The sequence below is a fragment of the Bacillus sp. SJS genome, from assembly GCF_000732485.2.
Classification (GTDB): Bacteria; Bacillota; Bacilli; order Bacillales; family Bacillaceae; genus Metabacillus_B; species Metabacillus_B sediminis.
Genome location: NZ_JAQV02000002.1, coordinates 1 through 57,671 on the forward strand (window position 1 = coordinate 1; position 57,671 = coordinate 57,671).

The window sequence follows — 57,671 nt, forward strand, 5'->3', positions numbered from 1 at the left end:
TGCCTGGCATTCTTGCCTGGCATCAGTCCTTTTCCCTGCAATGCCTGGCATTCTTGCCTGGCAACCTCCCCCTTTCCTTGCAATGCCTGGCATTCTTGCCTGGCAACCTCCCTCTTTCCCTGTAATGCCTGACATTCTTGCCTGGCAACGGCCCTTTTTTCGTCCCGGCATCAGGTTTCCTCATCAAAGCACAGTTTATGGAGTTTCCCGCATTCTTCGAACAAACATAAAGCCTGCCGATTTTGCCGGCAGGCTTTATGTAACTTCCGATTAGACAGCTTTCATTTCAGCCGCTCTTTTGATGAGACTATCAATACCTCTGATTTCAGCATGCAGCAGCCATTGCTGGGCCATCGCAAGATCGATGTTCAGAACGGCTTCTTCGATTGCAAGCTCCAGCGGAACCTCGCAATGGATTTCAGCGAGACTTCTGGAAAGGTGGAGCATTTCTATGTCTTCTTCAATTTTCTTTCTTTGCGATGGTGTCAGCATGTGGAGGCTTTCGAGAATACCTTCAATGGAAGTGTGCTCCTGGATGAGCTTGTAGGCTGTTTTTTCGCCGATTCCTCTTACACCTGGGTAATTGTCGCTTGAGTCTCCCATCAGCCCTTTTACATCGATTAGCTTGGACGGGTGAATGCCTTTTTCCTCCTGAAACAGCTCGGAGCTGTAAATTAAATATTGTCCCATGCCTTTTTGAAGGAGGACGACCTCCACATTATCATCAAGAAGCTGCAGGAGATCGCGGTCTCCAGTGAGAATTGTGATATTCATGGAGGATTTAAATTGGCACGCAATGGTCCCGATGCAGTCATCCGCTTCGTAACCCGGTACGCCGATATTCGGAATTCCAAGTGATGCGGCGGCTTCTTTCGCCATTTCAAATTGCGGAAGAAGTTCAATCGGCGCTTCGCTGCGGTTTGCTTTATAGTTTTGGAAGGATTCTGTTCTGAAGGTTTTGCTGCCCATATCCCAGCAGCATATGACTTGCTCAGGTTTGAACGCATCGATGCTCATCAGGAGATGCTTTAAAAAGCCGCTGACAGCATTTGTTGGAGTGCCTTTGCTGTTTATCATAAAATTGCCATGAACAGATGTGGCAAAAAATGCCCGAAACAATAGTGCCATTCCATCTACAAGTAATAGGTCTGTTTTTCGTTCCATCGTATTCTCTCCTTTATTTACATAACATTATCCTACCATATCTAAGCCATGCTGCGAAACGGTAAGTGAAGGAATCTTTAGAGGAACGCTACACAGAAAAGACTGAACCCGTTAGGATTCAGTCTCTTTTTTTGGAGCTATCCAGTTTTGCCGCTTCTGCTTCTGCATAAGATGCAAATTCGTGTTCAAAACCGTTTTTCTTTTTGGCGTTGTTATTTGCCATTGCATTTGAATTAGCTGGCTTCGTTTTGCCCATTGCCGGACCGCCTTTCATGGGTGATCAAGCTTTATCATGTGCAAAAAGAGGATGAAACTTACCCGTTATTCTTCTTTTCCACGAACTCCCTTACCATTTCCGGTGTTACCGATTGGCGGAGAGGAAGATTCACTTTCTTTGCCATCGTGTTCATTTTGATTGTTATTTCATTAATTTTAGATACTGAAAAAGGCTGTTTGTTTTCGCATTTAGTGATTGCTTCTTCTATTTTTTGTTCTCTTGATGCATCTAGCTGGATAAATGTCCGAACTTCCTCATGCTGTCCCTGCGAGTGCCTGCTTATTGCTTTATGAACTTCTTCCATCAGCTGATTCTCCTCTTTTTTCCATTAGCTTGATCACTTCATTCTTTGGATCCCAGCAATGAAATGTATAGTCTGGTTTTGTTTCAAATCCGAGCCTTTTACAAAAGTACTTCATTCCCTTGCCATCCACCGCTTTCTCTGCAAGAAAATGTTTACAGGATGCGCAGCAGTGATACCTGCTCATATTGCCTCATAAAGCTCGGTGCATTCTTTATATGCCTTCTTCAGCTGTTCAGCCGAGCTTCCGTCCAGATAAAGCTCCTGTAAACCGCTGAAGTAATTTTCAGCGTCCATTCGCAGCTTTTCTGTAAGCACTTGGGCCATTTCCATCAGACTGGAACGATAAAAATCAGCAAATTCCTGTTCCCGTTCAGGTAATCGCAATGACATTTCTTTGTGAAGTGTTTCCCATACTGCTTCACTCATTTTTGTGCGCTCATTTTTTTCGAAGAAAGCCTTCGTATTCGAAAACATGCTGAGCTCGCGCTGATAGGCGGAAGCGGATTGCGTCAGGACCCCTGATACCGGCGGCGTTTCGATCGGCTGAAACTCAGGCGCAGTGAGTCCATCCAGCTTCATGATGGACGAAAGGCCCGCTGAGAGCTTTTCGGCCATATTCGTCATCTGCTGTTTTACCGTATTTTCGCATCTTAGCGTGATTGCCTGCAGTTCCTGTACAAGTCTGTAATCAGCCGCTTGAATCAGCTCATCCATTTGCACATGTAAAATGGCTTTTGCGCTTCCATCCTGGTTGAAAATACCAGGGTGGAAGTGCTCCCGGAACATTTGAGAAAATTGAAGGCCCATTCGCTGAACTAAATAGTAACATTGCTCCTTAATTTCCTGATTGACCTTCTTGATATAGTTCTCGCGGCTTTCGTTATCCAAATAGTGCATGGCTTCTGACAGTTCCTGTTTTTTCTCGTTTAGCGCCGCTGCTTTTTCATCCCCGCTCTTTTCTGATTCTTCGATATAAGAGGATAGCTGTCGGAGCATTCCGTTCATTTCGCCCTTCAATGATGAAACCGCCGTTTGAACCAGATCTGTCTCAACAAAATGAAATAAATCCTTCTTAAAGTGAGCATAGTCCGATTGCACGTCCATCGGTGTCCCTGCTAATTCATGCAAGCTGGAAATTCCGTACATCCTGGGACGGCGGACCCCTTCTTCTAAAAATTGTGATTCAATATAGTCTTTGACAAGGTCAACCTCCTGATTGCTTTTAGCCAGGTCAATGGCATTGATCAGGAAGAACATTTTATCAAGCGAGAAGGAGTCTTTTACCCTTCCAAGCTGCTGGATAAATTCTCTGTCTCCTTTAGAAAATGGATGATTGTAATAGGTCACATACAGCAGAGCATCGCATTGTTTAATAAATTGAAATGCAACATTCGTATGCCGTTTGTTCAAGGAATCAGCTCCCGGGGTATCCACGAGTGTGATTCCTCTCCTCGTCAGCGGGCAATCATAGTAAATAACCGCTTCTTCTGTTAAAATGGCGAGGCTTTCCTCAGATACAAAGGGAGAAAAATGATCCACATCTGTCCAATGAACAGCTTCTTCTCCCCATTCATTTCTTATGAGGCCTTCACTGTATATGGTCAATACGGCCCTTTTGGAATCGTCAAGTCTGCTGTCAGACAATGCACGCGTGATCGCTTCCAGAAGTCCTGAATACTGATTGCCTGCAGCGGAGAAGTCTGGAATCATTTCTTTTATTTCAGACACTAGCTGCCCAACAGATTTCCTCCTTACCGCAACGCTTCCATGTAAATGCTCGTTTGTAACAGGAACAATTCTGTTTATGGCTGCAGTCGTTGGATTTGGTGAGGATGGCAGCACTTTTCCTCCCAGAAGAGCATTTGCCGCTGAAGACTTGCCTGCACTAAAAGCTCCAAACAGCGCGATGGTAAAGGTCCGGTCTTTAAGTCGGCTGGATTTCTCACTAATTAACTGCTGCCTTCCCTCAAGCCCTTTTACCCGGCCGGCAGCTGCCGCCATTTCTTCGGCATGTTTAATGACACGTTCGGTATTTACCGAAGCCGTTTCAGAAGAGTATTCATTACCGGAATTCCCGTCAATCAGTACCTGCTTTTTCCTCTTTTCTTTAACAGGTATTTGACTTCCTGCTGTGCGTGATTTTTTCTGAAGCTGCCATTCGTTCTGATCCGCTTCTGCAGGCAGTTCATGACGCAGAATTTTGAGAAGATAGTCTCTTTGCTCGATAATCTTAATGATTTTTAATAGCTTTTCATCTGTATCATCCATTTCGTCCTTCAGGCGCTGCTGCCTTTGCAATTGCTCATTGTCTGCAGAAATGCGCATAGCTTTTTCCATTATGCTGTCTAAAATCGTTTGAGCTTGCTTTTTAGAAGCATTCTTCACATTTTCAGCCAATATTTTTGTATAGTTCATCACATATTCAGGTGTGGCATCAGCACCAGGCTGCAGGGAGCTGTTTGCTATATCCATTAAGTCTGCTGTAGCAAACGAGGAAACCTCTTCGTCTATGCCGCTGTCCTGTAAATCCAGCGCTCTGACCGTTTTTAATAAAATATCTTTCAAGTGCCAGTCAATTTGCGAAGAAACAAGGTCCTTTAAAGCTGCTGAAAAATCCCCTGTTCTCTTTTCGATTTCTTCGCCGGTCTTTTTCCTCGCAAAAAACATCCCTGCCTTAAAGCCTGGTTTCTTTGCTTCCACGTACTGTTTTGCCTGCTCCCTCATTTCAAAAGGAGTGATATTGGCATTAGCGAGAACCTTCGCTATTTCGGCCTTTGCGTTCGTCCATCCGGCCGTTATCGATTGCTTTTTCATCTCCATCTGCAATTGAATTGCCTGGTGCTCTTCCGAAAGCTGCTTCCATCGGGCCTCTGCAGCCGCTTTTTCTTCAGCCCTAACGCCCTCCTGATTTTCAAGAAAGCGGATATGGGCTTGAATAACCAGCTTTCCTTGAGCCGATTCACTCCGCTTATCCCTGTCGCTAAGCTGCTTTTCAACTGTTTTTTTCACTTGCTCAAGCTCATTATCCGGATGATTGAGATCTTTCATCGTGGTGTAAAAAATTCTGCTGCTCATTAGTCCGATTTCCTGGAAGCTCTCTTCGATTCGGACTTTAAATTGCGTAAAAGGAAGCTCTTCTTCCTGGTGCTTATCAATTTGATTCACGATCAAAGCCGCTTCCTGCCCGTCTTCAATCAGCCGCTTTAAAAATTCAAGCGTACCTTCCGACTGAACATGGTTGTAGTCTGTTACATAAAAAATATAATCAGCCGCATGAAGGGCGGAAACCGTTGATTCCATATGGGATGCATCATTGGAATCTACACCCGGTGTATCAATTAGCGCAACCGCTTCAGGCAAAAGCTGAGAAGGCTTCCAAATATGTATTTTGGCAATTTGATCTCCTTCTTTAGCATACTGCTGCAGTTCTTCGAGCTCCATATCGGGATTTGCTTCAATCTGCTCACCTGCATGTGTTTCAAGCATAATTCTTTTTTTTCCGCGCCTGATATAAACGAGGTTCGCACTTGTCGGAATCGGACTTGCCGGCAAAATCTCCTCTTCAAGCAGTGTATTGAGCAGTGTTGATTTACCTGCAGAAAAATGCCCTGTAAAAGCAATTTGTTTTTCTCTGCTGATTGATTTTTCAATCAGGTCATCGAGCTTTGAAGCCGATGTGAAATCATTTGAATGGCTCATTTCGGTTTGAATGGCAATGAGCGGTTTTATTGCAGAATCCTGCTGAGATACAGCCATTGAAAATACCCCTTTTGAACGTTCTTTTCCTTCTATTTTACTGAAAAATTAACGGATCGGCATCTATTTTTCTAAAAAAGCTTTCGCAGCACAAAAAAACTGCCCTTAAGGCAGTTCACGTTTAACCGGCATCTACTTTTTTCATAATCACTTTAGCTAAGGTCACATAAAGAATAATAGTTGCAGCAATCATTGTAAAAAGCATACGAATTACCTCCGCCATCTAATTGAGAACTGTTTTCATCTACTTTCACGATATCATGAATGGTAAGAGAATTCAATAGCTATTCAGTTTCTGACTGGTCCATGAGGCGAAAAGCGGATTGATAATTTGTATGCGCTTTTAATGCTCTTTCTTCGGCCGGAATTCGAACGGAGAGCATCATCACATTTAATATGGTAAACAGAATCGCTGTCCCATAGGCTTCAAAAAGAAGCGGGAAAAAGAGGATTTCAGCTGTTACCGCTACATAATTCGGATGCCTGAAATATTGATAAGGGCCTGTTATGACCACCTGTTCCTCTGGCATTAAAATAATTTTTGTGTTCCACCTGATACCAAGGGAAGCAATCGCCCAGTAGCGGATTGCCTGAGAAAAAAAGATGACCGGAACGAAAACCATCCATATCGGGGATATCGTTCTGTGAAGGAGCAGCACTTCTGCGATGAGCGAAAGCAAAAAGGCAGCATGCATGCAAACCATGTAGGGATAATGTTCCTGACCGTATTCGATTCCTCCCTGGCTTTTAAGCTTCTTTTCATTTGATCTCGCTATGATCAGTTCAGAGATCCGCTGCAAAACAATTACAAAAAGAATGATAAGAACCGTCATGACGTTTCCTCCCAGCTAATCAGCAAAAGCTCTGCGCAAAAGCCAGGACCTAAAGCGCCTGATAGGGAGAGCTGCGGTTTTTCCCGGTACGTATCCTTCATTGCTTTTTCAATCACGTAAAAAACGGTAGCGGAGGACATATTTCCGTGCATTTTTAGGATGTCCCGGCTATGGGAAATCGCGTCTTCATCAAGATTCAATGTCTTTAAATACGCATCGAGCACCTTTTTTCCTCCAGGGTGAGCCAAAAACATTCCAATTTGCTCCGGTTCAGTTTGCTCTTCCTGTAAAAACGTCCGGACATTTGGTCCAAGCCACCCTTGAATAATCGATGGAATATCACGTGAAAAAATGACATGGAGTCCATCATTTTGAACATCCCACCCCATGACCTCCTCTGAGTTTCTCATGAAAACTGAACGGGACGCCTCCAATTTCGGAATAAAACGAAGCTTCGAGTTGTTGACTGCATGCGATCTGTTTCCCGCAACTAGCATGCACGCAATTCCGTCTGCAAAAAGGGAGGTACCGATTAGATTGCTTTTCGTTAAGTCTCCCCGCTGAAAGGTCAGGCTGCACAATTCAACAGCTAAAACGAGAACGGCAGCCTCGGGATAGGCATTGCAATAGTCCAGAGCCCGGGATAAGCCGGAAGCGCCTCCTGCACAGCCAAGTCCCCATATTGGAATTCTCTTGATATTTTCTTTAAATGGGAGCTTATTTATGATTCTTGCGTCGATACTTGGGGTGGAAAGACCGGTTGTTGAGATGAAGAAGATAGCATCTATCTCCGAATAGTCCAGAGGCTTATGCAAGAATTCCCTGCTGGTGAGCGCTTTTTCAACCGCATGAACACCATGTTCAACAGAGTGCTTGATGTAGCGGCTGTTTTTATCCTCAAAATCATGGTCACTTGTATACCAGTCCAAAGGCTCTACAAATTGACGTGATTCTATTTCTCCATTTTGGAACGCCTTCAAAAGCCTTGGAAGATCTTTAAAAGATCCTTCAAACATTTTTTCCGCAAATTGAGCGCCGGTTTCCTGATCTACATGATATGGCGGTATGGATATACCGCAGGAAAGTATGTATCCCATAGTTTGCACACCCTTTTAAGTAATCTCTTTGTTGACCATTGGTTTATTTTCTTAGGCTCTGTTAAAGCCTGGCGCTGATTTTTATCACTTGTTGATTGGAGCGGAAGGCGTGAGACTCCTAGCTTTAGAACAGCGGGACAGGTGAGATCCCGCTGCCGCCAAGCGCGAGGAGGCTCACGAGTTTCTGCTATGAAAAGTCAGCCGTTTGTTCGTAAAAAGTTCTAAGTAATTAAGGATACTATTTCCAATACCTGTCATACTCATTCAAAAAAAAGAATCAGGTTTAACCCGATTCTTAAAATCCCCGTTTTAAATATTTTCAGTATTTTTCAAAAAAATAAGCCATATGGATTTCATCATCGTATTTTCCATTTAAGTAGACCTGATCCTTTTGAACGCCCTCTATAACAAAGCCTGTTTTCTCATATAGCTTCACTGCCACCTCGTTACTCTTAAACACTGTAAGACAAAGCTTATGAAGCTGATGAGCTTGGCACCATTCCAGCGTGTAGTTCATCGCTTCCTTTCCGATGCCTAACCCTTGCGCTGAGCTTGTCAGCCATGTACGGAAAAGACCGGTATGTCTCTTCATTTTTAGTTCACCTCTGAGGACTCTTGCAATGCCGATGACTTCACCCTCTAATTCAACAGCAGCATACATATGATCTTTTTCCTTAATTTCTTTAATGAATTCCCGTTCCTCCTCAAGCGTTCTAACCTGTTCCTTTTGTATGTAAACACCAGACCGGACAACACTCTCCGCTGCCTTGATGATTTGTGCGGCATCCTCAAGGACAACTGGACGGATGATTACGGTCCGGCCGTCCTTCGCTGTAAATTTATTAGTTTTTTCTTCCTTTAGCATGGTTCATCAGCTCCTTACCCTTTTTTATGTTTGCCATCGAGTAAATGATTTATTATACATCGTTCGACAAATACTTTCAAAAACCGTATTCTTCCGAGCGTATTCTGTGGTATGATGAATTCGAAAATATAAGCCGGAGGAACTATTTTTATGACAGAATATACTTATAACCTCATTATAACTAGTACGTTTGAATCAATAAAAACAATGGTCCCCGGTACTTTTCATTACGAACTGGAAAACAGCCGTCTCTCAACCGCCGCTGTTCAGGTCGGCATCATCGGTGAAGTGAAGGGCAGCCTGCTTATTGAGGGCAATGAAGATGTTTTCAAAGATTTCGGACTGAAGCTTTACGGTATGGCACTCGAAGGTGAAATGCTGTCATCTTTTATTGGAGAATTTGCGAATATGGTAGCTGGACAAATGGCCACCAATCTTTCTTCAAAAGGAATGAAACTGGATATCACTCCGCCTAGGCTGCTGGAAGATACATTGGGGTTCAATCCATATAGCCACAAACAGGAAGGACCCCTAAAAGTTTCTTTTTCTGAAAGCAGCCTTTGAACATGACTGGCATACAAAAAAGATCCCGCTTAAACAGCTGGGATCTTTTTTCATGACATGATTTAATTATTCAGCACCCGTGCTTCAAATTCTTGCTCTTTGCTTTTCACAGGGCGGACATTAAGCAGCAGGTTAAGGAGAATTGCAGCAGCACTGCCTACAACAATCCCGTTGCTTGTAAGTATTTTGAAAGCTTCAGGAAGCTGCGAGAACATATCCGGAACGGCGGTTACTCCCATACCAATGCCAACAGAGCAGGCGATAATCAGCAAATTTTCCTGTGAAGAAAAGTCTACTCTCGATAGCATTTTAATCCCGTATGCTATGACCATCCCAAACATCGCAACCATCGCTCCGCCGAGTACAGGTGATGGAATAATCGTTGTAAAGGCTGCAATTTTAGGAACAAGTCCCAGCAGGGCAAGCATGATGCCAGCCGTCATAATAACTTTTCTTTTTTTCACTCCTGAAAGCTGAATCAGTCCTACATTTTGTGAATAAGCCGTATAAGGAAAGGCATTAAATAAGCCGCCAAGAAGGTAAGCAATTCCTTCGGCACGGTATCCTTTTGCTAAATCCTTCTCATCGATTTCTCTTTCACATATATCCGCTACTGCGATATAAACACCCGTTGATTCAATCATGCTTACAATCGCCACCAAAATCATCGTGACAATCGGGGCCCATTCAAAGGATGGTGCTCCAAAATAAAACGGCTGCAGCCCAGATATCCAGGATGCTTCATGTACTGCCTGGAAATTGACCATTCCCATAAACGAACCCGCAATGGTACCCGCGGCTAGTCCAATCAAGATCGAGACGGAGCGAATGAATCCTTTTGTAAAACGGAACAGCAAAATGATGAGCAGCAGTACGCCAAATGCAAGTGCAAGATTTGAACCAGCACCAAAATCTTTGCTGCCTTCTCCACCAGCCATATTTCCCATCGCTACAGGAATCAGAGTAATTCCAATAATCGTTACAACTGAACCCGTAACAACCGGCGGAAAAAACTGGGCAATCTTGCTGAAAGCACCTGCGAAGATTAAAATAAACAATCCTGATGCCAATATAGCTCCATAAACTGCGGAAATTCCGTAATCAGTACCTATGGCAATCATCGGACCTACAGCTGTAAATGTACAGCCAAGGACGATTGGAAGTCCAATTCCAAAGAAGCGATTCGAAAGAACCTGGAGGAGTGTCGCCACCCCGCACATGAAAATATCGATAGAAACGAGATACGTCAATTGCTGGCCGCTTAGGCCGAGTGAGCTCCCTACAATCAGAGGTACAATCATGGCACCCGCATACATGGCTAAAACATGCTGCATCGCCAGGGATGCCGTTTTACCTGCCGTTAATTTCATATCGTCACTTCCTCTGCAAATGTCACTTCCCTATTTGCAAGAGAAGAAATTCTTGCGAGGGATTCCACTTTCACTCCCAGATTCCTTAATTCTGCTCCGCCATCCTGGAACGCTTTTTCTATCACAATTCCAATTCCGGCAAGCTTTGCACCCGATTGTGCCGTGATTTCCATTAGCCCCTTTGCGGCCTGTCCATTCGCAAGAAAATCATCAATAATCAGGACAGTATCACCAGCCTTCAGGTGATTGCCTGAGACCGCAATCGGATTTTCCTCTTGTTTTGTAAAAGAGTATACACTTGCCGTTAGCAGGTTTTCTGTTAATGTGAGCGATTTTCTTTTTCTAGCAAAAACAACTGGTACACCCAAAAACAATCCTGTCATGACAGACGGGGCGATTCCTGAGGACTCCAGTGTCAGGATTTTCGTAATTCCTTCCTTTTTAAACCGGTCTGCAAATTCTTTTCCAATTTCCTGCATTAGGACAGGATCGATCTGATGATTTAAAAAGGAATCTACTTTCAGCACCTGCTCATTCAAAACTGTGCCCTCATCTTTTATTTTTTGTTTTAGTAACTGCATGTGTGTAACCCCTCTCTATTCGTTTGAGGCGATGTATACAAAAAAAAAGACATCGCCTACTATGAAGTAAGCAATGCCTATAGAAACCTGAATAGCATTCAGGTTGATCCGCACGTTCGCTTACTCATAGTCGGATCATTTACGGTAATCCGGTAGAAACTTGCAGGCCATATCCCTGCGATTATATGAGTGCAATTGAATTACTATGGATTATAGCATTAATTGTCGAACATGAAAAGATTTACGAACAAAAAAGTATGGAGTATTAAAATTGTTCGCTTTTTCTAAAAACTTTTTTGTGGAACCCTGCGGGAAAGCAGGAAGGATGAGATGTCACACCCGCGTTGCCCATTTGCGGTGTGAACGGTCCTCTAGAAAGGGTTTTAAAAGGCTGATTGCAGCCAGCCGGGCAGGCGGTGAGCGTTTTGCAAAAGCTGCAAATCTTCCACTCCAATAATTATTCAAAGCACCTATATAAAAACACACCTCCCCGGAATGCTCAAACAGCTTCCCGGGGGGTGTGCTTTTAATACCGTTCCTCACTGCAGGTCTTTTCGGATAGCCCTGCTGTTTAAAGTGAATATAGTTTCGTGTATTTTTCCTCCAAAAAGTCAATCAGGTAGGTAGGGTTGAGTTCTTCCCCTGTCACCTCCATCAGAAGCTGCAGCGGTTTTTTCGTTTTTCCGTATTGATGGATGCGTTCAGACAACCAGGCAAGAATACCGGAAAGTTCTCCTTTTTCTATCCGTTCTTCAAGGTCCGGCAGGTCTTTTAGCATGGATTCGCGGATTTGCGCTGCATACAGGAGGCCAAGTGCATAGGAAGGGAAATAGCCGAAGCTGCCCCCTGACCAATGGACATCCTGCAGCACTCCTTTTGCATCATTAGGAGGGGTCACCCCTAAATATTCCTCATACTTTTCATTCCAAACGCGCGGCAGATCCGCTACTGCCAGATTTCCGTTAAATAGTTCCTTCTCAATTTCATATCGGATCATAATATGAAGCGGATACGTCAGTTCATCCGCCTCTATTCGGATTAAAGAAGGCTTTGACTCATTTATAGCAAAGTAAAAGTCCTCTAAAGAAACGCTGTTCAGCTGCTCTGGTGAGAATTCTCTAAGTGTCTCATAGTGCCTTTTCCAAAAACCAAAGCTCCGTCCTACGAAATTTTCATAAAACAGCGACTGTGATTCATGGATGCCATAGGATGTTCCGCTGCAAAGCAGCGTGCCTTCCAGATCGGCAGAAATATTTTGTTCATAAAGGGCGTGCCCGCATTCATGGATGGTACCGAAAATAGCGGTGCGGAAGTCATTCACATCATATTTCGTTGTAACCCTTACGTCACTGCGGTTCAGGGAAATCTGGAACGGATGAACTGTTTCATCCAAACGGCCTGCTGAAAAATCATAGCCTAGTTCTTTTAGGAAAAACTCGCTCGCTTTTCTCTGGCCTTCTACTGGAAAGGTTTGATAAATAAATGATGTATCCGGCTGTTTGTTTGAACCTGCAATCCTTTTAACAAGAGGAACAATTTGTTCTCTTAAGCTATTAAAAACACGATCCAGAATGTCCGTCGTCATGCCAGGCTCATAAAAATCAAGCAAAGTATTATAAGGAGTTCCTTCATAGCCCCAATACGTTAAAAATTTCTTGTTTGCTTCAATTAACTTCTCGAGGTATGGAGCAAACAATGAAAAATCCGACGTTTCCTTCGCAGTCTCCCAGACAGACTCCGCCTTTGTCTGAAGCATCACATACTCGGCGTATTCTTTTTCAGGAATCTTTTCATACTTTTTATATTCCTTCATCGATTCTTCTACGGCTGCCGAGGTTTTCACTGACAGCTCTTCTTGAATACTAAGCTGATCAAGCAATTCTTTCATTTCATTTGAAGTTTTCAAACGGAAGACTTCAGATGAAAGGACGCCAATGGTTTTTGATCGCTGATCGACAGCTTTTTTCGGTGCTCCGGTGCGCAGATCCCAAAACATGACATTCAATGCCTCATTATAGCTTTCTATTTTTTGCAGCAGATCGTAAAAACGAATTTCTATTGCATTCTCGTTCATCTATGTATCCCCCTCTTATTCTTGCTGGAAAATTCCCACTTTTAGATTAATCGAAAAAAGAAAAGGATGTCAATCTATTCCTCAGGCAGAAGAGATTGGTTCGGCTTATTTTTAACCTTTTTTACAGGAGGCAGCAATCTCCGTTTTTAAGAGCTTCTGGCTGATCCCGCAACTTTGCGCCTTGTTAAAAGCCGTTATGAGCAAAATAAAAAAAATCCAAGATCACTCATACTGCGAGCGCGCTTGGATTTTTTCCTATCGTGTTATTAGACTCATGCTGCGTCCCTGTCAGCCAATCTCCCTATCCATCTTAGGTGTAACCGGCAGGACTTCATGTATGGCTTTAAGTGTTTCAGCTGATTGTCCTTCATCAATGAATATGCAAGCTGAGCCTGAATCGGATCCTGAACGTATTAACCGTCCAAGACCTTGCCGGAGCCTTAAAATCATATATGGCAAGTCCACTTGGGTGAATGCATCTTTCGAGTGGTTTCGTTTCGACTCAAATACCGGATCAGCTGGAGGGAATGGCAATGACCAGATGATGAGATTTGATAGCGATTCGCCTGGTACATCAAGACCTTCCCACAGGTTTACCGTGCATAGTACAGAGCTTGCATCTCTTTGAAACTTTGATACCGTTTCGCTTATTTCGTTATCGCCTTCAAAGTAGATCGGGAAGCTGAACTGACCAGGATCTAAACGATCCCTGAACCAATTCAATTCTTTTAACGAAGGGAAAAGAATCAATGATTTCCCTTGACTCTTTATTAACGATTTTTTGACTTTGTCCAGCTTTGCTTCAGCGGTTTCCTGATTATAGATGTAAAGCTCCATTTGTTCATCATAGTCAAAAGGAGAATCCACAGTGAAGGAAAGGTAGTCAGATATTCCAAGACTGCTTGCCATATAGTCGAATGATTTTCCGCTTGACAGAGTTGCAGATGAGAAAATGACCGGCTTATTGCTGCTGAATACTTTCTCCTTCAGCACTTCTTCAACGGTCCTCGGCATAATGACGAGGCAAAGGTCTGCGCCCTGGCTTTCGGTCCATGAAACGGCGTGGTTTCCTTTATTGAATAACTGAAAAGAGTATTCCATCTGTTCAAGCGTTTCTTCTGCAATCTTCAGCTCGAATGGGTCAATTGTATAGAGTTCACCTTCAAATACAAGGGCTTCGCCAATTTGCTCGAGAGCAGACTGCAGCTGCATGCCTGTTTGCTTTAATTTAGCACTGCTTATAATTTCATAGCGTTCCGAATCGTTTGCTTTCACAGAAGAATCATCCAGCAAACTGAAAAATTCATCATTGATCATGAGTGCATCTTCTACTAGGTTCGCAAATTCTTCTCTGATTTCGTTTTGCAGGAGGCGTTCCAGGCTTGCTTCAAGCGTGCTTTTTCTTACCCTGTACGTCAGCGCTTTTTGTGCTGCAAATTCCAGCAGATGCCCTTCATCAAATACGACACTGCTGTGCTCAGGAAGAAACGGCAAATGCCCTTCCCGCTTTCTTGATTCAGCCGTCCACACATGCTCCATGTAGAAATCATGGGAGCAGATAATCAGATCTGCCGCTTTGCGGTAATGGTCTCTAGAAAGCGTCAAACCGCAGCGCTGCCGCAGCTCACAGGTCTGGCAGTCCTGGAAGGGATCCCAGGAAATACGTTTCCACTCATTATCCGATACATCCGGATACTGCTTCCGGTCGCCATATGGAGTGTAGCGCTGCAAGCCGCTTGGCTGATGTACAAAGTCCGGCAATTCTTCGTGTATTTGATCGAATTTTTCGTTGTCTTCTTTTTCTACCGTGTCTTTCAGCTTTTTCGCACACAAATATTGATCCTGCGATTTACTTAATCTGGCATCTACAGTCAAATCCAAATGCTTGGCGATTTTACGGATATCGCCTTCTTCTTTAACAAGCTGCTCAATCAGCGTTTCATCTGCACAAGCAATAACGGCAGGCTTACCGGTATATCTCGCATAGGCAATAGTAAAAAGCAAATAGACTAGTGTTTTTCCAGTTCCGACACCGGCTTCAGCAAAAATCGTTTTCTTTTCTTTGAAGGCTCTTTCAAGCTGAAAAGCCATAAAAATCTGTTCATCCCGTAAATCAAAACCCTTTTCGGGCAATATGTCATAAAAAACGTCACCAATCCAATTGGATAATCCTTCATAGAACGTTTCATCTTTAGATATAGGAAATGGCAATCGGGCAGTTGTCATGTATATACACCGTTCCTCTTTATGAATTCAGAACTCTAATTGTACCATGCAGCTCTCTGCCCTGCAACTGATGAGCTAGACGGAGATACACCCTGGAATACTAATTCACATTGAGTCCATTTTTCATTTCCCAAACGCCTGAATACGGACCCATATGATTCCGTCAGCCTTTCAAGTCCGCTTTTTTACTCCATCAAATCCCGCTGTATGTCTCATATGGAGCGGTGCCACAGGCAGGCGCCTGTCCCCTCAAATTTTACTGTACTAAAGCTCAGGCACCCTCGCTTCAAAGCCTTGATACATAAGGGCTGGACGCATAATGCCTCTGTCCCCCGGTGCGTTGAAGCAGAACGGCACTGGCACCACCCGCTAATCCTAATCCACATCGAATCATCCCCTTAACAGTCAAAAAGAGGAACCTTAAGCTTGGTTCCTCTTGGGTGCGGATGATTTAATCAAGCCTCTCAGCGAGCTCAATTCTTATCATACAAAGTATGAATGATTAGTTTCCTCTCCAGTGAAGAAGCGTGGGAGATTGCGTGAAGCAAATCTTCCCTTGCTGTCCCAATGGATTGGACTGCTGCACTGTCAGCTGACTGGTCTGACAAGTGTTCAAACGAACGGTTCAGCGCATTCGTGATCCGCTGAAATTCTTCATTGCCCAGCATAAACGGCTTCACTCCTTTTTGCACAGATACTTGCAGTTTATGCCGGGCACAGACACTTTATACGTTTCTTGGAGGTCTAGGACCCCAAAATTGATAATAATCCGTTCGAAGAAAACCATTAAACAGCTTTCGTTTTTTTGTTGCCTTTTTCCCATAAAACTTTTCGAAGTCAGGATGGGACGTAAGCATATAAACAGACCAGGTGTCAATTCCGTTGAATGCCTGTCCCATCTGCCTGTACATGTGCTCTACTTCCTTTTTATCACCTAAACGCTCGCCATACGGAGGATTACCGACAACCACTCCGTACTCCAAAGGAGAGGTAAAGTCCCTAACCTGCATCTGTTTAAATTGAATTAAATCAGCCAGACCGGCTTCTTCCGCATTTTCTTTCGCAATTCCGATCATCCTGTGATCAATATCACTGCCGAAAATTTCAAGCTTCTGATCATAATTTGCCAGATCCTCAGCTTCCATTCTAGCTTCTCTCCATACGTCTTTTCCAATCCAGTCCCACTGCTCTGACGCGAACTCGCGATTGAAGCCCGGTGCGATGTTTTGACCAATTAAAGCTGCCTCCATCGGAATCGTTCCGGAACCGCAGAAAGGATCCGCAAAGGGTTTATCAGGATTCCAATTCGTCAGCATCACAAGAGCAGCTGCCAGCGTTTCTTTTAACGGTGCTTCTCCCTGCCCGATCCGGAAACCTCTTTTATGCAGTCCTGTACCTGATGCATCAATTGTAAGTGTGCAGATATCCTTATGCAGGGCGACTTCAATACGGTAAAGCGGACCGTTTTCGTCAAACCAGCCGGATTGTTTTTTATAATGCTTCTTTAGCTTTTCAACGACTGCTTTTTTAACAATGCTTTGGCAATCGGGTACAGAAAACAGCTTGGACTTGACCGATTTCCCGATAACCGGAAATTCGGCGTTCTCCGGTATGTAATCGCCCCAGTTTAAGGCTTTTGTTTGTTCAAAAAGATCATCAAACGTTTCAGCTTTAAATTCTCCAACCTTTATTTTAATCCGGTCCGCCGTGCGAAGCCAAAGATTGGAACGCGCGATTGCTTTGGCGTCACCCTTAAAAATAACTTTCCCATTTTCCGTTTCGTGTTTATATCCAAGATCCCCTACCTCTTTGGCTACAAGCGCTTCAAGCCCCATAGCGGAGGTGGCGATCAGAGTAACATCCTTCATTATTGCAGCTCCCCATTCCTTTGAAATGGCGGCGCCGAATCGACGTGCGCCCGTACATATTGTAACGAAAAAGCTCTCCTGTCACAAGGAGAGCCATGCATTCATCATATAGTGGATAACTTTTACCTAATAACGTTCGATAAGCCATGTTTTGTTCCTTCGTACTGCAAACGGCTGTCGCCTCGTACTCAGGCGGCAATCATCTATCTACAGAGACAAACTGCTCTGTCTTTCCCTTTGTTCAATTTCTCCGGGAAAATGCCCCTACCATTATTTGGGTTTCTCGCTCGAGGGGTTTACCGCGTTCCACTCCTGCAATTTCTTGCAGGACTACGTCACTGTGGCACTTTCAGAGTATTAAAGCCATATTCCAAATGGAACTTAGGCTCGTTCCCCGCCGTTAGTCCAGAAATTCCAGACTACCCTGGCTTATGAATTCGCCAGGCACGAACACTACGGGCATCTCAGCACCGTGCGAGCATGGACTTTCCTCTGCAGCCCTAAAGACTGCAGCGATTACCTGAACGTCATTATTTAGTTAGCCGCTGTTAACAGCAATGTAAATTATAACGGGTTATAATACAAAAATCAATAGCTGATTTTGGAAGACCGTCTTTTGTATGTATTAATCGTACAACTTGCTTCCAAATACATGTTTTTCAAGGTTGGACAATCTTTTCAGAATGTCAAAGTTCGTTGTATTGGTTTGTGCAGGCTGCTTTTTATATGCTTCTTCAAGCTGCTTCTTCAATCGAAGATTTTCCTGTTGAAGCTCTTCTATTTCCTGGTGGAATGTCTCATAATCCTTGATGATATAATCAAGATATTTATCCACATCTTCTTGTCTGTATCCTCTTACAGAGGTTTTAAATTCTTTTTCAAGTATTTCTTTGGCCGTCAGCTTCACTTTGTCAGAAAGCATCTCTTTCACCCCGATCGAAAATGGTTACTTCATATTTTTTCAGAAATCCTTCCAAATGTCAATTTCCCCAATAAAGTATGTTTTTAAACAAAGGCTTGTTTCGCAAACTTTGAAGCAGGGAAATAGAATTTGCTGTGGTTATGGCTGGGTTTTTGTTCCTGCTACTCTGTTCATTGGCGGCGGGTATGCTCGTCGCCTGTCACGCTTCTCCAGCCTGCTCATCCTTTTTTAGGTAAGCCTTAGTAATTGAATTATTCTTCATCCTGAAGGTCCTCTACGATGTTTTGAAGATCATAAAAGGTAAAGGCCTTAATGGTATATTCGTTTGCGGATTTCATTTTACGGGCGGTTTCCAGCATAAATTTAGGAGAGCCTGGTTTTTCTTCATCGTAAATAAGCAGCAATCCGTCCGTTTTTTGAATGAAAAATTGGTTTTTCATGATAAATTGCTTTGGGTTTTCATATGGACGCTTCGTGATGCTGTCGACGAAATCCGCCTCCATAAGAACACGTTCATATTGTTCTTTGTTTGCTTCCTTCCACTTTTCCTCTTGATTTAAAAAGGGTGTAAGGACGGCAAGGTTAAGCTGAGGATACTCGAGCCTCAGTTCGATGACCACTTCTGCTGCCCACAGCTCGACACCGAGCTGGCCGCTGATTACGACCCACTCAAGCCCCTCATCTAAAAGAACCTTCAATTCTTTTTCAATCAGCTTTTTTATGTAAAAAACTGCCGGATGGCTTTTTGAAAACACACCAAGCTCATGCGGCTTATATCCCGTGATCGCAATTGTTTTCATCTTTATCACCTGTAGAATAAGTAAAGGAGCTGATGATGTCAGCTCCTTCCTGAATCTTAGCGCGGTCCCGGTCCGCTGCAGTTAAAGTGCTGGTGGGATACCTCGTTCACAGCAGATTGCGTTTGCGGATGATAGTGCAAATGCTGATACATCTGATGGTTAACGTTAGTAGTGTGCTGAGGATGGATATGGGGCACTGCCGTAGTTGAATAGGTATTATGCACACAGCATTGAGTAGGGTGCACGATAGGCGGCATCATACAAGGTCTTCTTCCAAACATTTTCTCCACTCCCTTAGATAAATATCTTGCTTTCCATACAAGTTATGTGAAAGGGAGTATACATGTACTATTACAAATACCTATTTTTTTGTACAAATTAGAGATAAGCGTAAAACGTTTCTTTAAAAGCAGTAAAAACATAGACCGTAACAAGCAAAACAACAAAAAACAGGTAGAAAACACCTTTATGCATTGAGCATTCTCCTAACAGATGATTGGCTTACAGTCATCTATTTTACATGGTTCAGCACCGTTCTACAATTATTGTTTTGACTTGTTTGAAAATGTCACACAAATGTTAAAAATTTGGCGGAATTTCTCAATTCCTGCGCTTGCCCGGGGAATAATTTCGTAATAATTTCCTGTTTAACCGTTCTTTGCGCTTATTTCCCTCCGCTAAAATGGAATCTATGGCAGGAAGCTTCGCCAGCCTGTTCAGTTCTTTCGCGGACGCCATGGCTGCTTCTGTCCACTTTAAGGCGAGATCATTGTTTTTATCAGCATGCTCATAATACATTGCCAGCTGGATAGAGGCATCAATTTTTAATTTCCCTGAATCATTTGCTGCAATATCTTCCCATGCCTGAACGGCTGCCGGCCAATTTTTTTCCTTCTTCTGTTTAAGCGCCAGCTTGTACTTTGCGTCAAAGGACTTTTTATCGCCCCTTAGTGCAATTGCTTCGTACTCCTTTAATGCCGCCGAGTGCTCCCCTGCTGTTTCATACCATCTTGCTACTTCATACTGCTCAATTTCATCTCCAGCTTGACCGGACCCGATATTTAAAAGGCTGTTTGATAAATGTGTGTAAAGTGTAATCAGTGTCAGTACATCAAGTTCATTGTGCTTTAAAATTCCTTTCAGCACCGATTCATCCTGTGTCTGGACATAGTGCTGATAAATAATCGGCGCCAAATAACCGGGCACATCGTCTTCCCTTTTGATATGGAGCATTTCCGATTCGACATTCACAAGCTTCAATGCATACTCTTTATGCTTCCACAGCCTTCTTGAAGCATGGTAAAGATCAAAATGGCCAAACGACGGAAGCTCTGGGACAAACTCGCGGATTAAGGTATGCCTTGTTTTTACCTGGGGCCAATCAAATGATTTACCATTATAGGTTACAAGGGTTGTAATATCTACATATTTCAAAAAATCCTTATATAGGGCAACTTCATGTCCCGGTTTTGGCAGCAGGTGCTGCCGGACTGTTACTTCATTTTCTGAAAACGAAGCATGCCCAAGCAGAAAAATCATGTTTCCCGTTCCTCCGCCAAGCCCAGTTGTTTCCGTATCGAAAAAGAATAAATCCTCCGTACGATGTCCTTTGGCTGAAAGCGGATGATTCAAGGAACTCTCATTCCACCTTTTTACCGCATCAGCACAGTCCTGCAATTTGTACAATCCATGCTGATAATCAAGCGGATAAGAAATTTCACGGAGCAGGCAGTAATCCTCCCCGTATTTTACCGCTTTTAATTCTGACTTATTTTCATCTCCCGCTGGTTCCGGTTTCACAGGCAGAGACGGCTGTTCAGGAGGCGCCTCGGAGATGATATGGTTTTTAAGACGGTTTAACTTGTTTTTTAATGACATGGTTTTCCCTCAAATCTTTCAAAAGAGTGAGCGTATCCAGCTTTTGTGACTCCATGCTCCCATCCGTGCCAACACAGGATGGGCATCCTTGTTCGCATGGGCATGCGTAAATCAAGTCATGGCTTTCGGCCACAAGTTCATGAAATTGTTCAAAAATCTTTTTTGACAGCCCCACTCCACCGGGATACCGGTCATAGAGGAAAACAGTCGGGAGCTCGTTATGAGATGCTTTTACCTGGGGAACGACGTGAAGGTCTGATGGGTCGCACATGACCTTTAAAGGTGCAATATGGCGAAAAACATTTGCCATTCCCATTAACGCCTCTTCAACCCGGTCCTCTGTCCAATCCCGGTTCTCCATCTTCAAGCTGAGCCAGGCTGAATTGGTATGAAGAATTTCTTCAGGCAATGAGATCGGGCCAGATCCGATATTTTCGTGCGTATCGAATTTAATTTTTTTGAAAATAGTTGCCATTGCCTGTACAGCTACATCTCCAAATCCAGTTTCATACTCCCCTTTGGAGCCGGTTAAATCGGTTTCTAAAACCTTAAGCTGGACAGCAAGGTTCGCATCTGTATAGTAATCGGTCTTCACTTCTCTGACAAATGCTTTTTTCTCCTCCCAATCGAGAAGCTCTACCTGAAATTGAATTCCCTGGTGCAGGTAAATCGCTTCATCATGAAGGAGCGTCATAGCGCTGAACCTGTCCATCTCACCAATCACTTTGACTGCTGAAATATCCGACTGATCAATGATGACCACATTTTCCTGGGAAGCGGACCGGAGCGAGATATTGTGTGCGGGAAACGAGGCATTCATCCAATGGAACTGCCCCCTGTTCTGAACGAGTACATGTTCTTCAGCCAAATACTCGAGGATCTCCGTAATATCAGAAGCTCCAAATGTATCCTGTTCTTTAAAAGGAAGCTCAAATGCCGCGCATTTGATGTGATCGACTAAGACAATGAGATTATCAGGATCAATGACTGCAGTTTCAGGATTCTGCTCAAAAAAGTAATCCGGATTTTGAATGATGTACTGATCCAGGGGGTTTGAACTTGCCACCATGACAATAAAGGCCTCTCCATGACGTCTTCCAGCTCTGCCTGCCTGCTGCCAGGCACTTGCAATCGTTCCTGGATATCCCGTCATAATACATGTCTGAAGCTGTCCGATATCCACCCCAAGCTCCAGTGCATTTGTGCTGACGACGCCAATGATCTCACCGGACCTTAACCCCTTTTCAATTTCCCGTCTTTGCTTCGGAAGGTAGCCGCCCCGATAGCCTCTGATCGTTTTTGGACCTAATTTTTTCTTAATCAGCTCCTGCAAATACGTCAGAATAATTTCCACCCTTACCCGGCTTCTTGCAAATACGATAGTTTGTATGCCATTGCTCAGGAAATGACCGGCAAGATCGCGGACTTCAAGTGTAGCGCTTTTCCTTATATTCATTGCTTTGTTTACAATTGGGGGATTATAGAATACAAAATGTTTTCTTCCTGATGGAGCTCCATTGTTGTCAATCAGCTCCATCCTGCTTCCAGTAAGCCTCTCGCCAAGTTCTTTCGGATTCGCGATGGTTGCTGATGTGCATATAAAGATTGGCTCGCTTCCATAATACCTGCAAATACGCATAAGCCTTCTGATCACGTTCGCAACATGGCTGCCGAAAATGCCTCTGTACGTATGCAATTCATCGATTACAATGTATTTCAGATTTTCAAACAATGAGACCCATTTTGTATGGTGGGGCAATATCGCAGAATGAAGCATATCCGGGTTCGTCATGACGATATGTCCCGCCTTGCGAATTAACTGACGGATGGCAGGCGAAGTGTCTCCATCATATGTATAAGAGTTTATAGACGCATCCATAGACTGAATCAGTTCATTCATTTCACTTTTTTGATCCTGGGCCAATGCCTTTGTCGGAAAGAGATAAAGGGCCCGGTTTTCGGATTTTTCCAGCACACTTTGAAGAACAGGGAGGTTATAGCAAAGGGTTTTCCCCGAAGCTGTAGGAGTGACCGCAACAAAGCTCGTTCCATTTCTAGCTGCTGCATACGCTGTGCTTTGGTGAGTGTAGAGTTCCTGTATCCCTCTCGAATGAAGGGCCTCAAGCAGCTTTGGATGCACATCTTCCGGCATAGGAGCCATTTTCGCCTCACGCGGTTCAAGCGTTCTCCAGTGAACAATTTTTTCTTTAAACGCTTCATCCTTTTTCAGCCATTCAACAAGCTGGTCCATCGTTTTTTTCTTAAACAATACGATCACCTCTTTCCTGCTATTGTATCGAATACACGTTCGTTTTCATACCCTTTTTTTCTTATAGCGTTTTTAAACCTGGCTGTTGATTGCAGCTAGCAGGTGATCGTTTATCCTTGGGCGGGCGGTGAGCCTCCTCCTCGCTTCGCGACTGCGGGTTCTCATCTGTCCAGCTGCTCTAAGCAGGAATCTCGCGCCTTCCACTCCAATCAACACCATGTTTTACCGAGCCTTACCTATAAAAAAAGGCCCCATTTCAGGGAGCCTCGGCTATATTTTATTTTGCTTTCACTTCGAAAATTTTTGTTTTGCCTAGATCGGTTTCTTGGGCATCAGCTTTTTCCACGGATTCCAGTATGTCGCCATTTGTTATGACAATCGGAGTGATGGTGCTTGATGCTTTTTCATTGATGAGTCCAAGATCGCATGAAATAAGAAGATCTCCAACAGAAACCTTGTCCCCTTCTTTCACATGTGCTTCAAAACCTTCTCCATTCATACTGACCGTTTCAAGTCCGATATGAATCAGGAGTTCCATCCCTATTTCTGAGCGAAGACCAATCGCATGCTTTGTATGGAACAGCTGAATCACTTCACCATTTACAGGGGCAACTACTTTTCCTTCTGCTGGAATAATAGCAGCTCCATCACCCATCATTTTTTGAGAAAACACCGGATCCGGAACCTCTTCCAGAGGGACTAGCTTTCCTTGCATTGGAGCATAAACCGTTTCATCTCTTGAAATTTCTTCTTTTTTTCCAAAAAGTTTTTTGAACATTTTCAATTCCTCCTACCGGAATGGTCCTTATTAAACATACCCGGGAATTCTGCAAATAAACACATGAAGAGCACCGGACAGTCCGAAAAACGTGTATGTACAGGATTATTAAAGCATAAAGCGTTGCCGGATACAATCTATAACCTTTTTTCATTCTTTGCATATAGTAAGATAGCCCATTGAAAAGAGGTTTGAGATAAATGGATGATAAAAACAACAAAAATCAGACGCCGGAATTACTTGGTTTTGACCTGGATCTTTCCAAGGCTGTAGACCATTTTTTTCATTCTTCGCCTGTAAAGCATTTTTTAAGACAGTTTGAAGAAGTTCTCCTTCAAAACGCATCCTTTCCTTATATGGATATGCAGGCATTCCAAACGGAAAATGAAGTGATTGTCGAAGCAAGTCTGCCGCCTGTTTCCATGAATGATATCGATATTGAAGTAAACGGCCGCACATTGACCCTTGAAATTGATCATAAAGTTCAGCACTCTGCTTCCAGTGAGAAAGCTTATTATTCACAATCAACCACATATAGCCATTTTTCAAGATCGGTTTATCTGCCAGCTGAAGCGGATGACAGTCAGATGATTACTGCCTTGCATGAAGGAAAGCTGATGATTCGTATGCCCAAAAAATGACGCGTCCCCCGCGTCTTTTTTTTGCATGGAGGGAAAGGTTCCGCAAATACTATGTCAAGGAGGCGAATTTATATGACAAATTATAATAAGAACATGCCGGATTTTAAACAGCTGAACGATCGGTTAATAGCCGAACCTTCCCCCTCCCCTTCCATTGTAGCCGTGATTGGAAATGAGAAGCCCTCTGAACAGATGGAAACAGTCAAGGGTAAGCCAGGCCGATGAAAAAGCCATCCATGCTAAGGAGTTATTCAGACACAGATGCTGAAAAAGTAAAAAGAGCTAACTCTAATTCAGGCTTGTCTTATAAAGAAGTCCTGAATAAATTAGCACGTGAAATGGAATATAATAAGCATTAATCATTAGTTCCGGCTTTCCAAAATTCAGCTGGGAAAGCCGGATTGCCATTTCCTATTTGAAAAAACCTGTCACTCCCTTGAATAAGGAACTCATCTGGTTAACGGCACTCATCATTTGCCCGGCAGTATCCATCATTTTATTGTAATCATATTGTCCATTCGATTTTTTGAATTGAGACATAACGTTTTGCATACCTGAGGCCTGCGGCTGCTTTGGAAAGGGTCCTTGCTTCGGATATGGATAAGGGTATGGAGATTGAGGCTGAAAGGCTGTATTCGGAGTGTATTGGGCAAGATTCTGCATATACGGAAGCCCGGGCTGGACTGGCTGGTATTGATATAGCTGCTGCTGATAACAAGGATTTGCCTGCTGATAGGCTTCGTATGGATATGCATGCTGCTGATAGACCGGCATCTGGCTTCCCCAGGATGCTTCTCTGCTTAAGCGTCTCCTTCTGATTCTTGGATTCGGCGCTTCACTGCCTTCTGTATCATATGGATAAAACATAAATGACTTCCCTCCTAGTCTTGTTCCCGCATGTCAATTCAATTGATGAAAGACGGACGGATTGGGCTAATAACCAGTTTATTCAAATTCATCGTAAAGGTTCTTGGGAAGATCATTACTCATAACACAGAAGGGAAATCCGCATACTACTCAGGAAGGAGGAGATGAAATGGGCAGAGGACAGCATTTTAACCATAAGCAAAAAGGACATGAACCCGAACAGCCGGAATACGGACAAAACGTTCCCCCAAAACAGGATGAGAGCAAAGGATACGCCATAGAGCCAGTAGCCAGTGAAGGCGACCGTCCAGTTGAAATAAAAGAGTGAAGTTCTAGTTTAAAGGTAAGTTGAGCGTTCTAAGAAGCCCAGCTTAGAATAATTTAGAGGCCCGGAAGCGCAGATTGAGCATTTCCGGGTTTTGTTTTCCTTTCCTGATTGTGAGCGGGTTTTAAATTTTGCCTAAACCAGTCCATTTTCAAAACCCGAAAGCTGCTTTCTGGACAGCCCCTTCATGGACGCTGCTGTTTAGTCTGTACTCCCATACGACCCTGCACTCCCCTCATGCGTTTTTTGGACTGAAATGCAAAAAGCCGGCATCAGGCCAGCTTTTTAAGGTTTGGATTTTTCAAGCCACTCAATGACGGAGTTGACGACATAATCAACGGATTCCTTTGTGTTTTTATAACGGAGGGATTTTGCTTTCGGATCAAAGGATTGGAGAATTTGCTGTTGGATATTCTCTACAGTAGACTCCAGCTGAGATGGATGGATGTGTTTAGGCCGATCGGTTTTATACCGTTCAGCAAGGAGATCCTTCCAATCGTTCGCAACATTAGATCCTTCCTCAAATACAGGCTTTATGTGTGCGTAAAAATCATAAGCTGTTTCACTTTCTTTTCCTGCTAAAAATCTTGCAAGGGATTCTTCATTTATTTGTTTTAGCTTATAGGATAATTCTAATTCGATATTCAAACAGGTTCACCTCTTTAAATATCATAGCAGAACGTGATTATGAATGAAACGATGTATTCAGAACAAAGGAGCCCTCTATCGGCCATTTCCTCTCAGCCGAAGCAAGACGTGCTGTATATTCGATATTATCCATTAAATCCGCCACGTTATTTGCTTTGGCAATCACAGCTTGCTCTTTGCTTAGACTCTCCGTCCGGATCGATGATCCCATCTTTTCTTCCAGCCTTGCCATATCCTCTTCAATGTCTTTAAGAAGATCCTCAATTTCTTTGCGGTCAATTAATTTCCCCATGTCCGATCACTCCTTTCATGCTTATTAAAATTCGATCTTTTCCTGCGCCTCCCTTCCCAGCTGACAAAACTAGAAGCGTTTCGTCAAACAAAGAAGCAAGTTTCCTCCATTCACTTCTATTCGACATTCGTAATCGCGACAAAGAGAATGAAAATCCCCCAAAGGTAAACAATACATGCTAGGAGGTGCAAACATGACAAAAAACAAGCCGAATTTTGATCAGAAGAAAGAACAGGGTAAACGTGAAACCGGGGACAAAAAACTGGATGGACCGAACCGTCCATCTGTATAACCGCAGCAGACAGGGATTACTTCCCTGTCTTTTTTTGGACCTCCCAGAACTCCTTAAGCGATGAAATCAGCTTCATTTGATTCCGTTTTTTCCTGTGCCAATCCGTCAGTTCACTTCGCCCTCTGATAACCGGGGCAGAGTAATATTTGTTCAAATTTTGACCATGAAACCAATTTCGCTTTGAAGCGTCTATATGATGGGGTATAGCAGGGAATGCCATTCTTAAAATTGGCGTTTGCCGTATTCTTTTATCAGGGAAATACTTCTCATAATCAAACCTTGATCCTGTATGAGGAACACTGGAGGCAAATAAGAGAAAGTCATCCTTCCATCTGCTTTGAAAAAGAAGCCATGCGAGCTTTTTGCCCAGTTCAATCCTAGAGGCTTTTCTTTTAAAGTTATAAACGGAATAACCGAATAACTCCCCTTTTAACGTAGGAAAAAGAACGGTTGAAAAATGGAACACATCCTGAAAGCGGTATACGAATGATGTAAAGACTTCTCTTCTAAATACCGGATGGTGGATAACCGGGCGGTGGATCAGGTGCTGTTCATTGATAATAAGCGAGGTTAAAATTCTCTCTATATCCTGACTCTCCCAAAACATTTGCCATTCCCTGATCATAAACGGCGAAACAGAAAAAGCTTTCAGAAGAGGAAAAAGCGGGCAGTCCATTATTTTTGAGTATTCATAGATCAGAAGCTGCGGAAATGCATCAGAGAAGATCAGCCAATTTGCATCCTCATAGGTCAAAAAAAGCTCTCTTCTTAATCTTTCATCAAGGGCAGCCACATAACAGGATGAGTGCAAATCGGTCATATTATAGCCTGCGTTTCTTGATACCATGCTTGCCAGAAGGGACCATTGAATTTCAGGATTTCTTAAGTAGTAATGAAAATACGCATTCGTTCTGGAGATATTGTCGTAATTAGCGCGCTTGAGCCGCCTCTTAATCTCAGCCGTTAATAAACTTGCCTGATGCTGATCGATTTTTTCAAAATCCATGCCGTCACCCCGGTTCCTATCGTTCCCTTTTCCCAGCCTTGCAATCATGGGAAATATCTCATTTTTTTATGCGAGGGATCAATTTTCTGATATGATAGGATATAGTCTTTGCCATGGGAGGGGAAATATGACTTATCGGTATCCTAACGGTAAAATATATTCACCGGTGGAAAAAGAGAAGGATCCTGCAAAAAAACGGAGCAATCCACTTTATAGCAACAGGGGGATGACCCTTGAGGAAGATTTAAATGAAACAAACGAGTTTTATCTGCATAGGGGAATAGCCGTTGTCCACAAAAAGCCCACGCCTGTTCAGATTGTGAATGTGGATTACCCCCGCAGAAGCGCAGCTGTCATAAAGGAGGCTTATTTTAAACAATCCTCTACTACGGATTACAATGGGATCTACAAAGGACGATACCTGGATTTTGAAGCGAAAGAGACGAAAAACCCGTCCTCCTTCCCGCTCCAGAATTTTCACGAGCATCAAATTACCCATATGAAGCAGGTTCTGGCACAAGACGGCATTTGCTTCGTGATTTTATCAGCCTTCGGGAAAATCTTTCTGCTTCCAGCCACCCATTTAATCGGATTTTGGGAACGCAAAGAAAATGGCGGCCGCAAATCCATTACAAAAGCTGAGATTGAGGAACATGCCATCTTAATACCACTAGGCTTCAGCCCTAGAATTCATTACATTAACGTTTTAGATGCTCTTTATTTTAATTAGTTTAGTACATGGTTAAAATACAATCATGTTTTGCAGCGAAAGGTAGAGATCAAATGTCAGATAATTATCAAAGTCGTGAAGAACGAAGAAGGGCCTCAAAACCCGCCAAACAGCAAAAAAATCCTAAAAACCGTAAAAACGGGCCTTTGTGGAAAAAAATAGTCCTTGGATTATTAGCAGCATGTGTTGTTTTAATGATTGCAGGAGGCGTTGCCTTCGGTGTAATTGTTGCAAAATCCCCTTCCTTGGACGAGAAAAAATTGAAATCCATTTATACTTCTCAAGTATTTGATAAAAACAACAAAAAAATATTCGAAATCGGCGGAGAAGAAAAGCGGACATACGTTGCTTATAAAGATATTCCAAAGAATGTGGAAAACGCTTTTCTTGCAACGGAGGACGCCCGATTTTACGAGCATAGCGGGGTCGACTTTATCAGGCTCGGCGGAGCAGTTCTTGCCAACTTCAAAGAAGGCTTCGGAGCGGAAGGCGGAAGTACGATCAGCCAGCAGGTTATCAAAAATTACTTGCTTACAAACGAAAAATCCGTAGAGCGTAAAGTACAGGAAGTATGGCTCGCATTCCAGCTTGAACGGAAATTCTCAAAGCAGGAAATCATGGAGTTATATTTAAACAAGCTTTATTACACCGGCAACACATATGGAATTGGCAAAGCAGCAGAAAACTTCTACGGTAAAGACGTAAAAGATTTAACATTAGCTGAATCAGCCATGCTAGCAGGGATGGTTAAGGCCCCAAATAACTACAATCCGCGTGTTGAACCGGAGCGTGCTGCAGAGCGGAGAAATACGGTCCTCTCCCTGATGGCAAAACACGGGTTTATCACTCAGGAAGAAGCAGATCAGGCAAAGAAAGCTGATGTAACAGCTGGTATTGCCGCTCCTAAGGAAGACAAAAATCCGTACAAAGCATTTGTTGATAAAATTACGGATGAAATTAAAGATAAAACCGATGTTGAGGTAAGTTCATCCGGTTTAAAAATTTATACAAGCATTGATACAAAAGCACAGGAATATGTAAATGCCTTGATGCAGGGCGATGAAATCAATGTGCCCGAAAGCGAAAAATTTGAGACTGGATTGACGATGCTTGATACACAGACTGGGGAGATTCAGGCTTTAGGCGGCAAGGGCTCTCAAAGTGATTTTAATTACGCAACGCAATCCCGCAGACAGCCGGGTTCGACCATTAAACCGGTTCTGGATTACGGTCCTGCTGTGGAGTATTTGAAATGGTCAACGTATAAGCAGCTCATTGATGAAAAGTATGAATATGAAAATGGACAGCCATTTAAAAATTATAACGATCAATATCACGGTAAAGTATCCATTCGTGAAGCACTGAAAGAATCTTATAACGTTCCAGCATTAAAAGCGCTGCAAGAGGTTGGACTGGATAAAGCAAAGGAATTTGCAGTAGGTCTGGGTATGCCTGAAAAACAGAATTATACAGAAGCATATGCACTTGGCGGATTTGACCGCGGAGTATCCAGTTTACAAATGGCTGGTGCTTACAGTGCGTTCGGAAACAGCGGAATTTATATTGAACCGCACGTTGTTCAATCCGTTGAATTTCAGGATGGAACCAAAATGGATTTAGCTCCGGAACCTAAAGCAGCAATGAGTGACGCAACAGCGTTTATCATTACAGATATGCTTCGTTCTGTCGTAAACAGCGGTACTGGAGAGGCTGCTGATGTACCGGGACTGGATATCGCAGGGAAAACTGGAACAACGAATGAAACGAAAGATTCATGGTTCGTAGGATATACCCCTTCTACTACTATTTCAGTCTGGACGGGGAAAAATGAAACGATGTCTGACACAGAAAAAGCTTTTGCTAAAAAAGTTTTTAAATCAGTCATGTCCGAAGTCGGTTCTGACGATGATTCGAAATTTAAAAAACCGGCTAGCGTGTCTGAAGTAGAGGTATTAAATAATGGATCAGATCCTGCAATAAAAGCAGGACCATATACACCAGAAAGCCAAAAAACAACGGAGTATTTTGTTAAAGGGACAGAGCCTTCAGAGAGCTCCTCTGAGTATCAGGAACCTGAACCAGAGGAAGAGCCAGAACAGCCTCAAGGTGTCTCTAAACCAGAGGTTTCCGTTAATTTTGATCAGGCAGCCAATGCCATTTCCCTAACATGGGGATATGATTCTGCGGAAAAGGCAAATGTAACGTTTGAGGTGACTCAGTCACAGGACGGAGGCCCTTCACAGGTGATCACAAGCACGAAGGATTCGTCTTTTACTGTTCCTAATCCGCAGCCTGGATCAACCTATCAGTTCCAGGTTACAGCGATTAGAGACAACGATAATACACGAAGCGAGCCTGGTGCGGCATCTGTGACCATTCCGGCAGCGGAAGAACCGGCACCTGATCAAGACGGCCAAACACCAGCTGAGCCCCCTGCGGATGGCGAACAGCCGCCTGGACAGGAACCGCCTCCTGGTCAGGAGCCTCCTCCAGGACAAGAACCGCCTCCGACAGAGCCCCCAACTGACGGCGGAAATGACGGAGGCACCGGCGGTCAGGATGGCCAGCAGCCCGGTCAGCCTGGCACCCCTCCTCCCGGACAGGGCGGCACCGGCGGCACTGGCGGCACTGGCGGCACTGGCGGAACCGGTGATGACGGCAACCCAAATAATTAAATAACAAGATACAGAAAAGCCGCTTGGTCATCCAAGCGGCTTTTCCTTATTAAATGTTGAAAGAAGCAGTTTCTTCTTGTACATTTTTTCTAATTCTGCAAACATCTCTTTCAATTGAATAAATGAATGGAATTGAAGAGGATTTTCACGTATATATTGAAGTCTCTCTACTGAATTAACAGGTTTTATGCCCAAGTGAACGAGATCAGGCTTTAATGAGGAGACACTCTGGCCATTAAGCCAATGCAGACATGCTATAAAAGCACAATAGGAATATCCCATCAGAGCAGCATCTGCTCTTTTATTTTGCTGGAACCGCTCCTTCTGCTCCTCCCTTTTCCGCCCCCATTCAGCAAACAAGGAATCAATTGGTTCAGCATCCTGTTCCCACGGTTTCCATGTGATGGGTTCTTTCAACTCAAATAGGAGATCAAACGCAAGAGGAAATTCCCTAATTGTTTCAAGCGGAGACCTGGCTAAATCCATATAAACGTCCGGGCCATTCAAATAAGGAGAAAGTAAAAAGCCTTGAGGTATTGGATAAAGCTTATTTGGCATATTGTATAAGCCCCTTTTTCAACCGTTTCCCGCCTTCCCTGCACATATGCAGCAATGGGCATTCTGCGCACTTAGGGGCCTGTGCTTTGCAGTGATAACGGCCGAAGAAAATCATCCGATGGTGTGTATCAGACCACTCTTCTGCCGGTATTTTTTTCATAAGCGTCTTTTCTACTTCCAGAACAGAGTCCTTCCAGCGGCAGAATCCAAGTCTTTTAGAAACCCTCTCCACATGCGTATCAACCGCGATGGCAGGAACACCAAATGCAACAGATACAACGACATTAGCTGTTTTTCTGCCTACTCCAGGGAGCTTGATCAATTCATCTCTAACTTTGGGAACTTCTCCATTATACTGCTCGAGCAGGATTGAACATAAATTACGGATATTTTTGGCTTTATTCCGATACAATCCAATCGAACGGATATCTTCTTGAAGCTCTTCTAAGGACACAGCCAGATAGTCTTCAGGCGTTTTATATTTTTGAAAAAGGCTTTTGGTTACTTTATTTACGAGAACATCTGTACATTGTGCAGAGAGAGCAACAGCGATCACCAGTTCAAAAGGATTGGCGTGAACCAATTCACAATGAGCATCAGGAAACAGCTCCCCCATCGTATCAAGTGCTTCTCTCATTTGAATTTTTGTAAGCATGGCAGAACCTCTTTTCAGCATGTCACATTGATTGTGCTTTAATTTTCAAGCCAGTTATAGAAAGGAACCTTCCGCTGATAAGGCTCGTCTGTCTGCTGTTCAGACTGTCTGCCTTTCCCCTGGCCCTGACGGAACTGTCTGGAATGGTCTTTAGCCTGTTGAATTGTTTTGATACCATTTCGCTTCCATTCAAACAGGATTCTGTCGATGTAACGGAAATTAAGCTTGCCTGAGATCACAGACTCCCTCAAGGCAGCTTTTATAATGTCATGATCATGGTGATCCTGGTCCATCCAAATACCGAGCGTTTCACACTCAAATGGTGATAGCGGCCGGCCGAATTCCTGTTCAAAAACGGAATAAAGACTTTCTTCCGTTTTTTCAGGCTCACATTGCTCAATTTTAGCTTCTGTAAGGAAACGGTACAGTTTATCCCACAGCGGCTCAAGAGAGTACTTTTCAAATCGGACCGACTGAATGTCTTCGTCCTCTATTTTTAAAAATCCTCTTTGAATGAGGCTTCTTAGCATCATGGAGCAATCCGGTGATGAGGCAGACATTCTGGCAGCCAGTTCATCCGGTGTTGGAAAAAGCTTGCCTTGCTGGATAAACAGCTGTACCTGAAAGATGAGCATCATTTCAGGTTCTGAAAGCCCAAGCTTTGGATAATTTAAAAATAAAATGCCGGGAATCGATAAAGATCCCTCCATTTGAATGGATATGAACTGTTCTTTTTTCATCATATCCCCCCTTTTGATGATGATTAAAACAAACTGAGTACAGGGAACAGAATAAACAGGTATTCCATCACCTGTCCTTTTGTCTGTGCCTCAATAAAATTCCCGCTTTACCTTCTTTCTCAAGCGGCATTCTTAAACAAGGCAATGGTAAAAATGGCTGAAAAAAGTCTCCAATACTGGAGACTCTTGTTTACAGCATCAATTATGGATACAAGCGGTTCAACAGTCTTGGGAACGGAATGGACTCGCGAACATGCTCCACGCCGCTGATCCAGGCTACTGTCCGTTCTAAACCTAGTCCGAAGCCAGAGTGCGGAACGGAGCCGTACTTACGAAGTTCAAGATACCATTTATAGGCGTCGCTTTCCAGCCCATGTTCTTCCAGGCGCTGCTGAAGAAGAGCCTGGTCATGGATTCTTTCAGATCCGCCGATAATTTCTCCGTACCCTTCCGGTGCAATCAAATCTGCACAAAGAACGACGTCTTCACGGTCTTTTGAAGGCTGCATATAAAACGGTTTAAGAGACGTCGGATAATGAGTGATAAACACAGGTTTGTCAAAGCTTTCGGCGATTGCTGTTTCGTGAGGCGCACCGAAATCATCTCCCCATTGAATATCCTCAAATCCTTTTTCATGCAGCATTTTCAAAGCATCATCATACGTAATTCTTGGGAATGGCGCTTTAATATGCTCGAGTTTTGAAATATCTCTTCCCAATGTCGTCAATTCCAGGCTGCAATTTTCCAATACACTTTGTACGATAAATGATACGTAATTTTCCTGGACAACCAGGTTATCTTCAAATTCGTAGAAAGCCATTTCCGGTTCAATCATCCAAAATTCGATTAAATGACGGCGTGTTTTGGATTTTTCAGCACGGAATGTCGGACCAAACGAAAAGACTTTGCCAAGTGCCATCGCTGCTGCTTCCATGTACAGCTGACCGCTTTGGGAAAGGTAAGCATCCTCATCAAAATATTTCGTATGAAAAAGTTCTGAAGTACCTTCCGGTGCACTTCCTGTCAGAATTGGAGGATCAACTTTTGCAAATCCCTCTTTATTGAAAAATTCATAGGTTGCACGGATAATTTCATTTCTTATTTTCATTACGCTATGCTGGCGCTTGGATCTAAGCCATAAATGACGGTGATCCATCAGGAATTCTGTTCCATGCTCTTTTGGTGTAATTGGATAATCCGTTGCTTCATGGATGATCTCTACATTGGTAACACCCATTTCATATCCGAAAGGAGAACGCTCGTCCTCTCTGATGATGCCTGTTACATATACGGACGTTTCCTGTGTAACTGATTTGGCTTTCTGAAAGACCTCTTCTGGCACTTCAGCTTTAACTACGACGCCCTGCATGAAGCCTGTTCCGTCTCTCAGCTGCAAAAAGGCAATCTTCCCGCTTGAACGTTTATTCGCGATCCAAGCTCCAATTGTAACTTCTTTACCTGTGTATTTGTGTACTTGTGAAATAGTAGTTTTCAATTCAGTATTCCCTCCACGGACGTCTTGTCCGAATATGTATGTGTTCTATTATACTAACCTCACTTACAGCAGGTCAATAAGGGCAGTTCATCATAAAGGGGCGGTATGTTCACCGCCCTTCTTTTATGCTTTATTTTTCTCTGTGTACCGCTTGATTCTGGCAATGGCTTCAGTCAGGAGATCCTGGGAAGTCGCATACGATAATCTGACGTGCTCCGGGGAGCCGAATCCCGATCCTGGGACAAGCGCTACCTTTTCTTCTTCAAGGAGTGCTTCAACGAATGCATCTACTGAATCATGGCCTGTAATTTTTGCAGCCTCGCTTGCGTTAGCAAATAGGTAGAAAGCGCCCTGTGGCTTAATGCATGTAAAGCCGGGAATCTGAATGAGCTGTTCATACGTCTCATTCAATCTGCTTTCAAAGGCTTTTCTCATTTCTTCCACGGGCTCCTGCGAGCCTCTGTACGCTTCGATTGCTCCATACTGAGCCATGGACGCAGGATTGGATGTGCTGTGGCTTGCCAGGTTCGTCATAGCACTGATAATGTTTTTAGGACCGGCTGCATACCCGATTCTCCAGCCTGTCATCGAGTGGGATTTCGATACACCGTTAATGACTATCGTACGTTTTTTTAATGCCTGTGAAATCTGAGCTATGGAAACATGGCTTGCGTCCCCGTAAATCAGCTTCTCATAAATTTCATCCGAAACAATCAAGAGGCCATGTTTTTCGCATGCTTCACCAATTGCTTTAAGCTCGGCTTCTGTATAAATCATTCCTGTTGGATTACTTGGAGAATTGATAATCACGGCTTTCGTTCGGCTGTTTGCTGCCCGGCCGATCTGCTCAGGGGTTATTTTGAACTGATTTTCTTCTGTTCCTTCAATAATGACAGGCACCCCGCCTGCAAGCTTTACCTGTTCAGGGTAGCTTACCCAATATGGAGAAGGGACAATTACTTCATCCCCATCATTTAAAATGACTTGAAACAAAGTGTAAAGAGCATGCTTTGCACCCGTGCAAACAATGATCTCCGCTGGTGCATAATCCAGGTTTTGATCTTTTTTAAACTTTTCGATAATAGCGTCCTTTAGTTCTTTCAGCCCGCCGGACGGTGTATATTTAGTGAATCCGTCTTCCATAGAAGAGACTGCCGCCTTAATAATAGCTGCCGGAGTATTGAAATCCGGTTCTCCGGCTCCAAGTCCGATCACATCATGTCCTGCAGCTTTAAGTTCTTTTGCTTTTGCTGTTATTGCCAATGTGGTTGAAGGTGTTAATGAAGCCGCTCTTTTCGCTAATTCCATTCTTTAAGTCCCTCCTATTTAATTGCAATGTGCAACATCTTGCCTGTTTTAAAATCAATATAATCATATGTATACCTGTCATAGCTGTCGATATATTTCACTTCCCAGACAGGGATTTGTTTGCCGTCCCTTTGGAGAATGCCCATTTTTGTACGGAACATTTTTTTGGGTGAGTTCTCTTTTTTTGCTATTTTTTCTGCTTCTTTCATGGAGATCCCTTCTGATAAAACCGCCATGACCGGCTTTTCACTCAGCTTATTTGAATGAATAAGCGCGACAGCATCTTTTTCTTTTGAATCTTTCCCATGAACCGCATAATAGGAAACCGGTTTTCCATCTGAACCGGTATTGGGTCCATTAAAAGTGGTTACTTTCGTTACGGAAGTAAGACTTCCTTGATTAAGGACCGCCTGTTTAGCGGTATCGTGCCCTTTTTTAAGATCATTCACACCTGCCTGAATAGAAGAAAACACAAACCAGCCTGCAGCGATTCCCGCCAAAGCCGCAATCAATAATATTAGCCATTTTTTACTCATAAGCAGGCACCATTATGTACGGTATATCGTGAATACGGCTTGGGTTTTATCTTCTTCGGCAAGTGCCAGTCCAAACATGAGATTTTCCCGTTTAAGCGTCCTGTTTAAAGAATCCACGATTTTGTAAAGATCATCTGAGTGTTCTACTTTAACTGTCGAGAGAATTTCAATTTTACTTTCCATAACAAATTCCTCCTGCGCGCCACAAATATTGTAACTAATATGTATCCGATGCAAGGACACAATAACAATACAACAGCGTAGATTGTTGTACATGTTCCCATTATAACAATAACCGTTCCATCAAGTGAAAATAATTTCTCCCAAACCCACACCTTTATTGACTGGCGATCCGGTTCTTTTCTGAACCCATCCCAGTCCTTTTTTTAATTCAGCCAATCAGCAGCAAGATGGGAAAGCTCTGCCATTGGTTTATAATGAACCTCAAGATCAGGAATTGCACTCAGAAAGTATTTCCCGTAGCGGGAAGAAACAATCCGGCGGTCCAGCACTATTAATAGGCCTTTGTCATCCTGGGTGCGAATCAGCCTGCCGAAGCCCTGTTTGTATTTGATAATGGCCTCAGGCAAAGAGTAATCGTAAAAAGCGTTTTTTCCTTCACTCTCCAGTTTCCTCGCCTTGGCTGATACTACCGGCTGATCTGGCGGATCAAAAGGCAGTCTGACCATTATAATGGCTTTTAGCTCCTCACCTGGAAAATCAATTCCTTCCCAGAAGCTATTTGTTCCAAGCAAGATCCCCTTATCAGCCTGTCTGAACGATTTAATCAGCTTAACCTTGCTGCCTGCACCGACTCCCTGTCCTAAAATGGTGTAGCCGGTCATTTCCTCAACTGATTTTAAATGACTGTACGTATTTTTCAGCATGTCATATGAAGTAAATAACACAAGTATTTTCCCATTAACACCGGGTGCAAATGCTGAAATGGCAGAAGCTACAGCATTTGTATAATTCTCTTGTGAAACATCTCTAATACCGGGAATATCTGACGGGACCAGCAGCTTTGCCTGTTTTCTGTAATTGAACGAGGAAGGAAGCATCAGCTGTTTCGGATAAAAATCCTCCAAACCCATCTGCCTGATCGCATGCTTGAAGGAGCCATTGACTGACAGTGTGCCGGATACAAGAATGATCGAACGTTTCTTTTCAAAAAGAGCATTGGCAAGCTGATCGGATAGATCAACAGGCCTGCTGCACAGAATGGCTGCATTTTTTGCTCCCTTTGCTTCTGCCTCAATCCAAAAGGCTGCATCATTGCTGCCGTTTGAAAAAAGATGGCTTATGGCTTCGCTTGCATATTTAAACCGTTCCGCAAAGGAGAAGTATTCATTCATTTTAGCTTGAGTTTTAAGCGGAAGACTTGCCGATTTTAAAAGCTGCTGCTGCTTTTTCATAATGGACAGCAAATCGTGCATGTAAAATCTGATTCGGTCAGCAAGCTCTTCGATGGACAGCCAGTATGGATTTTGATCTGTGTCCTCTGCAACGGAAAAAGAAATTCTGTTGCCTGAGCCGTTTTTCTTTTTTAGCACATACGCATGAAGGTTTGTAAAAAAGTCATTCAGCTCATCCGCGAACTCCTTCAAGAGAACATCCATTTCCAGGCAATAATCATACCCAATTTCACTTTCTTGCTCAAACCAGTCAGCTACAGAGGCCAGCAGATCACGGGAATATAAATGGCCGATACGCTGCAGCCATGAGTGCATCGTTACATATTCAAGCCTGAATCCCCATTGATCACCCGCAATCCGCTCGAGATGATGGGCTTCATCAATCAGTAGTTCTTCAAATTCAGGAAGCTGTTTCCTTTCGGCTGCGGCATCATTCAAAAGAAGGGCATGGTTGACGATGATGACTGTGCTATGCTCAGCCTTTTTCCTGGCAAGATGGTAAAAAGAACGTTCCCGGTAAGGATTTTTAGGGTGGCTGGACAAGTTATCGTGATGAATCCTCATCCACAAGTGCTTTCCGCCTGATGGGAGATTCAATTCATCCGCATCTCCGGTCTGTGTTTGGAGCAGCCAGATTAATATCTGGGCTTTAGCGAGATTAGAGTCATAATTATCATCAGTCTCCATTAGAGAAAGTTCAAATTTGTGCGGACATAGGTAATGGGATTCACCTTTCAAAATGGCTGCAGAAACAGGACGGCCAAGAATCCTGCACGCAAGTTTGACGTCCCGGTCGATAAGCTGATTTTGCAAGGTGTTCGTATGCGTGCTATAAACAATCCTCGTTCCATTTTCTAACGCATACTTCATAGCCGGCACGAGGAGGCCAAGTGATTTACCGCTCCCTGCAGGTGCTTCCGCAACCATATGCTCGCTATTGGAGAGTGCTTCGTAAATCCCGGTCATCAGTATTTGCTGCTGAGGTCTCTCTTCATAAGAAGGCAGTTCGGTTTGCATGCAGTGCAAAAGCTCAGGGAAATCAGGAATCTCACTTTTTTGCAGACTCTCCTTGGTATAAGCCTTCGTGAATACATCGGAAAATGCGAGCGTGCCGTACAATTCAACTTCCTGACTTCCCTCCTGGTAAGGAGAGTCCTCCCCCTCCTCAATCAAATCATCGAGAATTTCATGCAAATCACTGATAAACACATCGGAAAGCTTTCTTAAGCTTTTTAAAGTCGTGACGGGCAGGGTCTTTAATTTTTGTAAAATGATTTCAAAAATACGGGCGGTAACTTCAGCATCGCTGTCTGCCTGATGCGGACGGTCATGCTGAATGTCGAGTTCTCTGCAAAGCTCTGATAATTTGTAGCTTTCGAATGAAGGAAAAACCATTCTCGATAGCTCAACCGTATCCATTAGCCCGCCGATAAACCGGGGATACCCTGCCTGCTGAAGCTCTGCCTGTACGAATGACAAATCGAAATGTACATTATGGGCAACAAAAAAAGCCCCATCAAGCATTCGGTATACCCTCTCTGATATCTCAGAAAACACGGGGGCGTCTTCCACCATTTCATCATTTATGCCAGTTAACGATTCTATAAAGGCAGGGATGGGCTGAAGCGGATTTACATAACTCATAAAGCGGTCTGTAATTTCTCCGTTTTCATAAACCACTGCTGCAAATTGTATAATTTTCTCTCCTTTTTTAGGAGAGTTTCCTGTAGTTTCAACATCTAAAACGACGTAACGCCGATGCTCCATTATTGACACCTCAATCAGCTTGCATTCCAGTACATTGTATCATTAACCGCACGAAAACGCTCAAGTACAAGGCGAAAGAAAAAGGCCGGCTTAACACCGGCCGGCCTGATGCACAAGCATAATTTCATTTACATGCGAATGGTGGATGCAGGCTCTGTTCCCAGCATTTCAACGATGCGGTTATTCTCATCCATAATGGCTACTTTAGGCGTATGCATAGGAATATTTTCTTCCGCAATCATCGCATAGGAGATAATAATAACGACATCCCCTTCCTGAACAAGCCTTGCTGCTGCTCCATTCAGGCAAACGACTCCGGTATCTCTCGGACCCGGGATGATATATGTTTCAAAGCGGGCTCCATTATTATTATTTACAATTTGCACTTTTTCATTAGCGGTCATTCCAACCGCATCCAGCAAATCTTCATCAATCGTAATGCTTCCCACGTAATTCAGGTTGGCTTCTGTAACACGGGCACGATGTATTTTGGCATTCATCATGGTGCGGAACATATAATAATCTCCTCCGAATGGTTATTATTTTTCACTGCGGGTCCAAATCAGGTTATCAATTAGTCTTGCCCCGGAAAACTTAACAGCTGCTGCCGCTATCATTTCCCTGCTTTGATCTATAGCCGGAATCAGCTCTGGATATTGCAGGACTTCGATGTAGTCGATTTCTGCACCCTTTATATCTTGTAAAGAGGCTGAAATGTATGCTCTGATTTTCTCCGCACTTGGATGATCCTTCTCGGAGAATAAGCGGCCGGCCTGCAGGCTTTTATAAATTTTGGGTGCTTCCAATCGCTCCTCTGCCGTCAGGAAAACATTTCTGGAACTCTTTGCAAGTCCGTCTTCTTCCCTTACCGTTTCAACCGGGATGATTTCCAGCGGAAAGAAAAATTCATCGACAAGGCCTTTAATAACAGCCACCTGCTGGGCATCTTTTTTTCCAAAATATGCTTTGTCAGGCTGCATGATGTGAAATAGCTTCGTTAATACCGTTACAACCCCATCAAAATGTCCGGGTCTTGACCTGCCGCAAAGTACGTCCGTCCTGGCTGCAGCTTTCATTGTAACAAATGGTGCAGGTCCGTACATTTCTGCAGGATCCGGGGCAAACACAAGATCGGCTCCGGCCATACGGGCCAATTCCAAATCTCTATCCAGATCTCTTGGATACGATTCAAAATCTTCATTCGGTCCGAATTGTGTTGGATTAACAAATATGCTGACAGCCACCTTGGCATTATCCGCTCTGGCTGTTTTAATCAGTTCAAGATGTCCTTCATGCAAAAATCCCATCGTTGGCACAAAGCCAAGTGAACCGCCGGCCTCTGCTTTCCAGGATGATATGATTTCTTTTGCTTCTTTCACTTTAGTTTTGACAATCATTTTGAAACGCCTCCGTAAAGACCATCGAGTACATCCTCATTCATAGTAAATGTGTGCTCCTCTGAAGGGAATGTGCGGCCCTTTACATCCGATACATATTGAGTGACTGCCTGCTGCATTTCTTCATCAGCGCGTCCATACTGTTTTACAAACTTCGGAACGCGCTCCACACCGTATCCTGTTACATCGTGATAAACGAGTACTTGACCGGCAGTTTCAGCTCCCGCTCCAATTCCGATGACCGGAATGGAAAGCTCCTGCTGGATGAGCGCGGCAAGCTGGCGCGGCACACATTCAAGCACGAGCGCGATGGCCCCTGCCTGCTGGCATTGCAAGGCATCTTCTAGTAATTTTGCTGCAGCTTCCGCCGTTTTGCCTTGAACTTTATATCCTCCCAGGACACCTACTGATTGGGGGGTCAGGCCTAGATGGGCTACAACAGGTATTCCGCCTTTTGTTAGAGCCTGAATCAAACCGGCCACTTCATCTGCCCCTTCAAGTTTGACAGCATCACTGCCAGCTTTCTGCATGAGTGCTGCGGCATTACGAAGGGTATCTTCTTTAGATATATGGTAGCTCATAAAAGGCATATCCGTTACAACAAAGGTGTCAGGAGCACCCCTTTTAACAGCTTTTGTATGATGAATCATGTCTTCCATCGTAACAGGAATGGTTGAATCGTACCCAAGCACGACCATTCCAAGCGAGTCACCGACAAGGATCATATCCGCTCCTGCTTTTTCCGCTTGTTTAGCAGAAGGATAATCATAGGCGGTAATCATAGCAATTGCTTCGCCCGTTTCTTTCATTTTTTGAAAATCTGCTCTGCTTTTCATCATTTCCCTCCTCTTTTTTCCCCGTATCTGCAGGAATCCACTCCCTGCTGAAGGGGTTTTACCTATAGAGGAACAAAGGGATCCAAAACATAAAAATTCCTTCTTCTATAAATGAGAAGAAGGAATGGACAATAACAAATTCGCTGGATCATTCCTCTGTCCCAGTCCTTCGGATCAAGGCAGACTAAATTATCGTAATCAAAATGGTTTGCTGGTTTTGCGGTGCAGTTCCCTGAAAACGGATACTACCCGAGTTAAGTATATCAAAACGCCATAATTTATCAATTTATTTCACTCTAGGATAATTCAATATCTGCAGAATATATTTTTTCAACCGTACCATCTGCGGTTTGAAGCAGGAGGACCCCTTCATCATTAATGCCAAGCGCCTTTCCATAAATGGTTCCCTGCAGGGTTCTTGCTTTTATCTCACGCCCCAGACTAACCGCATACGATTCCCAAAGCAGCTTGACCGGACGAAAGCCGGCAGACAGATAAGCTGTATAAAGCTGCTCAAGATTATACAGGATGGCTTGAATAAGCGAGGTTCTGGATATGTCATTCCCCGCTTCGAGTTTTAAAGAAGTAGCAATGGTTTTCAGCGCATCGGGAAAATCCCTTGCCTCCTGATTCACATTAATCCCCATTCCAATGATGACAGAATGAACAGAATCTGCTTCAGCCTGCAGCTCTGTTAGGATCCCTACAGCTTTCTTTCCATTGATTAAAATATCATTTGGCCATTTTATAGAAGGCAGAATTCCAGTTGTTTCTTCTATGGCCTGTACGATGGCTACAGCTGTTAAAAGTGTAAGCTGAGGGGTCTGGCTGAGCGGAATTTTAGGTTTTAGGATACAGCTCATCCAAATCCCTGTATTTACAGGGGAGTGCCATACCCTGGAAAGCCTGCCGCGTCCCTCTGTCTGCTCATCAGCAATGACGATGGTCCCCTCAGAAGCACCCTCACCCGCAAGCTGGTGTGCGATTTTCTGTGTAGAGGGGACCGATTTCTCGTAATGTACGGCTTGTCCCATAAATGAGGTGCTCAGTGAGGACTGTATTTCTGCTGCGCTCAATGCTTCCGGCTTTTTAATCAGACGGTATCCCATTCTTCTGACCGCTTCCACTTCATAGCCTTCTTTTCGCAGTGTTTCGATATGCTTCCAAACAGCTGTCCTGGAACATCCAAGTACTTCACTGATTTTTTGCCCTGAAACGAACTCTTGATCCGACTCGGCAAATGCCTCCAATAGCCTTAGCTTTACATTCCTTTTTGATTGCTCCAACGGAGAAACCACCTCTCAATCTCGTTTCTGGAGTTGTGAAGCCGTCCTTCAAGCACTTCCAGTTCAATTGCGTGCAGCGCATCTGCTACCCATGGTCCCGGCTCATTGCCTGCTATCTGCAAAAGCTCATTCCCATTTATATGTAAATCCGCTCTGGAGTGGATCGTCAGCCGGCTGTAATCAGCTGCCGCCTTTTCAGCACCTGTTTTCTGGATCCAATCCGGCTGGGATTCACAGATTGCCTCAGTAAGACAGACTGTTTCTGCACCCGCTTCATACAGCATCAAATTTGTCCACTGGTTTTTCAGCCTCTTACGAAGAAATAAATAAACAGAATGGATCTTGTCCATTCTTTTAACAGGCATCTTCCATTGCTTTAGAAATTCTTTCGGCTGCTCCACCTCAAGGTCAAAAAGAAGGAGTGCCCACCTTTCCGGCAGTCCAAGTGCAGGTGGAAGCGTCCTGGCTATGAACGTTTCCCAGCCGTGAATTCCTTTCCCTAATCCTGGCATAAATTCAATTAACCCGCTGCTTTCAAGCAAATCTAAAGCGGCGGAAGCAGCCTTTCCTTTAAGGAGCTTATCAAACTCTATTAATTTCCGCTCGACTGAAATATGTTTCATCAAACTTGCCAGACGGTTTATTGCCTCCAGCGAATCCGGGGTGATGGCAAAGTCTAGCTGGCTTGAAAAGCGCAGTGCTCTTAGCATCCTGAGCGCATCTTCCGTATACCTATCTTCAGGATTTCCAACCGTTTCTATTTTCTTATCCCGAATGGCATCCTCCCCGTTGAAATAATCATGAAGATTTCCGTCTTTATCCATAGCCATCGCATTCATCGTGAAATCTCTTCGTTTTAGATCCTCTTTTAGCGAAGTAACGAATTGAACTGTCTCCGGCCTGCGAAAATTCTCATAGTCTGATTCTGTACGAAATGTCGTAACTTCATAAGGCTCCCCTTCATGGAGCACAATAATGGTTCCATGGGCAGCCCCGACATCTGCCGTTTTAGAAAAAATCTCCTGCACTTTTCCCGGTGCTGCAGAAGTAGCGATATCCACATCATGAATGTCCCTGCCAAGCAAAAGGTCCCGTACTGAACCCCCTACAAAATAAGCCTCATACCCTTCTTTTTCAAGTGCGTGAATAATCGGCAGCGCATCTAGAAATTCCTTTTTCATCGGTTCAATCCCCTTGAAGCAATCCGTAATAAATATCCTCATATTGCTCCACAATCTGATCGGTTTTAAAATTTTCCCTTGCCGCTGTCATAGCCTGCTCTGAAAACCTGCTGTGCAAATCCTGGCTGCTAAGTAAGGCGACTGCTTTTTCTGCTGCCTTTTCAATGTCCCCAACCTCAACAATGAATCCATTCTCCCCATCGGAAATAACCTCCGGAATTCCCCCGATGTTCGTTCCGATACATGGAACCCCGCACGCCATCGCTTCTAAAAGAACCAATCCAAAGCTTTCTTTCTCAGACATAAGCAGTTTAATATCGCTGATTGAGTAAAGCTCATCCAAATTCTCCTGTTTTCCTAAAAACAGAACCTTTTCCCTCAAGCCCATTGAGTGGACCAGTTCACAGACACTTGACATTTCCGGTCCGTCTCCTACAAGCAGCAGCTTCGAAGAAACTTGATCTGCAATGAGGGCAAAGGTTTTAACTATATCTTTCACACGTTTAACCTGTCTGAAATTCGATACATGGATGATGACACGCTCATGATCTTTTATTTTGTAATCACCCTTTAAATGAGCAGCATCTTTTTTGTAATAAACCCTGTCATCAATAAAATTGTAAACGGTTTCGATATGCTGCTTGGGAGCAATCAGGTCATATGTTTGCTGGACGAGTGCGTTTGAAACAGCTGTTACCCGGTCAGATGCTTCAATCCCGAAACGGATCAGCTGGGCCATGGACGGGTCCGACCCAAGTACGGTAATGTCCGTGCCATGAAGAGTGGTTACAATTTTCAGATGATCGCCTGTCATCTGCTTTGCCAAAAAAGCACATATCGCGTGAGGGATTGCATAATGAACATGCAGGATATCCAGCTTTTCCCTTTCGGCAACCTCTGCCATTTTGCTTGAAAGAGCAAGATCATATGGAGGATTTTTAAAAACAGAATACTGATTGACTTCTACTCCGTGAAAGTAAATGTTGCTGTACACTTTATTCAATCTAAATGGAATGCTTGACGTTATGAAGTGTATCTCATGGCCTTTTTCAGCCAAAAGCTTCCCTAGTTCTGTTGCCACAACTCCTGAACCCCCGACAGATGGGTAACAGGTAATGCCGATTTTAAGTTTATTTTTCATTTATGTTCACCTGGCAATTCATTCAATTCGATTGGTTTCGGACTTTTAAAACCTTCCGCAAAGGCCAGTCCTGCAGCCTTTCCTGCAAGCTGCTCTCTTGTAAATGCGAGATCTATGTATGCATGATTCATGCAGCTGTGATAGGCTCTTAAACTTTCTTCTTTTCTGCTGATTGTGCCTGAAATATCGAGAATCATATCCGGTTTTTGGAAAGGAGCGGTAATATATTGATAAACATGGTGTACAGAATGAGCAGGCAAGCGGAAGCTGTCTTCGTATTTATGAATTCCCGCTGAATAAACTGCTTCTTTTACAAGGTTTGCGCAGCTTTCAAAATCTGGATGATCCGGATTATCCGCAGGGCAATATACTACCTCCGGCCTGTATTTTCTAATAACGGAAATGAGCCGGTCCAGGTAGGAGGCGGCAACAAACAATCCGCGGTCAGGGAGATCCAGAAAGATCCTCTTATTCACCCCGAGCACCTCGGATGCAGCAGTCGCTTCTTTCTTCCGTACCGCCACAGTTCCTTCTGAGGAAAGCTCTGCTTCCGTTAAATCACAAATACCGGTTCTTATCTGTTTGTCAGCATATCTCGCAAGCGTTCCGCCCATCCCGTACTCAACATCTCCAGGATGAGCGCCAAATGCCAGAATATCTAATTTCTCAAGACTCATCTAACTCTCCTTCTCGCTGATGAATAACCTTTCTCCACGTCAGGTCTCCCCTATTCAGACCGTGAATTAAAATTTCTGCCGTTCCCATGTTGGTTGCGAGCGGGATGGCGTAAACGTCGCATAACCGGATAAGAGCGGAAACGTCCGGTTCATGCGGCTGTGCAGTTAAGGGATCCCGGAAGAAGATGACAATATCCATTTCATTTCTTGCAATCATCGCTCCGATTTCCTGATCCCCTCCCAGCGGGCCGGACTGGCATCTTGTAATGGATAAACCAGTCGCTTCCATGATGCGCAAGCCAGTCGTTCCGGTAGCAAACAGCTCATGTTCTTCTAAAATACTTTTATAGGCGGTAGAAAATTGAACCATATCATTCTTCTTTTTATCATGGGCAATCAGTGCAAGTTTCATCAGCTATCCCTCACTATTCAATGATATTTTCAAGACCGTAAACGAGTGTATCGAGCTTCATTACTTGTTCGCATGAGAGTTTGACGCCTGACATGAAAGATTTCCGGTCATATGAGTCATGCCTGATCTTCAATGTCTGGCCTTCCCCCCCAAATAAAACCTCTTGATGGGCAACAAGTCCGGGAAGCCGGACACTATGTATTCTGATCCCGTTATATGAAGCACCTCTCGCGCCAGCAAGTGTCTCTTTTTCGTTCGGATGGCCCTGCTTTTTCTCTTCCCTTACCGCAGAAATCATCTCAGCTGTCTTGACTCCGGTACCGGATGGAGCATCGAGCTTCTGGTCATGATGCTGTTCGATGATTTCGATATCCGGGAAGTATTTAGCTGCCATTTGGGAAAATTTCATCATCAGCACTGCCCCTACGGCGAAATTCGGCGCAATAATGACACCAAGGCCTTTTGCTTCCGACAGTTCCTGCAATTCCTTTAAGTTATCCTCAGTAAATCCGGTTGTCCCCACTACAGGTCTGACACCCATTTCAAGGGCTGTTTTAGCATGAAGCATTCCGGTTTCCGGTGTTGTAAGATCAATCAGTACATCCGCTTTAGTTTCAAACAAACATTCTTTTAAATCGGTATAAATGGGAGCACTGCTTGAAAACCCTTCTCCAATTTCGTTCAGTTTTTCACCGCCGTTTTTACGGTCCAATACTCCCGCCAATTCAAAATGAGAAGTTTCTTCTGCTAAAATAACGGCTTCTCTTCCCATTCTTCCACGGGGTCCTGCTACAACCACTTTAATTGAATCCATTTTTTAAAGCTCCTCTTTCTTTGTCCAGCGGTCACGGTCGCGGACAGCAAATTTTTTCATAACTAAATCGTGTGCTTCGGCCAAATCGATTTGAAGGGAATTCGCCATGCACACCAGCACAAACAGTACATCTCCAAGCTCTTCTTCAATTGCTTTATCTGCCTCTGTTGATTTTTTCGGCTTTTCTCCAAATCTGTGGTTGATTTCACGGGCAAGCTCCCCAAGCTCCTCCGTAAGCCTTGCAGTCATTGCGAGCGGACTGAAGTAGCCTTCTTTGAATTGGCCGATGTAGGTATCCACTTCCTTTTGTATGTCTTTCATTGTTTTTTCTTTCATGAGGACTCCCGCTTTCTTTATGTATTTATCTTCTTCCAATTATATCATCTTGAAATCAAATTCTGCCTGATTTGCCGTTTTGCCGCTGGTGAACTATAATATTATCGCCATCATAAGCGATTTTGGGAGCTGATATAATTTGAACGGATTGAACATTCGCAACATCCTTTTCATCCTGCTCGGATCTGCCATTTTTGCCTTTGGGCTAGTTCATTTTAACATGCAGAATGAATTGGCTGAAGGAGGATTTACAGGAATTACACTTCTTCTATACTTCATTTTTACGATTGATCCATCTATATCTAATTTAGTATTGAATATTCCTCTATTTTTCATAGGATGGAAACTGCTGGGAAGGGTTTCTTTTATTTATACAATGATCGGAACCGTGAGCTTATCCTTATTCCTCTGGATTTTTCAAAGGTATCAGTTTAATCTCCACCTTTCTGATGACCTTTTGCTTGTATCCCTGTTTGCCGGCGTATTTATCGGGGTCGGTCTGGGTATTATTTTCCGCTACGGCGGTACAACCGGCGGAGTCGATATCATTGCTCGCCTTGTTCAGAAATATAAAGGAATAAGCATGGGTAAAACGATGTTCCTTTTTGACGTATGCGTAATCGGAGTATCTCTTTTGACGTATCTGGATTTAAAAAGAGCCATGTATACGCTTGTTGCCGTCTTCGTAGGCGCCCGGGTCATCGACTTTATGCAGGACGGAGCATATGGTGCTAAAGGCGCGACCATCATTTCATCTAAAAATCAGCAAATTTCCAAAAGAATATTAGAAGAAATGGATCGAGGGGTCACCATTCTTAAAGGGCAGGGTTCTTACTCAGGGAATGCTATGGATGTATTATACTGTGTTGTGGACAAGAATGAAATTGCCCGGCTCAAGCTGGTTATCACTTCTGTCGATCCGCATGCCTTTGTAGCTGTAACGGATGTTCATGACGTACTCGGAGAAGGCTTTACACTCGATAGCGAAAAAAATCCGATCCAAAAGTAATCGTGTACGCAAGAAATCATGGATTGGCCCTGGAGCCATGAATGAAGGAAAAAGGAAAGCAAGCCGGGATCGGCTGCTTTCCTTTTTTGTTTATCTATCGCGCTCTCTTTCCACCTGCTTTTCCTTTTCCCCACGAAATTTTCTCCACCCTGCATACGTAAGAGTCAGAATGATCATTCCTCCAGTCGTAATAATCACCCAGATTAGGGAAGGATCGGCCTCGTCATCCTTAACTCGGTCGAACAGATTTTTAAATTCCGCTTCCATTGATGTAAGCTGACTAATCCTCTCTTCTTCCGTCCCGTTTTCCATTAACCCCTCTCCAACTGTTGATATCAGTGCCTCAACCTTTCTTACTTGCTTGGGAGGGACATCCACGGATACAGAAGGATAGATCGTTTCATATAAAGTAAGAAATTCATTCCAATCCTGTTCAAACGATGTCGATTCTCCAATTTCGGCATCCTTTTTTAAATGATTGAACGAGGTCATCATGCTCGTTTCCATTGAACTCCAGAGCGGCTCATTTTCTGTAAATGCCGCATCCACAACCATATGGAATTGGGTAACAGCCCTCATTTTAGATTCAGGATCTGCCTGCTGATCCTCAAGCTTTTCCAGTGCATTCCCATGAACGGCAGAAATCGTTCTTACTGTTTGTCCAGATACAGCCTGCCTTGCCTCCGGACTTTTTTCAAACTGTTTGGCAAAATATTTCAGCACTTGCAAAGATTCATCGGTCCTTCCCTGCTTAGCCAGCTGGAAGGCGCTGTAAGATGTCTCGGATAAGCTGTTCCATCTATCAGTCTCTTCGCCTTTTGCCTCAGTGCTTGAGAAAAGGAGAAGCAGGATCGTCAAGCATACTACCCATCTTTTCATGTTTGTCCCCCCCAAATCATCTAGTAAAAAATATGTAAGGAGGGACAAGATTAGACCACTGGGAATAACCTTTAATGGATATTAAGCTTCCATCTTTTTTCTTTTATCACATACCAGTAGGCAATCCCAAGTGAAAGGATGCTAAGCCAGAATGTAAAATAACCAATCGTTGGCAAATAATCCATCAGCGAGTAATAGATCGGCATTTGTCCGAACACATAATCAATTACATCATTGTGCAATGTCCAAACAGCCGCTATGATTAGGTGCCTAAGCTTAAATCGGTAAAACGGAATGTAAAGCAGTCCCTGAATCGCCATCGCCATATGCGAAGCCATCAGCATGTAGCCGGCTGGTTCCAGTTCTCCCGTCGTAATCAGTAAAAGCAAATTCATCACGGTTGCCCATATTCCATATTTAAAAAGGGTAACAACCGCCAGCGCCTCCATTAAAGGGGACCTTTTTCCGAAAAGATAATACAGGATAACAATTGTAAAGAAAAGACTTGCAGTCGGACTATCCGGAACAAAAATCAGGAACTGCGGAGCCGTTATCACAAGCTGACCTGTATACCAATAATACCCATACAGCGTACCAAGCAGGTTGACAGCAAACAATAAAAATAAAAAAGGCTTTCCGGCTAATACATAAAATATCGTCTTCATCTGAACAGCTCTCATTTCTATTAAATTTCACCTTTCTCATCATATAAAAAAGCTGACAGATTGTCAGCTTTTTACTTGGATGAAACTTTTGAAACGAATTCGGAAAGAACCTTTAGTTCCTCATCCGTTCCTTTAAATACGCCGGCAGGCATTGCGCCGCGGCCCTCTTTAGCTATTTTGGCAATGTCCTCAGGCTTTAATCCGTTATCAACAAGAGATGGACCAGCTGCTCCGCCCTGAAGGTTATCACCATGGCAGGAAACACAAGTCTGCTCCTGGAATACCTTGTATCCTTCTGAGTTCGTATCGATTTTGGCTTCAGCCTGAATTTTTCCCTGCTGCGCTACCTTTTCCCAGTTGGTCGTCGAAACCGACTGCCAGGTCAGGAAAATAATCGCAGCGGTTGCAAGTAGCATCATTCCTACAGTTACAGGTCTCTTTGCAGGCCGGCGCTCAGGACCGGGATCAAGAAACGGAGCAAGAATCAATGCACCAGCCGCAATTCCCGGCATGATCATTGCACCTAGAACCGTATATGGACCGGATGCGTACGTATACTTCAAGAGCTGGTAGAGAAATAGGAAATACCAGTCAGGAAGCGGGATGTATCCTGTATCAGTCGGATCCGCCACCCGTTCCAGCGGTGAGGGATGAGCAACTGTCAAACATAGAAATCCAATTAAAAAGACCGATCCAACCAGCCATTCCTTCAAAAGGAAATTCGGCCAAAATGCTTCAGTTTTCCCAGGAAACTCCGAGTAATCTTTCGGAATGTTCGGTTTTCTTACGGCAGGAACACGAGAATCCCCGACGAACTTCATGCCTTTTCCGCGATGCATGAATCCCCCTCCTTTTTAGATGGTTCTGCAGTAGATACTGCTTTTTTACAGCGGTCCGGATATTCCCTGCTTTCTGATCATCAGAAAATGGGCAGCCATCAGACCGAATAATGCGGCCGGAAGGAAGAATACATGAATCGCAAAGAATCTTGTCAGCGTCTGCGCGCCGACAATTTCAGGATGGCCGGAGAGAAGCACCTTCACTTGAGTACCGATAAATGGTGTGGCCTCTGCTATCTGAAGGCCTACTTTCGTCGCGAAAAGCGCTTTCATATCCCATGGCAGCAAATAACCTGTAAATCCAAGACCGAGCATAACAAAAAAAATCAGAACACCCACAATCCAGTTCAATTCGCGAGGCTTCTTATAGGCTCCCTGGAAAAACACCCGAAGTGTATGGAGAAACATCATGACAATGACGAGACTCGCGCCCCAATGGTGCATCCCTCTTACGATTTGTCCGAATGCGACCTCATTCTGCAAATAATAGACAGATTCCCAGGCATTTTTAATATCCGGAACATAATACATTGTCAGGAACATTCCGGATAATACCTGAATGACCGTTACGAAAAAGGTTAATCCTCCAAAGCAATAAACAAACGCAGAAAAATGATGGGCAGGGTTGACGTGTTCAGGCACTTCATGGTCGGCTATATCCCGCCATAAAGGAGTAATATCCAGACGCTCATCCACCCAGTCGTAAATTTTATTCAGCATCTGCTACGCTCCTCTCTTCTTGGCTTTACCGAGAAACAAGTAGCCGTCTTTGACCTGCTGTTCAAATACGTCCAAAGGAGCCAGCGGAGGTGTACCTGGAACGTTTTTTCCATCTTTCTCATAACGTCCGTAATGACATGGGCAGAAGAACTGGTTTTTGTTCTCTGGATCCCCATTCCAACTGACGGTACAGCCTAAGTGTTTACATACTGGCGATAAAGCGATGATATCTCCCTTATCGTCCTTGTAGACCCAGGCAGAACGCGGTTCATCGGATTTGTGCCAAGCATCGACCTGCTTGATTTTGAAATTAAATCGTTTTGGTTCTGCTGTAATTTCATCCACTTTTACCACTTGAACTAAATCCTGGCCTGCAACGGGCCGCAGAACAGGGTCAAGGGCAAAGCGAACCATCGGCATAATCATTCCTGCGGCCATGAATCCGCCTACACCTGTGAGCGTATAGTTAAGGAACTGCCTTCTTGATACCCCATGTTTTCTCTCGCTCATTTTTTTCCCCCTTCTATCCCCTATAGATGAAGTCTGGATGCAAGGTTATAAAAATTTATAGTACTAGGACATTCTAATGATATATCAATCTCTCAAACGGGTCAATATCATCCTTTTATGGAAAAAAGTATAATGATAGTGTTTTCATTTACAATTCCAAAATTGTAATAAAATGTTCATAATTTGCTGCAAATGACTTTCCAGCAGCTGGCCGGTCACTTCACGATCCAGATTTTGGAGCGGAATCGACGGAATCCAGATTACATTTTTTTGAAGATCGCCGCCTGCTGTCTTCCATATTGAATCTGTCGTTAAAAAGACAATGTGCTTAAAATCAGCTTCCGCATCTTTTTTCCACTCCATCAGTCTTATTAATGCATGTTCTTCCTGTGGAAGGTAGGTAAATGGAGGACTTAGCATGATTCTGCCTCTAAGCTGCCTTTCCAGCTCTTCAGACAGCAGCATGGCAAATTCGCCCGCCTGAATATTTTCCAGCATAGAAGGAGCAAGTCCCGCAGGAATCAGTGGAACAACCAGGGTGTCTATGTATTGCTTTTCTTTTTCTAATGCCAGCGCATCATTGGCAGCCCATTTCAAGATGTACACCCCCTTTTAGAAATATTTAGAAGAAAGAAGACAATGGAGACATGCTCCATTGTCTATATATTACACGATTTTTGACAATATTTTTAGAAAATTTTAATTACTTCCATTTCGTTAAAATTACTGTACCTCCTTCAGACCTAGGCGGGATTTTAACTGTTACTTTTCCATCCGGCATTTTTTTATAATCTTTATTGGAGTACAAGTCTTTTACAGACGGAAAGTTTTTATCGGCCATATTCAGGGTGACCTCTTTTATCTGATTGGTCGTATTGATTCCTACCAGGAGCTCCTGCCCCTCATATTTTCTTGAAAATACGAGATAGCCGTCTTTATTGCTGCCGGATACTTTTTCCCTGCTTCCTTTTGCAAAGACTTTAGAATAATGCTTTCTCGTTTGAAGAAGCTTGGCGTAATGGACAGTTAAATCATTCCCGCTAATTTTATTCCATGCCATGTCATAGCGGTTTTCATTGAATTCGCCCTTATCAAAATCCCCGCCGTGTTTACCCGATAGTCCAATTTCTTCTCCATAATAGATGACGGGCTGTCCTTTTGCCGTTATTTGAAGAGATGCCGCAATTTTTTGCTTTGAAATGTCCCCTTTTGCATGGGTGATCAGGAAGCCATCTTCATCATGGCTGCTTAAAAATTGCCCAAGTACCGCTGTGTTATTAATCATCCTGTCGCGTTTTTCAAGATTTGCTTCCGTTTCATCAATCTTTCCTTGTATAAACGAAGCCGCTTCTGATTTGAAACCAAAGTCAAGAAGGGAATCCATTTGTCCGCTGTTCAGATACCCGCCAGTATTATCTGCACTTGCTCCAAAGTTCTCTCCAATCAGCTTGAAATCAGGTTTGATTTTTGTCAGCTCATTCTTGAAAGCACTCCAGGTCGTCTGATCTACGTGCTTAACCGTATCCACGCGGAAGTAATCAATCGTGTCTCCCCGTTTCGTTTTCGCTCTTTCCAGCCAGTCTGTCTGCCACTTGATCACTTGATTTCTCACAGCTGCGTCTTCCGTTTTAAAATCCGGGAGTCCCGCCAGTTCGCCTTTAATGACATCTGTTCCTCCATCCCGGAACATATCTTTAAAGCGAAGGGAATCTTCAATCGTTGGGTAATTGCGGATATTTTTACCGCCGCCATCCTTCAATCCATAGCCGCCATGATTCAGCACCACATCCACCATAATTTTGATTCCTTTATCATGTGCTTTATCAATCAGCTTTTGGAAAGTCTTCACGTCTCCCAAGTGTTCATCAAGCTTAGTGAAATCCTTTGCCCAATATCCGTGGTATGCATATTGAGGGCCCTCTTTGCCCGAGCGGATATTCCAGTCCACATTGTCGACAATTGGTGTGATCCAGATTGTATTGATCCCCATATCCTCCAGGTAATCAAGCTTCTTTGTAATCCCGGCAAGATCACCTCCATGATAGGTTTCAGGATGTTTCCTATCATAGTTTTCTTTATTCGGATCATTGTTCGATGGGTCTCCATCATAGAAACGGTCTGTCAGCATAAAGTAAATCCTTGCTTCATCCCAGTCGAACTGATTTTTGCCTGAACCTGACACTTGAATCGGTTTCACTTCAAGCAGTGCCTGACCTTTATGGGTGTTTCCATATTGATCCTTTACAGTTACCGGCAATTTTTTTACACCTGCTGTGATACTGTCTTTGACAGAAACACTGATTTCGTTCAGAGCTGGGTCAATTGGGGTATTCTCAGAACCGCCTATTGCACGCAAATCAATGGTCATTCCCGTTACTTTAGCATCCTCTCCAGCCGCGGCAGCCACTGAAATCACTGCATTCTCTCTGGATGATATTTTTTTAGGGAATGCGGATGCTGTAACCTTTATTTTAGGCACGACGTACTTAATCATCGATTTACCGTTCTCATCGGTATTATAAGGGTCGCTCATTTCAGCTGTTTGACCATTCTTTGTCACAAGAAAGGTATATTCATAGTTTCCTTCTTTAAGGTCTTCTAGTGTGTAAGTGAAGTACTGGTTCTTTTCATCGTACACCATTACCGAAGGTTTGCCGTTTATTTTTACCTGTACACGTTCTATCTGATTTTGAGAACTTGTTTCATAGAGCTCCTGATCCCTGTAGATGAAGGTAAGTTTTCCATTTGCAAGAATAGGCCCTTTCACAGGAGGAACCGTTTCAAAGGCTCCGACGCCGCTCGTTACCGTAACTTTCGTAACAGATTGAGATAAATCCGCTTCAATGTAACGATCTTGTCCATAGGCGTCTTTCTCAGCCCAGTCTGTTCCCTTTCTTAATACAAAACCAATTTTTGTTGTATCCGGTCCGATTGGGAACTTTGCTACCGCTCCGTTTTCTGTAACCTTGGAGAAACGCTTTTCTCCGTCCTCAACACCTGTTTGCCATGTCCAAATGTTCCAGCCATCATATTGGTTATCTGCTCTCTTATACGTAAATTCTACGAATCTCTGAACATATTTCTTAACTTCTATTGGCTTTTGTGCTGAAACGGATCCGGTTTTAGCTGTAATTACTGCTTTCCCTGCACTTAGCCCGGTAACTTCTCCCGAGGAGGAAACAGAAGCTACCTTCGGATTGGAGGTCGTCCATTCAATTGGCGCTTTTTCTCCCATTACCTGACCAAATTGATTCTTAACCGTGCTTTGAAGCTGAATAGAATTTGATTCATACACTGAATCTTTTCCTTGCAGTTCGATTGATGCCGGCTGCAAGTCAGCTACCGTTACGGTAATGGACTTCTTAAGTGTGCCGCTTGATGCAGTAATTTCAGTTTTCCCTGTCTTTTTAGCTGTTAGTTTACCGCGTGAATCCGTCTGAACGATTGCTTCATCCGCGCTGGACCAGGTTAACGGCTGGTTAGTCATATACCCGCCAAACTGATCCTTTACTTGGGCCTGCAGCATACGTGATTCATTCATATCCATATACAAATTGCCTGTATTGATTGCAATCGAGGATGGAGTCAACGAATCTGTTCTTTCTTCATCATATAAAACCATCATGGAAAGCGGCTGAACATTGGCCTCTGTTCCATTTATTTGCACAATAACGCTTGTACCTGCCTGTTTATGGTTAACAACCGATTTCCAGCCTGAAGGAGCAGAAGGCAGCGCCACCTTTTTAGATTCTGTATTCGCATTGTAAATGACCACTATGTTTTTCCACTTATCACCGTTGGCATGGTTTTTCAGCTTGTAGGAAACCACATTATCCTGCTTTTGCAGAATTTCAACATTCGCTTCTACCTGCTGTTTCTCTGTCAGTTTGAATGCTGGATGATTATTCCTTAGTTTATATAATCCTTCATAATACGCATTAACCTGATCGAAATCCGACACATCATTCCAATTTATTTGATTGATGGCATCAGGGCTTTTGTAGCTGTTATGATCTCCATACTTCGTTCTGAGCATTTCGTCTCCTGCATGGATAAACGGGATGCCTTGAGAGGTAATGGCTATACCGTTCGCAAGCAGGGACCGCTTTACTGTCTCATTTGCAAGCTCATACTCTTTGCTGACTGCATGATGCGGGGCAGCAGCTGCTATTGCATCTTCCACCGTTTTATATTTAACCGCATCTTCACCTTGAAGCTTTCCATCTTTTATATTGATAAAGCCTTCTTTTTCTTCAAGGCCTTGTGTCTTAATAATTTTATCCCACAAATTCAAATTGTCATGAGCGGTGACATAGTTGATGGATTCAATCGGTGAATTCGTAAAGTCAGTGATGGAACCTCTTACTCCGGTAATGATTGCTTCTTCTCTGCCTTTTTCACCAGTAGCAAATCCTTTTGACGCGTCATCACTTCCGCCTTTGATCGCTCCGCGGATATTATCATTAAAGACCGCAAATCCCCGGTCCTTTTGGGCCCCTTTTGTCGTTTGGAGACTTTCAGCAAGCGGTGATCCCCCTGCCTGCCATGGTTCCCCGTAAACAAGCATCGTCGGATCCACTTGCTCTTTCAGCTCTTTAGTCAGCTGTTCCATTGTATTGACATCGATAAGACCCATCAAGTCAAAGCGGAAGCCGTCTACCCCGTATTCTTCCGCCCAATATTTAACGGAATCCTTAATATATTTTCTGACCATCGGTCTTTCTGATGCTACTTCATTCCCGGTTCCGCTTCCATTTGTGTAGGTTCCATTGTCGTTGGTTCTGTAAAAATATCCTGGTACAATTTTATTGAAAGGCCCATTTTCAATTTCAAATGTATGGTTGTATACGACATCCATAACAACTCTGATGCCTTTATTGTGCATAGCCTGGACCATTTCTTTGAACTCAAGGATCCTGGTTTTAGGATTGGATGGATCAGTTGAGTAAGAGCCCTCCGGTACATTAAAGTTTTGAGGATCATAGCCCCAGTTAAATTTCGGATCACTTGAACCAGGATCGTCTACCTTTAATTCATTCACTGTTTTAAAATCATAAGAAGGGAGCAAGTGTACGTAAGTTACACCTAATTTTGCAAGATGATCGATCCCTGTCGGATCTCCATTTCTGTTCTTCGTTCCGGTTTCTGTAAAAGCTTTGAATTTCCCTTTGTTTTTCATGCCTGAATCTTTGTTTATTGAAAAATCTCTGACATGCAATTCGTATAAAGATGCATCAGCAGGGGTTGTTACCTCCGGCTTGTCCATTGGCTTCCAATTGGAAGGATCTGTTTCATCAAGGCTTACGATAGCCGATCTCTGTCCATTGGCACTGACTGCCTTTGCATAAGGATCGACCGCATAGTTCACTTTGCCGTCTGAGAATTCGATTTTG

General features: G+C 43.6%; 55 protein-coding genes, 1 other RNA gene and 1 riboswitch (1 of these 57 running past the window's edge). Of the genes, 7 read left to right on the forward strand and 49 right to left on the reverse strand.

Annotation, left to right across the window (positions count from 1 at the left end; genetic code table 11):
- Positions 1-270 precede the first annotated feature (270 nt).
- The 7 genes from AS29_RS00325 to AS29_RS00355 form a co-directional block, all read right to left on the reverse strand.
- Positions 271-1,164, reverse strand: coding sequence for a 5'-3' exonuclease (locus tag AS29_RS00325; protein WP_035408782.1), 894 nt, complete (start codon positions 1,162-1,164; stop codon positions 271-273).
- A 118-nt stretch (positions 1,165-1,282) separates the two neighbouring features.
- Entirely contained in the window at positions 1,283-1,420 is a 138-nt protein-coding gene (locus tag AS29_RS21510; protein WP_197491556.1) for a hypothetical protein, read from the reverse strand.
- Positions 1,421-1,478: 58 nt separating this feature from the next.
- Positions 1,479-1,745, reverse strand: a complete 267-nt coding sequence (locus tag AS29_RS00330) for a DUF2533 family protein (protein WP_035408780.1) — start codon at positions 1,743-1,745, stop codon at positions 1,479-1,481.
- Positions 1,746-1,925: 180 nt separating this feature from the next.
- On the reverse strand, positions 1,926-5,501 hold the full coding sequence (locus AS29_RS00340; protein ID WP_035408775.1) for a dynamin family protein: 3,576 nt from the start codon (positions 5,499-5,501) through the stop codon (positions 1,926-1,928).
- 284 nt (positions 5,502-5,785) lie between these two features.
- Positions 5,786-6,334 carry an isoprenylcysteine carboxyl methyltransferase family protein gene (locus AS29_RS00345; protein WP_035408772.1) on the reverse strand — a complete coding sequence of 183 codons (549 nt, stop codon included), beginning with the start codon at positions 6,332-6,334 and terminating at the stop codon, positions 5,786-5,788.
- Complete coding sequence (locus AS29_RS00350; protein ID WP_035408768.1) at positions 6,331-7,431, reverse strand: type III polyketide synthase; 1,101 nt, start codon at positions 7,429-7,431, stop codon at positions 6,331-6,333. Before AS29_RS00350 ends, AS29_RS00345 begins: the two co-directional genes overlap by 4 nt.
- 319 nt (positions 7,432-7,750) lie before the next feature.
- A complete protein-coding gene (locus AS29_RS00355) occupies positions 7,751-8,296 on the reverse strand; it encodes a GNAT family N-acetyltransferase (RefSeq protein ID WP_035408767.1) in 546 nt (181 codons plus the stop codon).
- A 150-nt stretch (positions 8,297-8,446) separates the two neighbouring features.
- Here AS29_RS00355 and AS29_RS00360 point away from each other — a divergent pair, with 150 nt between their 5' ends.
- Positions 8,447-8,860 carry a chemotaxis protein CheX gene (locus tag AS29_RS00360; RefSeq protein ID WP_051860713.1) on the forward strand — a complete coding sequence of 138 codons (414 nt, stop codon included), beginning with the start codon at positions 8,447-8,449 and terminating at the stop codon, positions 8,858-8,860.
- Positions 8,861-8,922: 62 nt separating this feature from the next.
- On the opposite strand, the gene AS29_RS00365 is transcribed toward AS29_RS00360, so the two are convergent.
- From AS29_RS00365 to AS29_RS00425, 13 genes are all read right to left on the reverse strand, one after another.
- Positions 8,923-10,230 (reverse strand): nucleobase:cation symporter-2 family protein, encoded by a 1,308-nt coding sequence (locus AS29_RS00365; RefSeq protein WP_035408764.1) that lies wholly within the window; start codon positions 10,228-10,230, stop codon positions 8,923-8,925.
- The gene (locus AS29_RS00370) at positions 10,227-10,811 is read right to left on the reverse strand and encodes a xanthine phosphoribosyltransferase (protein WP_035408762.1); all 585 of its coding nucleotides are present in this window, start codon (positions 10,809-10,811) and stop codon (positions 10,227-10,229) included. Before AS29_RS00370 ends, AS29_RS00365 begins: the two co-directional genes overlap by 4 nt.
- 107 nt (positions 10,812-10,918) lie before the next feature.
- Positions 10,919-11,020, reverse strand: a riboswitch (purine riboswitch).
- Between the two features lie 362 nt (positions 11,021-11,382).
- The gene (locus AS29_RS00380; RefSeq protein WP_035408759.1) at positions 11,383-12,885 is read right to left on the reverse strand and encodes a carboxypeptidase M32; all 1,503 of its coding nucleotides are present in this window, start codon (positions 12,883-12,885) and stop codon (positions 11,383-11,385) included.
- Positions 12,886-13,173: 288 nt separating this feature from the next.
- Positions 13,174-15,111, reverse strand: a complete 1,938-nt coding sequence (locus tag AS29_RS00385) for an ATP-dependent DNA helicase (protein ID WP_035408757.1) — start codon at positions 15,109-15,111, stop codon at positions 13,174-13,176.
- A 473-nt stretch (positions 15,112-15,584) separates the two neighbouring features.
- Positions 15,585-15,779: a hypothetical protein gene (locus AS29_RS00390; protein ID WP_035408755.1), complete on the reverse strand. Its 195-nt coding sequence runs from the start codon at positions 15,777-15,779 to the stop codon at positions 15,585-15,587.
- 57 nt (positions 15,780-15,836) lie between these two features.
- A complete protein-coding gene (locus AS29_RS00395) occupies positions 15,837-16,979 on the reverse strand; it encodes a THUMP domain-containing class I SAM-dependent RNA methyltransferase (RefSeq protein ID WP_035408753.1) in 1,143 nt (380 codons plus the stop codon).
- Positions 16,980-17,114: 135 nt separating this feature from the next.
- An RNA gene (gene rnpB / locus AS29_RS00400) (RNase P RNA component class B) lies at positions 17,115-17,507 on the reverse strand.
- A 97-nt stretch (positions 17,508-17,604) separates the two neighbouring features.
- The gene (gene gpsB / locus AS29_RS00405) at positions 17,605-17,901 is read right to left on the reverse strand and encodes a cell division regulator GpsB (RefSeq protein ID WP_035408751.1); all 297 of its coding nucleotides are present in this window, start codon (positions 17,899-17,901) and stop codon (positions 17,605-17,607) included.
- A gap of 251 nt (positions 17,902-18,152) precedes the next feature.
- A complete protein-coding gene (locus AS29_RS00410) occupies positions 18,153-18,701 on the reverse strand; it encodes a DUF1273 domain-containing protein (protein WP_035408748.1) in 549 nt (182 codons plus the stop codon).
- A gap of 56 nt (positions 18,702-18,757) precedes the next feature.
- Positions 18,758-18,982: a CotD family spore coat protein gene (locus AS29_RS20870; protein WP_082883677.1), complete on the reverse strand. Its 225-nt coding sequence runs from the start codon at positions 18,980-18,982 to the stop codon at positions 18,758-18,760.
- Positions 18,983-19,301: 319 nt separating this feature from the next.
- Complete coding sequence (locus AS29_RS00415; protein WP_035408838.1) at positions 19,302-20,579, reverse strand: ribonuclease H-like domain-containing protein; 1,278 nt, start codon at positions 20,577-20,579, stop codon at positions 19,302-19,304.
- Positions 20,548-22,830 carry a DEAD/DEAH box helicase gene (locus AS29_RS00420; RefSeq protein ID WP_035408835.1) on the reverse strand — a complete coding sequence of 761 codons (2,283 nt, stop codon included), beginning with the start codon at positions 22,828-22,830 and terminating at the stop codon, positions 20,548-20,550. The genes AS29_RS00415 and AS29_RS00420 overlap by 32 nt, the downstream gene beginning before the upstream one ends.
- Positions 22,831-23,125: 295 nt before the next feature.
- A complete protein-coding gene (locus AS29_RS00425; RefSeq protein WP_035408746.1) occupies positions 23,126-23,626 on the reverse strand; it encodes a PTS sugar transporter subunit IIA in 501 nt (166 codons plus the stop codon).
- Between the two features lie 200 nt (positions 23,627-23,826).
- On the opposite strand from AS29_RS00425, the gene AS29_RS00430 reads away from it, so the two are divergent.
- The gene (locus AS29_RS00430) at positions 23,827-24,267 is read left to right on the forward strand and encodes an Hsp20/alpha crystallin family protein (RefSeq protein ID WP_035408744.1); all 441 of its coding nucleotides are present in this window, start codon (positions 23,827-23,829) and stop codon (positions 24,265-24,267) included.
- A 72-nt stretch (positions 24,268-24,339) separates the two neighbouring features.
- On the forward strand, positions 24,340-24,492 hold the full coding sequence (locus AS29_RS21170) for a hypothetical protein (protein ID WP_156505821.1): 153 nt from the start codon (positions 24,340-24,342) through the stop codon (positions 24,490-24,492).
- 186 nt (positions 24,493-24,678) lie between these two features.
- Here AS29_RS21170 and AS29_RS00435 read toward each other — a convergent pair whose 3' ends face one another.
- A complete protein-coding gene (locus AS29_RS00435; RefSeq protein ID WP_051860712.1) occupies positions 24,679-25,134 on the reverse strand; it encodes a YppG family protein in 456 nt (151 codons plus the stop codon).
- A gap of 169 nt (positions 25,135-25,303) precedes the next feature.
- On the opposite strand from AS29_RS00435, the gene AS29_RS21515 reads away from it, so the two are divergent.
- Positions 25,304-25,462, forward strand: coding sequence for a hypothetical protein (locus AS29_RS21515; protein WP_197491557.1), 159 nt, complete (start codon positions 25,304-25,306; stop codon positions 25,460-25,462).
- Between the two features lie 282 nt (positions 25,463-25,744).
- Here the strand turns inward: AS29_RS21515 and AS29_RS00440 are convergent, their stop codons facing one another.
- The 3 genes from AS29_RS00440 to AS29_RS00450 form a co-directional block, all read right to left on the reverse strand.
- The gene (locus AS29_RS00440) at positions 25,745-26,107 is read right to left on the reverse strand and encodes a DUF1798 family protein (RefSeq protein ID WP_035408741.1); all 363 of its coding nucleotides are present in this window, start codon (positions 26,105-26,107) and stop codon (positions 25,745-25,747) included.
- A gap of 37 nt (positions 26,108-26,144) precedes the next feature.
- A complete protein-coding gene (locus AS29_RS00445) occupies positions 26,145-26,399 on the reverse strand; it encodes a hypothetical protein (RefSeq protein ID WP_035408738.1) in 255 nt (84 codons plus the stop codon).
- Between the two features lie 308 nt (positions 26,400-26,707).
- Positions 26,708-27,745: a DUF2515 family protein gene (locus AS29_RS00450; RefSeq protein WP_231889894.1), complete on the reverse strand. Its 1,038-nt coding sequence runs from the start codon at positions 27,743-27,745 to the stop codon at positions 26,708-26,710.
- A 79-nt stretch (positions 27,746-27,824) separates the two neighbouring features.
- On the opposite strand from AS29_RS00450, the gene recU reads away from it, so the two are divergent.
- Together recU and AS29_RS00460 are read left to right on the forward strand one after the other, a co-directional pair.
- Complete coding sequence (gene recU, locus AS29_RS00455) at positions 27,825-28,427, forward strand: Holliday junction resolvase RecU (protein ID WP_035408736.1); 603 nt, start codon at positions 27,825-27,827, stop codon at positions 28,425-28,427.
- Positions 28,428-28,480: 53 nt separating this feature from the next.
- Complete coding sequence (locus AS29_RS00460) at positions 28,481-31,102, forward strand: PBP1A family penicillin-binding protein (RefSeq protein WP_051860711.1); 2,622 nt, start codon at positions 28,481-28,483, stop codon at positions 31,100-31,102.
- Between the two features lie 27 nt (positions 31,103-31,129).
- Here the strand turns inward: AS29_RS00460 and AS29_RS00465 are convergent, their stop codons facing one another.
- The 18 genes from AS29_RS00465 to AS29_RS00550 form a co-directional block, all read right to left on the reverse strand.
- Positions 31,130-31,660 (reverse strand): YpoC family protein, encoded by a 531-nt coding sequence (locus tag AS29_RS00465; protein ID WP_035408735.1) that lies wholly within the window; start codon positions 31,658-31,660, stop codon positions 31,130-31,132.
- Positions 31,650-32,315 (reverse strand): endonuclease III, encoded by a 666-nt coding sequence (gene nth / locus AS29_RS00470; protein WP_035408733.1) that lies wholly within the window; start codon positions 32,313-32,315, stop codon positions 31,650-31,652. The genes AS29_RS00465 and nth overlap by 11 nt, the downstream gene beginning before the upstream one ends.
- Positions 32,316-32,353: 38 nt before the next feature.
- Complete coding sequence (locus AS29_RS00475; RefSeq protein WP_035408730.1) at positions 32,354-33,055, reverse strand: DnaD domain-containing protein; 702 nt, start codon at positions 33,053-33,055, stop codon at positions 32,354-32,356.
- Between the two features lie 202 nt (positions 33,056-33,257).
- On the reverse strand, positions 33,258-34,550 hold the full coding sequence (gene asnS / locus AS29_RS00480) for an asparagine--tRNA ligase (protein WP_035408728.1): 1,293 nt from the start codon (positions 34,548-34,550) through the stop codon (positions 33,258-33,260).
- A gap of 123 nt (positions 34,551-34,673) precedes the next feature.
- Entirely contained in the window at positions 34,674-35,858 is a 1,185-nt protein-coding gene (locus AS29_RS00485) for a pyridoxal phosphate-dependent aminotransferase (RefSeq protein WP_035408726.1), read from the reverse strand.
- Positions 35,859-35,872: 14 nt separating this feature from the next.
- A complete protein-coding gene (locus tag AS29_RS00490) occupies positions 35,873-36,394 on the reverse strand; it encodes a PepSY domain-containing protein (protein ID WP_051860710.1) in 522 nt (173 codons plus the stop codon).
- 12 nt (positions 36,395-36,406) lie between these two features.
- The gene (locus tag AS29_RS00495; protein WP_066098909.1) at positions 36,407-36,577 is read right to left on the reverse strand and encodes a YpmA family protein; all 171 of its coding nucleotides are present in this window, start codon (positions 36,575-36,577) and stop codon (positions 36,407-36,409) included.
- Between the two features lie 203 nt (positions 36,578-36,780).
- Positions 36,781-39,576 (reverse strand): ATP-dependent DNA helicase DinG, encoded by a 2,796-nt coding sequence (dinG, locus tag AS29_RS00500; protein WP_035408724.1) that lies wholly within the window; start codon positions 39,574-39,576, stop codon positions 36,781-36,783.
- Between the two features lie 128 nt (positions 39,577-39,704).
- On the reverse strand, positions 39,705-40,091 hold the full coding sequence (panD, locus tag AS29_RS00505) for an aspartate 1-decarboxylase (protein ID WP_035408721.1): 387 nt from the start codon (positions 40,089-40,091) through the stop codon (positions 39,705-39,707).
- Between the two features lie 24 nt (positions 40,092-40,115).
- Positions 40,116-40,973: a pantoate--beta-alanine ligase gene (panC, locus tag AS29_RS00510; protein WP_035408718.1), complete on the reverse strand. Its 858-nt coding sequence runs from the start codon at positions 40,971-40,973 to the stop codon at positions 40,116-40,118.
- Positions 40,970-41,809: a 3-methyl-2-oxobutanoate hydroxymethyltransferase gene (gene panB / locus AS29_RS00515; RefSeq protein ID WP_035408714.1), complete on the reverse strand. Its 840-nt coding sequence runs from the start codon at positions 41,807-41,809 to the stop codon at positions 40,970-40,972. The genes panC and panB overlap by 4 nt, the downstream gene beginning before the upstream one ends.
- Before the next feature lie 296 nt (positions 41,810-42,105).
- Positions 42,106-43,095, reverse strand: coding sequence for a bifunctional biotin--[acetyl-CoA-carboxylase] synthetase/biotin operon repressor (locus tag AS29_RS00520; protein WP_035408711.1), 990 nt, complete (start codon positions 43,093-43,095; stop codon positions 42,106-42,108).
- Positions 43,071-44,276, reverse strand: coding sequence for a CCA tRNA nucleotidyltransferase (locus AS29_RS00525; protein WP_035408707.1), 1,206 nt, complete (start codon positions 44,274-44,276; stop codon positions 43,071-43,073). Before AS29_RS00525 ends, AS29_RS00520 begins: the two co-directional genes overlap by 25 nt.
- A gap of 4 nt (positions 44,277-44,280) precedes the next feature.
- Positions 44,281-45,417 (reverse strand): N-acetyl-alpha-D-glucosaminyl L-malate synthase BshA, encoded by a 1,137-nt coding sequence (gene bshA / locus AS29_RS00530; protein WP_035408705.1) that lies wholly within the window; start codon positions 45,415-45,417, stop codon positions 44,281-44,283.
- Positions 45,414-46,094: a bacillithiol biosynthesis deacetylase BshB1 gene (gene bshB1 / locus AS29_RS00535; RefSeq protein ID WP_035408703.1), complete on the reverse strand. Its 681-nt coding sequence runs from the start codon at positions 46,092-46,094 to the stop codon at positions 45,414-45,416. Before bshB1 ends, bshA begins: the two co-directional genes overlap by 4 nt.
- Positions 46,084-46,506, reverse strand: a complete 423-nt coding sequence (gene mgsA, locus AS29_RS00540; RefSeq protein WP_035408700.1) for a methylglyoxal synthase — start codon at positions 46,504-46,506, stop codon at positions 46,084-46,086. Before mgsA ends, bshB1 begins: the two co-directional genes overlap by 11 nt.
- A 13-nt stretch (positions 46,507-46,519) precedes the next feature.
- Positions 46,520-47,320, reverse strand: coding sequence for a 4-hydroxy-tetrahydrodipicolinate reductase (gene dapB / locus AS29_RS00545; RefSeq protein ID WP_035408697.1), 801 nt, complete (start codon positions 47,318-47,320; stop codon positions 46,520-46,522).
- 3 nt (positions 47,321-47,323) lie between these two features.
- The gene (locus AS29_RS00550; RefSeq protein ID WP_035408820.1) at positions 47,324-47,656 is read right to left on the reverse strand and encodes a nucleotide pyrophosphohydrolase; all 333 of its coding nucleotides are present in this window, start codon (positions 47,654-47,656) and stop codon (positions 47,324-47,326) included.
- Positions 47,657-47,795: 139 nt separating this feature from the next.
- Between AS29_RS00550 and AS29_RS00555 the strand changes: the two genes are divergently transcribed.
- A complete protein-coding gene (locus tag AS29_RS00555) occupies positions 47,796-48,665 on the forward strand; it encodes a YitT family protein (RefSeq protein ID WP_035408696.1) in 870 nt (289 codons plus the stop codon).
- 90 nt (positions 48,666-48,755) lie between these two features.
- Here AS29_RS00555 and ypjB read toward each other — a convergent pair whose 3' ends face one another.
- The 7 genes from ypjB to pulA all read right to left on the reverse strand — a co-directional run.
- Complete coding sequence (gene ypjB, locus AS29_RS00560) at positions 48,756-49,544, reverse strand: sporulation protein YpjB (RefSeq protein WP_035408694.1); 789 nt, start codon at positions 49,542-49,544, stop codon at positions 48,756-48,758.
- A gap of 71 nt (positions 49,545-49,615) precedes the next feature.
- A complete protein-coding gene (locus AS29_RS00565) occupies positions 49,616-50,209 on the reverse strand; it encodes a DUF1405 domain-containing protein (RefSeq protein ID WP_035408817.1) in 594 nt (197 codons plus the stop codon).
- A 71-nt stretch (positions 50,210-50,280) separates the two neighbouring features.
- Positions 50,281-51,048: a menaquinol-cytochrome c reductase cytochrome b/c subunit gene (locus AS29_RS00570; protein ID WP_035408691.1), complete on the reverse strand. Its 768-nt coding sequence runs from the start codon at positions 51,046-51,048 to the stop codon at positions 50,281-50,283.
- 45 nt (positions 51,049-51,093) lie between these two features.
- A complete protein-coding gene (gene qcrB, locus AS29_RS00575; protein WP_035408687.1) occupies positions 51,094-51,768 on the reverse strand; it encodes a menaquinol-cytochrome c reductase cytochrome b subunit in 675 nt (224 codons plus the stop codon).
- A 3-nt stretch (positions 51,769-51,771) separates the two neighbouring features.
- Positions 51,772-52,278, reverse strand: a complete 507-nt coding sequence (locus AS29_RS00580; RefSeq protein ID WP_035408685.1) for a ubiquinol-cytochrome c reductase iron-sulfur subunit — start codon at positions 52,276-52,278, stop codon at positions 51,772-51,774.
- A gap of 144 nt (positions 52,279-52,422) precedes the next feature.
- Positions 52,423-52,875: a DUF2487 family protein gene (locus AS29_RS00585; RefSeq protein WP_035408683.1), complete on the reverse strand. Its 453-nt coding sequence runs from the start codon at positions 52,873-52,875 to the stop codon at positions 52,423-52,425.
- 106 nt (positions 52,876-52,981) lie between these two features.
- Positions 52,982-57,671, reverse strand: partial view of a type I pullulanase gene (pulA, locus tag AS29_RS00590; RefSeq protein ID WP_051860709.1) — the 3' portion only. 959 nt of this gene lie beyond the right edge of the window; only the last 4,690 of its 5,649 coding nucleotides appear in the window; its start codon lies off the right edge, out of view; it ends in the stop codon at positions 52,982-52,984.

Bases quoted from the DNA above. Each gene is read 5' to 3' on its own strand.
- panB (WP_035408714.1), bottom strand. From the start codon at position 41,809: ATGAAAAGCAGAGCAGATTTTCAAAAAATGAAAGAAACGGGCGAAGCA.
- AS29_RS00490 (WP_051860710.1), bottom strand. From the start codon at position 36,394: ATGAGTAAAAAATGGCTAATATTATTGATTGCGGCTTTGGCGGGAATC.
- AS29_RS00435 (WP_051860712.1), bottom strand. From the start codon at position 25,134: ATGTTTTATCCATATGATACAGAAGGCAGTGAAGCGCCGAATCCAAGA.
- AS29_RS00385 (WP_035408757.1), bottom strand. From the start codon at position 15,111: ATGACAACTGCCCGATTGCCATTTCCTATATCTAAAGATGAAACGTTC.
- AS29_RS21170 (WP_156505821.1), top strand. From the start codon at position 24,340: ATGACAAATTATAATAAGAACATGCCGGATTTTAAACAGCTGAACGAT.
- AS29_RS00380 (WP_035408759.1), bottom strand. From the start codon at position 12,885: ATGAACGAGAATGCAATAGAAATTCGTTTTTACGATCTGCTGCAAAAA.
- AS29_RS00475 (WP_035408730.1), bottom strand. From the start codon at position 33,055: ATGAAAAAAGAACAGTTCATATCCATTCAAATGGAGGGATCTTTATCG.
- AS29_RS00580 (WP_035408685.1), bottom strand. From the start codon at position 52,278: ATGAGCGAGAGAAAACATGGGGTATCAAGAAGGCAGTTCCTTAACTAT.
- AS29_RS00420 (WP_035408835.1), bottom strand. From the start codon at position 22,830: ATGGACCAGCTTGTTGAATGGCTGAAAAAGGATGAAGCGTTTAAAGAA.
- AS29_RS00450 (WP_231889894.1), bottom strand. From the start codon at position 27,745: ATGATTGCAAGGCTGGGAAAAGGGAACGATAGGAACCGGGGTGACGGC.
- AS29_RS00550 (WP_035408820.1), bottom strand. From the start codon at position 47,656: ATGAAAGAAAAAACAATGAAAGACATACAAAAGGAAGTGGATACCTAC.
- panD (WP_035408721.1), bottom strand. From the start codon at position 40,091: ATGTTCCGCACCATGATGAATGCCAAAATACATCGTGCCCGTGTTACA.
- AS29_RS00410 (WP_035408748.1), bottom strand. From the start codon at position 18,701: ATGAAAACAATTGCGATCACGGGATATAAGCCGCATGAGCTTGGTGTG.
- AS29_RS00570 (WP_035408691.1), bottom strand. From the start codon at position 51,048: ATGCATCGCGGAAAAGGCATGAAGTTCGTCGGGGATTCTCGTGTTCCT.
- dapB (WP_035408697.1), bottom strand. From the start codon at position 47,320: ATGGATTCAATTAAAGTGGTTGTAGCAGGACCCCGTGGAAGAATGGGA.
- AS29_RS21510 (WP_197491556.1), bottom strand. From the start codon at position 1,420: ATGGGCAAAACGAAGCCAGCTAATTCAAATGCAATGGCAAATAACAAC.
- AS29_RS00425 (WP_035408746.1), bottom strand. From the start codon at position 23,626: ATGTTCAAAAAACTTTTTGGAAAAAAAGAAGAAATTTCAAGAGATGAA.
- AS29_RS00365 (WP_035408764.1), bottom strand. From the start codon at position 10,230: ATGAAATTAACGGCAGGTAAAACGGCATCCCTGGCGATGCAGCATGTT.
- AS29_RS00445 (WP_035408738.1), bottom strand. From the start codon at position 26,399: ATGGGGAAATTAATTGACCGCAAAGAAATTGAGGATCTTCTTAAAGAC.
- AS29_RS00340 (WP_035408775.1), bottom strand. From the start codon at position 5,501: ATGGCTGTATCTCAGCAGGATTCTGCAATAAAACCGCTCATTGCCATT.
- dinG (WP_035408724.1), bottom strand. From the start codon at position 39,576: ATGGAGCATCGGCGTTACGTCGTTTTAGATGTTGAAACTACAGGAAAC.
- recU (WP_035408736.1), top strand. From the start codon at position 27,825: ATGACTTATCGGTATCCTAACGGTAAAATATATTCACCGGTGGAAAAA.
- AS29_RS00485 (WP_035408726.1), bottom strand. From the start codon at position 35,858: ATGGAATTAGCGAAAAGAGCGGCTTCATTAACACCTTCAACCACATTG.
- gpsB (WP_035408751.1), bottom strand. From the start codon at position 17,901: ATGCTTTCTGACAAAGTGAAGCTGACGGCCAAAGAAATACTTGAAAAA.
- bshA (WP_035408705.1), bottom strand. From the start codon at position 45,417: ATGAAAAATAAACTTAAAATCGGCATTACCTGTTACCCATCTGTCGGG.
- AS29_RS00325 (WP_035408782.1), bottom strand. From the start codon at position 1,164: ATGGAACGAAAAACAGACCTATTACTTGTAGATGGAATGGCACTATTG.
- AS29_RS00390 (WP_035408755.1), bottom strand. From the start codon at position 15,779: ATGCTGGGCAATGAAGAATTTCAGCGGATCACGAATGCGCTGAACCGT.
- bshB1 (WP_035408703.1), bottom strand. From the start codon at position 46,094: ATGAGTCTTGAGAAATTAGATATTCTGGCATTTGGCGCTCATCCTGGA.
- AS29_RS00430 (WP_035408744.1), top strand. From the start codon at position 23,827: ATGGATGATAAAAACAACAAAAATCAGACGCCGGAATTACTTGGTTTT.
- AS29_RS00465 (WP_035408735.1), bottom strand. From the start codon at position 31,660: ATGCCAAATAAGCTTTATCCAATACCTCAAGGCTTTTTACTTTCTCCT.
- AS29_RS00345 (WP_035408772.1), bottom strand. From the start codon at position 6,334: ATGACGGTTCTTATCATTCTTTTTGTAATTGTTTTGCAGCGGATCTCT.
- AS29_RS00495 (WP_066098909.1), bottom strand. From the start codon at position 36,577: ATGGAAAGTAAAATTGAAATTCTCTCGACAGTTAAAGTAGAACACTCA.
- AS29_RS00355 (WP_035408767.1), bottom strand. From the start codon at position 8,296: ATGCTAAAGGAAGAAAAAACTAATAAATTTACAGCGAAGGACGGCCGG.
- AS29_RS20870 (WP_082883677.1), bottom strand. From the start codon at position 18,982: ATGTTTGGAAGAAGACCTTGTATGATGCCGCCTATCGTGCACCCTACT.
- mgsA (WP_035408700.1), bottom strand. From the start codon at position 46,506: ATGAAACTTGCACTGATTGCCCATGATAAAAAGAAGAATGATATGGTT.
- AS29_RS00370 (WP_035408762.1), bottom strand. From the start codon at position 10,811: ATGCAGTTACTAAAACAAAAAATAAAAGATGAGGGCACAGTTTTGAAT.
- AS29_RS00460 (WP_051860711.1), top strand. From the start codon at position 28,481: ATGTCAGATAATTATCAAAGTCGTGAAGAACGAAGAAGGGCCTCAAAA.
- panC (WP_035408718.1), bottom strand. From the start codon at position 40,973: ATGATTGTCAAAACTAAAGTGAAAGAAGCAAAAGAAATCATATCATCC.
- AS29_RS00395 (WP_035408753.1), bottom strand. From the start codon at position 16,979: ATGAAGGATGTTACTCTGATCGCCACCTCCGCTATGGGGCTTGAAGCG.
- AS29_RS00525 (WP_035408707.1), bottom strand. From the start codon at position 44,276: ATGAAAAAGGAATTTCTAGATGCGCTGCCGATTATTCACGCACTTGAA.
- AS29_RS00565 (WP_035408817.1), bottom strand. From the start codon at position 50,209: ATGAAGACGATATTTTATGTATTAGCCGGAAAGCCTTTTTTATTTTTA.
- AS29_RS00360 (WP_051860713.1), top strand. From the start codon at position 8,447: ATGACAGAATATACTTATAACCTCATTATAACTAGTACGTTTGAATCA.
- AS29_RS00415 (WP_035408838.1), bottom strand. From the start codon at position 20,579: ATGTCATTAAAAAACAAGTTAAACCGTCTTAAAAACCATATCATCTCC.
- AS29_RS21515 (WP_197491557.1), top strand. From the start codon at position 25,304: ATGGGCAGAGGACAGCATTTTAACCATAAGCAAAAAGGACATGAACCC.
- qcrB (WP_035408687.1), bottom strand. From the start codon at position 51,768: ATGCTGAATAAAATTTACGACTGGGTGGATGAGCGTCTGGATATTACT.
- AS29_RS00350 (WP_035408768.1), bottom strand. From the start codon at position 7,431: ATGGGATACATACTTTCCTGCGGTATATCCATACCGCCATATCATGTA.
- ypjB (WP_035408694.1), bottom strand. From the start codon at position 49,544: ATGAAAAGATGGGTAGTATGCTTGACGATCCTGCTTCTCCTTTTCTCA.
- AS29_RS00330 (WP_035408780.1), bottom strand. From the start codon at position 1,745: ATGGAAGAAGTTCATAAAGCAATAAGCAGGCACTCGCAGGGACAGCAT.
- nth (WP_035408733.1), bottom strand. From the start codon at position 32,315: ATGCTTACAAAAATTCAAATGAGAGAAGCACTTGATACGATGGGGGAG.